The 56,296-nt window shown below is 71.4% G+C and carries 50 protein-coding genes and 3 pseudogenes; 33 read left to right on the top strand and 20 right to left on the bottom strand.

Translation table 11 applies throughout. The features are described 5' to 3' along the window. Positions 1-131 precede the first annotated feature (131 nt). From AB0N17_RS22275 to AB0N17_RS22255, 5 genes are read left to right on the top strand one after another with little or no spacing between them, the layout of a single operon-like run. Entirely contained in the window at positions 132-1,391 is a 1,260-nt protein-coding gene (locus AB0N17_RS22275) for a phenylacetate--CoA ligase family protein (protein WP_366013159.1), read from the top strand. Next, the gene (locus tag AB0N17_RS22270; RefSeq protein WP_366013158.1) at positions 1,388-2,683 is read left to right on the top strand and encodes an MFS transporter; all 1,296 of its coding nucleotides are present in this window, start codon (positions 1,388-1,390) and stop codon (positions 2,681-2,683) included. Before AB0N17_RS22275 ends, AB0N17_RS22270 begins: the two co-directional genes overlap by 4 nt. Beyond that, positions 2,680-3,816: a GNAT family N-acetyltransferase gene (locus AB0N17_RS22265; protein ID WP_366013157.1), complete on the top strand. Its 1,137-nt coding sequence runs from the start codon at positions 2,680-2,682 to the stop codon at positions 3,814-3,816. The genes AB0N17_RS22270 and AB0N17_RS22265 overlap by 4 nt, the downstream gene beginning before the upstream one ends. After that, the gene (locus AB0N17_RS22260) at positions 3,813-4,979 is read left to right on the top strand and encodes an acyl-protein synthase (protein ID WP_366013156.1); all 1,167 of its coding nucleotides are present in this window, start codon (positions 3,813-3,815) and stop codon (positions 4,977-4,979) included. The genes AB0N17_RS22265 and AB0N17_RS22260 overlap by 4 nt, the downstream gene beginning before the upstream one ends. Continuing rightward, on the top strand, positions 4,976-7,480 hold the full coding sequence (locus tag AB0N17_RS22255; protein WP_366013155.1) for an acyl-CoA reductase: 2,505 nt from the start codon (positions 4,976-4,978) through the stop codon (positions 7,478-7,480). The genes AB0N17_RS22260 and AB0N17_RS22255 overlap by 4 nt, the downstream gene beginning before the upstream one ends. A 91-nt stretch (positions 7,481-7,571) precedes the next feature. Here the strand turns inward: AB0N17_RS22255 and sigJ are convergent, their stop codons facing one another. Then, positions 7,572-8,489, bottom strand: coding sequence for an RNA polymerase sigma factor SigJ (gene sigJ, locus AB0N17_RS22250; RefSeq protein ID WP_366013154.1), 918 nt, complete (start codon positions 8,487-8,489; stop codon positions 7,572-7,574). A 165-nt stretch (positions 8,490-8,654) separates the two neighbouring features. Between sigJ and AB0N17_RS22245 the strand changes: the two genes are divergently transcribed. Both AB0N17_RS22245 and AB0N17_RS22240 read left to right on the top strand, forming a co-directional pair. After that, positions 8,655-9,110: a nuclear transport factor 2 family protein gene (locus AB0N17_RS22245; RefSeq protein ID WP_366013153.1), complete on the top strand. Its 456-nt coding sequence runs from the start codon at positions 8,655-8,657 to the stop codon at positions 9,108-9,110. Positions 9,111-9,196: 86 nt separating this feature from the next. Continuing rightward, a complete protein-coding gene (locus AB0N17_RS22240) occupies positions 9,197-9,775 on the top strand; it encodes an NAD(P)H-dependent oxidoreductase (protein ID WP_366013152.1) in 579 nt (192 codons plus the stop codon). A 152-nt stretch (positions 9,776-9,927) separates the two neighbouring features. Here AB0N17_RS22240 and AB0N17_RS22235 read toward each other — a convergent pair whose 3' ends face one another. The 6 genes and pseudogenes from AB0N17_RS22235 to AB0N17_RS22210 all read right to left on the bottom strand — a co-directional run bounded on the left by AB0N17_RS22235 (position 9,928) and on the right by AB0N17_RS22210 (position 14,820). After that, positions 9,928-10,761, bottom strand: coding sequence for a patatin-like phospholipase family protein (locus tag AB0N17_RS22235; protein ID WP_366013151.1), 834 nt, complete (start codon positions 10,759-10,761; stop codon positions 9,928-9,930). Between the two features lie 219 nt (positions 10,762-10,980). Continuing rightward, complete coding sequence (locus AB0N17_RS22230) at positions 10,981-11,772, bottom strand: DUF4253 domain-containing protein (protein WP_366013150.1); 792 nt, start codon at positions 11,770-11,772, stop codon at positions 10,981-10,983. Positions 11,773-11,843: 71 nt separating this feature from the next. Then, positions 11,844-12,545: a haloacid dehalogenase type II gene (locus tag AB0N17_RS22225; protein ID WP_366013149.1), complete on the bottom strand. Its 702-nt coding sequence runs from the start codon at positions 12,543-12,545 to the stop codon at positions 11,844-11,846. A 470-nt stretch (positions 12,546-13,015) separates the two neighbouring features. Beyond that, positions 13,016-13,711, bottom strand: coding sequence for an alpha/beta hydrolase (locus AB0N17_RS22220; RefSeq protein ID WP_366013148.1), 696 nt, complete (start codon positions 13,709-13,711; stop codon positions 13,016-13,018). 260 nt (positions 13,712-13,971) lie between these two features. Further along, positions 13,972-14,137, bottom strand: a pseudogene (locus AB0N17_RS22215) (alpha/beta fold hydrolase); the annotation flags it as partial. 62 nt (positions 14,138-14,199) lie between these two features. Continuing rightward, complete coding sequence (locus AB0N17_RS22210; protein WP_366013147.1) at positions 14,200-14,820, bottom strand: TetR/AcrR family transcriptional regulator; 621 nt, start codon at positions 14,818-14,820, stop codon at positions 14,200-14,202. Positions 14,821-14,934: 114 nt separating this feature from the next. Between AB0N17_RS22210 and AB0N17_RS22205 the strand changes: the two genes are divergently transcribed. Together AB0N17_RS22205 and AB0N17_RS22200 are read left to right on the top strand one after the other, a co-directional pair. Next, on the top strand, positions 14,935-15,609 hold the full coding sequence (locus AB0N17_RS22205; RefSeq protein ID WP_366013146.1) for a DUF998 domain-containing protein: 675 nt from the start codon (positions 14,935-14,937) through the stop codon (positions 15,607-15,609). 121 nt (positions 15,610-15,730) lie between these two features. Further along, a complete protein-coding gene (locus tag AB0N17_RS22200) occupies positions 15,731-15,943 on the top strand; it encodes a DUF4287 domain-containing protein (protein WP_366013145.1) in 213 nt (70 codons plus the stop codon). A 51-nt stretch (positions 15,944-15,994) separates the two neighbouring features. On the opposite strand, the gene AB0N17_RS22195 is transcribed toward AB0N17_RS22200, so the two are convergent. Together AB0N17_RS22195 and AB0N17_RS22190 are read right to left on the bottom strand one after the other, a co-directional pair. Beyond that, positions 15,995-17,287, bottom strand: a complete 1,293-nt coding sequence (locus AB0N17_RS22195) for an amino acid permease (RefSeq protein ID WP_366013144.1) — start codon at positions 17,285-17,287, stop codon at positions 15,995-15,997. Beyond that, on the bottom strand, positions 17,284-17,784 hold the full coding sequence (locus AB0N17_RS22190) for a hypothetical protein (protein WP_366013143.1): 501 nt from the start codon (positions 17,782-17,784) through the stop codon (positions 17,284-17,286). The genes AB0N17_RS22195 and AB0N17_RS22190 overlap by 4 nt, the downstream gene beginning before the upstream one ends. A 107-nt stretch (positions 17,785-17,891) precedes the next feature. Between AB0N17_RS22190 and AB0N17_RS22185 the strand changes: the two genes are divergently transcribed. Continuing rightward, complete coding sequence (locus AB0N17_RS22185; RefSeq protein ID WP_366013142.1) at positions 17,892-18,881, top strand: WYL domain-containing protein; 990 nt, start codon at positions 17,892-17,894, stop codon at positions 18,879-18,881. A 194-nt stretch (positions 18,882-19,075) separates the two neighbouring features. Here AB0N17_RS22185 and AB0N17_RS22180 read toward each other — a convergent pair. After that, positions 19,076-19,333, bottom strand: a pseudogene (locus tag AB0N17_RS22180) (GNAT family N-acetyltransferase); the annotation flags it as partial. A 255-nt stretch (positions 19,334-19,588) separates the two neighbouring features. On the opposite strand from AB0N17_RS22180, the gene AB0N17_RS22175 reads away from it, so the two are divergent. The 3 genes from AB0N17_RS22175 (at position 19,589) to AB0N17_RS22165 (ending at position 21,627) form a co-directional block, all read left to right on the top strand. After that, entirely contained in the window at positions 19,589-19,942 is a 354-nt protein-coding gene (locus AB0N17_RS22175) for a VOC family protein (protein WP_366013141.1), read from the top strand. A gap of 162 nt (positions 19,943-20,104) precedes the next feature. Next, positions 20,105-20,596, top strand: a complete 492-nt coding sequence (locus AB0N17_RS22170) for a hypothetical protein (RefSeq protein ID WP_366013242.1) — start codon at positions 20,105-20,107, stop codon at positions 20,594-20,596. 173 nt (positions 20,597-20,769) lie between these two features. Further along, entirely contained in the window at positions 20,770-21,627 is an 858-nt protein-coding gene (locus AB0N17_RS22165) for an alpha/beta hydrolase (RefSeq protein WP_366013140.1), read from the top strand. Positions 21,628-21,694: 67 nt separating this feature from the next. Here the strand turns inward: AB0N17_RS22165 and AB0N17_RS22160 are convergent, their stop codons facing one another. Further along, entirely contained in the window at positions 21,695-21,898 is a 204-nt protein-coding gene (locus AB0N17_RS22160) for a cold-shock protein (RefSeq protein WP_366013139.1), read from the bottom strand. A 182-nt stretch (positions 21,899-22,080) separates the two neighbouring features. On the opposite strand from AB0N17_RS22160, the gene AB0N17_RS22155 reads away from it, so the two are divergent. From AB0N17_RS22155 to AB0N17_RS22140, 4 genes are all read left to right on the top strand, one after another. Then, positions 22,081-22,308, top strand: coding sequence for a DUF5133 domain-containing protein (locus AB0N17_RS22155; protein ID WP_366013138.1), 228 nt, complete (start codon positions 22,081-22,083; stop codon positions 22,306-22,308). 92 nt (positions 22,309-22,400) lie between these two features. Beyond that, positions 22,401-23,879, top strand: a complete 1,479-nt coding sequence (locus AB0N17_RS22150; protein ID WP_366013137.1) for an ornithine decarboxylase — start codon at positions 22,401-22,403, stop codon at positions 23,877-23,879. A gap of 354 nt (positions 23,880-24,233) precedes the next feature. Beyond that, positions 24,234-25,982, top strand: a complete 1,749-nt coding sequence (locus AB0N17_RS22145) for a SpoIIE family protein phosphatase (RefSeq protein ID WP_366013136.1) — start codon at positions 24,234-24,236, stop codon at positions 25,980-25,982. Between the two features lie 232 nt (positions 25,983-26,214). Next, the gene (locus AB0N17_RS22140) at positions 26,215-27,693 is read left to right on the top strand and encodes a protein kinase (protein WP_366013135.1); all 1,479 of its coding nucleotides are present in this window, start codon (positions 26,215-26,217) and stop codon (positions 27,691-27,693) included. A gap of 119 nt (positions 27,694-27,812) precedes the next feature. Here the strand turns inward: AB0N17_RS22140 and AB0N17_RS22135 are convergent, their stop codons facing one another. Continuing rightward, a complete protein-coding gene (locus tag AB0N17_RS22135) occupies positions 27,813-28,199 on the bottom strand; it encodes an STAS domain-containing protein (protein ID WP_366013134.1) in 387 nt (128 codons plus the stop codon). A gap of 109 nt (positions 28,200-28,308) precedes the next feature. On the opposite strand from AB0N17_RS22135, the gene AB0N17_RS22130 reads away from it, so the two are divergent. From AB0N17_RS22130 to AB0N17_RS22115, 4 genes are all read left to right on the top strand, one after another. Further along, a complete protein-coding gene (locus tag AB0N17_RS22130; RefSeq protein ID WP_366013133.1) occupies positions 28,309-28,794 on the top strand; it encodes an ATP-binding protein in 486 nt (161 codons plus the stop codon). A 318-nt stretch (positions 28,795-29,112) separates the two neighbouring features. Next, entirely contained in the window at positions 29,113-30,327 is a 1,215-nt protein-coding gene (locus AB0N17_RS22125) for a beta-ketoacyl-[acyl-carrier-protein] synthase family protein (RefSeq protein ID WP_366013132.1), read from the top strand. A 183-nt stretch (positions 30,328-30,510) separates the two neighbouring features. Continuing rightward, complete coding sequence (locus AB0N17_RS22120; protein WP_366013131.1) at positions 30,511-31,344, top strand: PIG-L family deacetylase; 834 nt, start codon at positions 30,511-30,513, stop codon at positions 31,342-31,344. Between the two features lie 325 nt (positions 31,345-31,669). Further along, the gene (locus tag AB0N17_RS22115) at positions 31,670-35,419 is read left to right on the top strand and encodes a family 78 glycoside hydrolase catalytic domain (RefSeq protein ID WP_366013130.1); all 3,750 of its coding nucleotides are present in this window, start codon (positions 31,670-31,672) and stop codon (positions 35,417-35,419) included. Between the two features lie 75 nt (positions 35,420-35,494). Here the strand turns inward: AB0N17_RS22115 and AB0N17_RS22110 are convergent, their stop codons facing one another. Together AB0N17_RS22110 and AB0N17_RS22105 are read right to left on the bottom strand one after the other, a co-directional pair. After that, the gene (locus AB0N17_RS22110) at positions 35,495-38,329 is read right to left on the bottom strand and encodes a type 2 lanthipeptide synthetase LanM family protein (RefSeq protein ID WP_366013129.1); all 2,835 of its coding nucleotides are present in this window, start codon (positions 38,327-38,329) and stop codon (positions 35,495-35,497) included. Positions 38,330-38,474: 145 nt separating this feature from the next. After that, positions 38,475-38,675 (bottom strand): DUF6229 family protein, encoded by a 201-nt coding sequence (locus tag AB0N17_RS22105; protein WP_366013128.1) that lies wholly within the window; start codon positions 38,673-38,675, stop codon positions 38,475-38,477. Positions 38,676-39,227: 552 nt separating this feature from the next. Here AB0N17_RS22105 and AB0N17_RS22100 point away from each other — a divergent pair. After that, a complete protein-coding gene (locus AB0N17_RS22100; RefSeq protein ID WP_366013127.1) occupies positions 39,228-40,406 on the top strand; it encodes a CapA family protein in 1,179 nt (392 codons plus the stop codon). A gap of 63 nt (positions 40,407-40,469) precedes the next feature. Here the strand turns inward: AB0N17_RS22100 and AB0N17_RS22095 are convergent, their stop codons facing one another. Beyond that, complete coding sequence (locus AB0N17_RS22095; RefSeq protein ID WP_366013126.1) at positions 40,470-41,120, bottom strand: HAD family hydrolase; 651 nt, start codon at positions 41,118-41,120, stop codon at positions 40,470-40,472. Between the two features lie 149 nt (positions 41,121-41,269). Here AB0N17_RS22095 and AB0N17_RS22090 point away from each other — a divergent pair, with 149 nt between their 5' ends. Both AB0N17_RS22090 and AB0N17_RS22085 read left to right on the top strand, forming a co-directional pair. Then, positions 41,270-42,112: a hypothetical protein gene (locus AB0N17_RS22090; protein WP_366013125.1), complete on the top strand. Its 843-nt coding sequence runs from the start codon at positions 41,270-41,272 to the stop codon at positions 42,110-42,112. Positions 42,113-42,235: 123 nt separating this feature from the next. Further along, positions 42,236-43,063 (top strand): maleylpyruvate isomerase family mycothiol-dependent enzyme, encoded by an 828-nt coding sequence (locus AB0N17_RS22085; RefSeq protein ID WP_366013124.1) that lies wholly within the window; start codon positions 42,236-42,238, stop codon positions 43,061-43,063. A 124-nt stretch (positions 43,064-43,187) separates the two neighbouring features. Here AB0N17_RS22085 and AB0N17_RS22080 read toward each other — a convergent pair whose 3' ends face one another. After that, a complete protein-coding gene (locus AB0N17_RS22080) occupies positions 43,188-44,645 on the bottom strand; it encodes an MFS transporter (protein ID WP_366013123.1) in 1,458 nt (485 codons plus the stop codon). A 60-nt stretch (positions 44,646-44,705) separates the two neighbouring features. On the opposite strand from AB0N17_RS22080, the gene AB0N17_RS22075 reads away from it, so the two are divergent. Together AB0N17_RS22075 and AB0N17_RS22070 are read left to right on the top strand one after the other, a co-directional pair. Next, positions 44,706-45,185 (top strand): helix-turn-helix domain-containing protein, encoded by a 480-nt coding sequence (locus AB0N17_RS22075; protein ID WP_366013122.1) that lies wholly within the window; start codon positions 44,706-44,708, stop codon positions 45,183-45,185. Positions 45,186-45,459: 274 nt separating this feature from the next. Then, positions 45,460-46,446 (top strand): L,D-transpeptidase, encoded by a 987-nt coding sequence (locus tag AB0N17_RS22070; protein ID WP_366013121.1) that lies wholly within the window; start codon positions 45,460-45,462, stop codon positions 46,444-46,446. A 148-nt stretch (positions 46,447-46,594) separates the two neighbouring features. Here the strand turns inward: AB0N17_RS22070 and AB0N17_RS22065 are convergent, their stop codons facing one another. Then, positions 46,595-47,332, bottom strand: coding sequence for a TioE family transcriptional regulator (locus tag AB0N17_RS22065; protein WP_366013120.1), 738 nt, complete (start codon positions 47,330-47,332; stop codon positions 46,595-46,597). A 58-nt stretch (positions 47,333-47,390) separates the two neighbouring features. On the opposite strand from AB0N17_RS22065, the gene AB0N17_RS22060 reads away from it, so the two are divergent. Continuing rightward, positions 47,391-48,602 carry an erythromycin esterase family protein gene (locus tag AB0N17_RS22060; protein WP_366013119.1) on the top strand — a complete coding sequence of 404 codons (1,212 nt, stop codon included), beginning with the start codon at positions 47,391-47,393 and terminating at the stop codon, positions 48,600-48,602. A gap of 102 nt (positions 48,603-48,704) precedes the next feature. On the opposite strand, the gene AB0N17_RS22055 is transcribed toward AB0N17_RS22060, so the two are convergent. The 3 genes from AB0N17_RS22055 to AB0N17_RS22045 all read right to left on the bottom strand — a co-directional run bounded on the left by AB0N17_RS22055 (position 48,705) and on the right by AB0N17_RS22045 (position 50,630). Beyond that, on the bottom strand, positions 48,705-49,220 hold the full coding sequence (locus tag AB0N17_RS22055) for a GNAT family N-acetyltransferase (protein WP_366013118.1): 516 nt from the start codon (positions 49,218-49,220) through the stop codon (positions 48,705-48,707). A gap of 122 nt (positions 49,221-49,342) precedes the next feature. Then, entirely contained in the window at positions 49,343-49,693 is a 351-nt protein-coding gene (locus tag AB0N17_RS22050; protein ID WP_366013117.1) for an antibiotic biosynthesis monooxygenase family protein, read from the bottom strand. Positions 49,694-49,925: 232 nt separating this feature from the next. Further along, positions 49,926-50,630 (bottom strand): Clp protease N-terminal domain-containing protein, encoded by a 705-nt coding sequence (locus AB0N17_RS22045; protein ID WP_366013116.1) that lies wholly within the window; start codon positions 50,628-50,630, stop codon positions 49,926-49,928. A 123-nt stretch (positions 50,631-50,753) separates the two neighbouring features. Here AB0N17_RS22045 and AB0N17_RS22040 point away from each other — a divergent pair, with 123 nt between their 5' ends. From AB0N17_RS22040 to AB0N17_RS22015, 6 genes and pseudogenes are all read left to right on the top strand, one after another. Then, positions 50,754-51,221: a hypothetical protein gene (locus AB0N17_RS22040; RefSeq protein ID WP_366013115.1), complete on the top strand. Its 468-nt coding sequence runs from the start codon at positions 50,754-50,756 to the stop codon at positions 51,219-51,221. Between the two features lie 165 nt (positions 51,222-51,386). Then, positions 51,387-53,516: a hypothetical protein gene (locus AB0N17_RS22035; protein ID WP_366013114.1), complete on the top strand. Its 2,130-nt coding sequence runs from the start codon at positions 51,387-51,389 to the stop codon at positions 53,514-53,516. Between the two features lie 115 nt (positions 53,517-53,631). Further along, a complete protein-coding gene (locus tag AB0N17_RS22030) occupies positions 53,632-54,672 on the top strand; it encodes a helix-turn-helix domain-containing protein (RefSeq protein WP_366013113.1) in 1,041 nt (346 codons plus the stop codon). A gap of 188 nt (positions 54,673-54,860) precedes the next feature. Beyond that, positions 54,861-55,361, top strand: a complete 501-nt coding sequence (locus AB0N17_RS22025) for a DUF6174 domain-containing protein (RefSeq protein ID WP_366013112.1) — start codon at positions 54,861-54,863, stop codon at positions 55,359-55,361. A gap of 57 nt (positions 55,362-55,418) precedes the next feature. Continuing rightward, positions 55,419-55,880: a hypothetical protein gene (locus tag AB0N17_RS22020; RefSeq protein ID WP_366013111.1), complete on the top strand. Its 462-nt coding sequence runs from the start codon at positions 55,419-55,421 to the stop codon at positions 55,878-55,880. Positions 55,881-56,076: 196 nt separating this feature from the next. Then, a pseudogene (locus AB0N17_RS22015) lies at positions 56,077-56,296 on the top strand (hypothetical protein); the annotation flags it as partial.

Raw genomic sequence — 56,296 nt, 5'->3', positions numbered from 1 at the left:
ACCCCGTTCGTACGGGTGCACCGTTGATTCATACGTCAACGACGCGGCTCGCCTCCTTTCCGGAGCAGCCCGACTCGTCGTACCGCCGTCGGCCTTTCCCGCCGACGTTTCACGCCTTCGAGCAGGAATTGATGCCCGTTCAACCATTGGCGGAGCTCATACGCTTCGCGCGCCACAACTCGCCTTTCTACCGGGATCTCTACGCCCACCTTCCCGGCCGTGTGGCGCACCTCACCGATCTTCCGGTGGTACCTCAGGCGGACTTCTGGCGGGCCAACTCCCCGCAGGGCAACACGTTGTTGACCGCGCCGCTGGAGGAGGCCGTCGTCTTCCGCAGCGGTGGCACCACGGGGTCGCCGAAGTTCTCCTACTACACCCGTGCCGAATGGCGGGAGTTCACGACCGCGTTCGGCGCCGGCATCGTCAACGCCGGTCTGCGGCCCGGACACCGGGTGGCCGACCTCTTCTACGCCGGTGACCTGTACGCCAGCTTCACCTTCGTCCTCGACTCACTGCACCGGTCTCCCGTGGCCAACGTACGCCTGCCCATCGGCGGCGCCGCTCCTTGGGATTCCACGGCGGCCACCCTGGAGGAGTTCCGCGTCCAGGTAGTCGCCGGCACGCCGACCACACTGTGCGCGCTCGCCGAGCGCCTCGTGAGCGCAGGCCGGACCCTGCCGGACGTGGAGCTGCTGTTCTTCGGCGGGGAGTGTCTCTTCGGTGACCAACTTCCGCTTTTCAAGGCCGCGTTCCCGAACGCGCAGGCTCGTTCGCTGGGCTATGCGAGCGTCGACGCGGGACTGCTGGGTGAGGCGGTGCCCGGAGACGACCCGCGGGTCCACCGGGCCTTCACGCCCCACACGGTGGTCGAGATCGTCGACGAGGAGGACGGCCTCGTCGGGAAGAACGGCGTGCCGGGGCGGCTCGTCGTCACCGACCTGCGCAGACGGCTGATGCCCGTCCTGCGCTACCCGGTCGGCGACCAGGCCGAGTGGGTGGACCGGGACGCCGGTGTCTTCCGTATCCTCGGCCGCGCCGAGGAGGGTGTGCGGGTCGGCCCGGTGACCCTGCACACCCAGGACGTCCACGACATCGTCACGGCCGCCGACACGGCCGGCGAGGTGACCGGACTGCAGCTCGTCGTGCGCCGCGAGGGCGGCCGGGACGGACTCGTGCTGCGCCTGGCGGTCGGCGAACCCGGCCGCCCGGCATCGCAGTTGGCGGACAGAGTCACCGCTGCGATCCTCATCCAGCGACCGCTGTACGGCAGCGCCGTGGCCGCCGGGCATGTGAACCCGCTCGTCGTCGAGTGCGCGCACCACCGCGACCTGGCCGTCAACTCCCGTTCCGGCAAGCTCGTCCGGGTCGTCGACGAACGGCCCCTGTCGTGAGCGGGCGGGTGCCGCGGGCCGGCCGCCGGCCCCTCGTACTGCGCAACCCCGCCTTCGGCCGCGTCTGGGCCGGCCAGCTGCTGACCCAGGCGGCGAGCCGGATGTTCCAGGTCGGCGCCGTCTGGTGGCTCGTCGGTTTCGCGAGCGGCGGCGGTCATCGCGGCTTCGACTCCGGGCTGTTCCTCATGGTCAGCACACTCCCCGCGGTCGCGCTCGCCCCCGCGGTCGCGCGGATCGTCGCGGCCTGGGCACACCGGACGGTGCTGGCCGGTGCGGCGGGAGTGGCGGGCGCGGTGGCCGCTGCCGCCGCCGTGGCGGAGCGGGCGGGGGCGCTGCCCATGGCCGCGGTCTTCGCGGTGGGGCTGGCGCTGGCGGCCTGTCAGGCGGTCTTCGACCCGTGCCTGACGACATCGGTGCCCGAGCTGGTGCAGGACGCCGACATCGAGGCGGCCACCGGTTTCGAGCTGTCCACGCAGTCGGTCGCCGGGCTCGCCGGTGGACTGCTGGGCCCGCTCGTGGTCGACTCGGGCGCCCTGTCCGGTGTCATCGCCTGCTGTGCGGCCGCCTATCTGCTCGCCGCCCTGCTGATCGTCTCGGTCCGCTTCCCGCGTGCCGCCGCTCCGGAGCAGGACCCGGCGAGCGACCCGGCACCGCGGCGGCGGACCCTGCGTCAGATCCTGGCGTCCCTGCCGTTCATCCGCCGGGCCCTGCTCTGCTTCGCCGCCGCCAACGTGTTCACCACGGCCGTCTACGTCGTGATGCCGCTGTACACGCGGGGTGTCCTGGGTTCCACCGGTTCCACCGTCGCCCTGCTGGAGGCGGCGCTCGGCGCGGGCACGCTCGTCGGGTCCTTCACCGGTGCCCGTCTGCCGGGGCGTCCGGTCGCCGTCGGCAGTGTGTGCCTGGCCGTGATGGCGGTGGCCCTCGCGCTGCCGGGCCTGGTCGCCGACCGCGTGGTCGCGCTCGGTGCGCTCGGCGCCGTCGGCTGGTGCGTCGGTGTGATCGGGGTCCGGTTCGTGGCGCTGTTCCAGCGCATGGTCCCCGCCGGAGACAAGCCGGGGTTCTTCGCGGTGATGCAGGCGCTGCTCGGTGCCACCTTCCCCCTGTCCTCCCTCGTCTTCGGGGTACTGGGCGATCACCTGACGGCCCGCTCCCTCTGCCTGGTGCAGGGTGCCGGTCTGGTGCCGGTGGCGCTGGCGCTGTGGTGGCTGTGCGGACGGGCCGGCGGCGACGGGGCGCAGGCTCCCGCCGACGCCGCACCGGCTCTCGCTGCGGCAGGAGAGCCGTCATGAGCGTCGTCCTCTCCCCCGCCGCCGTCCAGGACATCGCCCACCTGCGGCAGTTGTACTTCGACGTGTACGGGCACGGCTATCCCGTGCCGCTGGGCAGCGACCCGGCCGTCATGCGACGGCTGATCACCGGCGGCACCGCCCACTGGCTCACCGCCCGCACGCCCGGCGGTGCGCTGGTCGGCTCCGCGGTCGTGCAGACCGATCCGGGCAGCCGTATCGGCAAACTGCTGGGCCTCGCGGTGCATCCCGGCCACCGCGGCGGCGGGCTGGCCTCCCGGCTGACCGGCGCGGTCTGCGCCGAGGCCTTCGCCACCGGCCGGCTCGACTCGGTGTACGCCACCGTCCGGGTCGTCACCGAGGGCCCGCAGCACGTCGTCGTGCGCAACGGCTTCAGGCCGCTGGGCCTGCTGCCCAACGCCGTCGAGGTGGAGGGCTGCGAGACCCTCGCGCTGTTCGCCCGCTACGCCGACGGCGTGCTGGCCCGCCGGGCTGCCGTGCCGCACGTCCCCGAACGCCTGACGGCGCTGCTGTCCGCCGCCCGCACGGGCGTCGGCATCGACTACGCCGGCATCCGCTCCCTGCCCGCCCGGACCGCGCCGCGCGCGGCACCCGGTGCCGAGCCGATCGAGCTGATCTCCGCGCCGGCGTTCGTGCGCCGCCGGTTCCTGGAGCATTTTCCCGACGCGGGCGACCGCTTCTTCCCGCTGCACACGCCCAACGCGCTCCTGGTGGCCGCCGACGGCGGTTTCGAGGCGTACGCCGACCTCGATCCCGTCGCCGGCAGCTGCGCCCTCGTCGCCGTCCATCCGCGTCCGGCCGCGGTCAGCGGCGCGCTGGAGACACTGATGACCACGGTCACCCGGGCCGGCGCGGACTACGCCGAGACGCTGCTGCCCCTCGCCGACACCGAGGCCCTCGACGTCTTCCTCGCCTCCGGCTTCGTACCGAGCGCGGTCTATCCGGCGATGCGCCGCATCGGCGACCGGCTTCACGACTACGTGGTGCTGTCCCGTACGAGCCGCCAGATCGACTTCCGTACGACGGCGGTCAGCCCGCTGCTCCAGCCCTACCTCGGCGCCTACCTGAGCGCCTGGACCACCACCTACCTGCCCCTTCACGAGGTGTCCCGATGAACCCCCATCTCGCCGACGTCGAGGTCCCCGACCCGGCGGCGCTCGGCCACGTGCAGCGGCTGTGCGACCTGGCCGAGCCGTACGCGTCCGGCCCCGCCACCGACGAACTGTTCGCCGCCGCCATGGCCGAGACCAACGCCTGGCACGCCGGCCGTTCCTCCTTCTTCGCCGCCCTGCTTGAGGATTCGCCCGAGGAACCCGCACCCGCCGTCGGCGCCGGAGTGCGCGCCCCGCTGCTGCCGGCCGCCTTCTTCAAGCGTCACGAAGTGCTCTCCGTCCCCCGCGACGAGGTGTTCCTGCACCTGACCTCGTCGGGCACCACGGGTCAGAAGTCGCAGATGTTCTTCGACGAGTGGACCATCCGCTCGGCGCAGCGCATGGTGGCCCGGATCTTCGACCACTACGGCTGGATCACCCCCGACCAGCCCGTCAACTACCTGCTGTACAGCTACGAGCCGGCGCCGTCGCTGAAGCTGGGGACGTCCTTCACCGACAACTACCTGTGCGACTTCGCCCCGGCCCGGCACACCACGCACGCGCTGCGGCACACCGGCAGCGGCCACGAGTTCGACGTGCACGGCTGCATCGCGGCACTGCGGCGGTACGCGCAGGACGACGTACCGGTGCGCATCCTGGGGTTCCCGGCCTTCCTGTACTTCACCCTGGAGCGGATGCGGGCGATGGGGCTGGAGCCGCTGCGGCTGCCGGCGGGGTCGCTGGTGATCCTCGGCGGCGGCTGGAAGGGCCACGCCGACCGGAAGATCGGCAAGGAGGCGTTCTACGCCGAGGTCACCGAACGCCTCGGCATCCCGGGCGACCGCATCCGCGACACCTTCGGCTCCGTCGAGCACTGCGTGCCGTACGTCGAGTGCGCGTACCACCGGCTGCACGTGCCGGTCTGGTCCCGGGCGGCGGTCCGCGACACCGGGACCCTGCGCCCGCTGCCGTACGGGGAGCCCGGCTTCCTGCACCTGGTCAGCCCGTACATCACCTCCGTGCCGGCGCACAGCGTCGTGATGGGCGACCTGGCCTCGCTGCACCCTGGCGACGAGTGCCCGTGCCCGTCGTCCACCGACTGGTTCACCGTGCACGGCCGTGCCGGAGTGAGCCGCAACCGCAGTTGCGCGGTCGCCGCCGCCGAACTCCTGAAGGGAATGTCGTGACCTCCTCCGTACTTCACCTCTGGCAGGGCGAGTGGATCGACGACGCCGAGGCCGGACGGCGGCTCGCCGGGCTGTCCGAGTCGGCCGGTCGGATCCTCGCGCGCCCCCTGCCGACCGAGGTGGTCCTCGGTGCCTGTGCGGCCGTCGCCGATGACCTCGCCGATCCCGCCTCGGACCTGTACGGCCGTGTGGCCGGACACCTGCCCGGCGGTGAGGCCGCGTCCGTCCTGGCGGAGCTGGCGGCGGCCCTGACCCGGCAGGCGCTGGAGCGCAAGCTGCGCCGGGAGCTCGGCGGGCTGCGCCCGGAGCGGCTGACCCGGCCGGACGCCCGGGAGACGGTCTTCGAAGCGTGGGCGCCGGTGGGCCTGCTGGTGCACATCGCCCCGTCGAACGCCGCCGCCGTGGCACCGCTCAGCGTCGTCGAGGGTCTGCTCGCCGGAAACCTCAACGTCCTGAAGACCGGCAGCGCCGACACCGCGCTTGCCGGGGAGGTGCTCGCCGCGCTGGGCGCGGCCGACGCGACCGGTCTGATCGCCGAACGCGTCGTCGTGCTGCGCTTCGCGTCGTCGCGCCGGGACTGGCTCGAGACGCTGTGCGGGCAGGCCGACGCGATCGCCGTGTGGGGTGGCGAGGACGCCGTACGCGCCGTGGGCGAACTGGCGCCGCCCGGCTGCCGCGTGGTCGAGTGGGGCCACCGGATCTCCTTCGCCTACCTGACGCCCGGCGCCGCCGCCGACGACACGCTACTCGACGCCCTCGCCGAGGACGTCTGCCGTTTGGAACAGCAGGCGTGCTCCAGCCCCCAGGTCGTCTACCTGGACACCGAGGACCGGGAAGAACTCTTCGCCTTCGCCGGACGGTTCGCCGAGCGGCTGTCGAAGGTGTCCGACGCCCGCCCCGCGCCGCGGCCCGGAACCGCCGAGCAGGCGGAGATCACCACCGTGCAGCAGCTCGCGCGGCTAGAGCAACACCTCGGTCTCACCCGCGTGTTCGCCGCCGAGGACGGCTCCTGGCGGGTGCTCGCGGACACCCGTCCCGCACTCGACGCCTCCCCGCTGCACCGCAGCGTCCGGGTGAAGCCGCTGCCCCGCACCGCCGTCACCTCGACGCTGCGTCCGATGCGCCGCTACCTCCAGACCGCCGCCGTCGCAGGCGGGCGCGCCGACGTGGCGGAGCTGTCCCGCGCCCTGTTCGCGGCGGGCGTCACCCGCGTCACGCCGGTCGGCTCCATGCTGGACGGCTACGACGGCGAACCGCACGACGGCGTCTACGCGTTGCAGCGCTACAGCCGCCGGGTCGGCGTCCGCGCACCCGGCTCCGGCTTCGGTGACGTCGCCTGCCTGGACGACCTGGTGGCGCCCCCGGTGCTGCCCCCGGCCCCGGACGCGCCCCTGCTGGGCAAGGAGGGCGTGCAGCGGGCGCTGGCCACGCTGGACGCGCGCCACGCGCAGCTGTACTTCCGCAGCGGAGGTTCCACCGGCGCGCCCGCCCTGTCGGTGTTCACCTGCGACGACTACGACAACCAGATGCGCGCGGCGGCCCACGGGCTGCTCGCCGCCGGATTCTCCCCGGCCCACGACCGGGCGGCCAACCTGTTCTACTGCGGCGGGATGTACGGCAGCTTCATCAGCTTCTTCTCCATCCTGGAGCGGCTGGGCGCCACCCAGATCCCGATGGCCGCGGGTCCCGACCACACGGTGGTGGCGGAGGCTCTCGTCACCCACCGGGTGGACACCGTCTTCGGCATGCCGTCGTACCTGTGGCAGCTCTTCCACGCGGAGGCGGACCGGCTGCGTGCCTATGGCGGGGTCCGGAAGGTGTTCTACGGCGGTGAGCACTTCTCCGCCGAGCAACGCCGGGTGCTGCACGAGGAGTTCGGGGTCGAGACGATCCGGTCCGCCGCGTACGGCAGCACCGACCTGGGGCCGCTGGGCTACCAGTGCACGGCCTGCGAGGGCTCGGTCCACCATGTGCTGACCGATCTGCACACCCTGGAGATCCTCGATCCGCTCCAGGACCGGCCGGTGGCGCCGGGCGAACCGGGACGGCTGGTCTTCACCTCCCGGGCCCGGTCCGGACAGCGGCTGGAGCGCTACGAGATCGGTGACCTGGGACGCGCCGTGCAGGGCCCGTGCGCGTGCGGCAGCCACGTACCTCGTCTGGAACTGCTGGGACGCTACGGCGACGTGGTGCGCGTCGGCACGTACTTCGTCAATTACCGGCGCATCCTGCAGGCCGCGCAGGAGCGGCTCGCCTACCACGGCGAGGTGCAGTTGCTGATCGCCCCTGGCACCGACCGGGAAGAGCTGACGGTGCGGCTGGACGAGCAGTACGCGGGTGACGCCGGCGCCGCACGCGAGGCGCTCACCGCCGAGGTCCCGGAACTGACCTCCGCCGTAGCGGAAGGCCTCCTGGCCCTGTCGGTGGAGACCGTCCCGAGGGACTCCTTCGAGCGCACGGCGACCAGCGGGAAGCTGCGCACGGTCATCGACCTGCGGTAGCCGGACGCCCCCGCCTCGGCGCCGCGCCCGGCGCTGCCCGGCAGTCGTGACGACCGCCGGGCGGCGGCGGGCCGCCCACGGCCGACGCGTGTCAGCCCGTCGTCCAGGGGCGGAGTTTTTCCGGGTTGAGTACGGCCCAGATGTGGGTGATCCGGTCGCCCGCGACGTCGAACGCGTACACCGCCACGGTGCGACCGTCCTGCTGCGCGATCAGGCCGGGACGACCGTTGACCGTGCGCTCCACTACGGCCAGGGTGCCGGACGCCTTGGCGAAGAGGCCGGCCAGGTAGTGCGCGATCCGCTCGCCGCCCTCGACCGGGTGGAGCGAGGCCTGGGTGAGGCCGCCGCCGTCGGCCACGACCGTGGCGTCGGGGTCGAGAAGGCCGATGAGGGCACTGATGTCCTTGGCCTGCCACGCCTGTTTGAAGTCTCTGACGAGGCCGGCCTGGTGGGCCGCCGGTGTCGTGCGCGTCCCGGAGGCGCCGATGCGGCGGCGGGCGGAGGAGGCCAGCTGACGGCAGGCCGCCGGTGTGCGGCCGACGATCTCGGCGACTTCGGCGAAGGAGTACCGGAAGACGTCGTGCAGGATGAACGCGACGCGTTCGGCCGGGGTCATCGATTCGAGCACGACGAGGAAGGCCATGTTGACCGACTCGTCGAGGGTCACCCGGTCGGCGGGGTCGGCCGTGGCACCGCCTGCCGGCCCGGTGGTCCATTGGGTGGGTTCGGGCAGCGGCTCGGGGATCCACTCACCCACGTAACGCTCGCGCCGGGCCCGTGCCGAGCCGAGCAGGTCCAGGCAGACGCGGCCCGCGACCTTCGTCAGCCAGGCGCCGGGGACCTCGATGGCGTCCTGCTGTTGCCGGGACATGGCGTACCAGCGCGCGTAGGTCTCCTGGACGGCGTCCTCGGCCTCGGCCAGCGAGCCCAGCAGCCGGTAGGCGAGATTGATCAGCTGCCGCCTCTCGCTCATGATCGCGCCCAGGCTCTGATCGTCTCCGGTGGTCATGGTCCTGCACTCCCCTTGCCTGCCTCGGTCGTGTGCACTCACCAACTCGACGGGACAGCGCACCGGAATGTGAGGCCGGCGTCCCGCCTGACATTTCCGGGAGCTGCGCCGTCGTAGAGCTGAGACCGGCACAGCATCCCCCGTGGATGGGACAGGGAGGAACCGATGAACGGCTTGCAGGCGATCGCGGACCGGGTCGAGATAGAGGCGCTGCGCGGTGAGTTCACCGACGCGGTGATGATGCGTGACTACGACCGTGTCGCGTCGCTGTTCACAGTGGACGGCGTGTGGCGGATGCCCGACATCCCCGCCGAGATGTTCGGCCGGGACCAGATCCGGGTCTGGGGCCGACGGGTGCCGGATTTCGTGGAGTTCCTGGTACAGAACACGCATCCGGGCGTGATCCGGTTCGACGGTGACACCGCGTCCGGCCGTGCGTACATGTCCGAGGTCGGACGCGGCCGGGACGGCCGGTCCGGGGTGAACTACGCCATCTACCACGACCGTTACCGGCGCACCCCGGACGGCTGGAGGTTCGCCGAACGCGTCTACGAGATCCGCTACCTCGACGAGAGCCCCCTGACGGGTTTCGTGCCCGAGCGCCACGCGGACGCCCGCTGACGGCTTCGCCGCGCCACACGCTGCACCACGAGCGCACCACAAGTCGCACCACAGGTGTCACCACAGACAGGACGGGAGAATCGGACATGATCAGGATCGGCATCATCCTCGGCAGCACGCGCCCCAACCGCAACGGCGAACAGGTCGCCTCATGGGTCCATGACACCGCATCGCGCCGCACGGACGCCGAGTTCGAGGTGATCGACCTGCGCGACCACCCGCTTCCCCACCTGGACGAACCGCTGGGTGCCATGCACGGTGACTACCAGCATGCGCACACGCGGGAGTGGGCGGCCACGATCGCTTCGTTCGACGGGTTCGTCATGGTCACCCCCGAATACAACCGCTCCACTTCCGGGGTGCTCAAGAACGCCCTCGACTACCTCTACGCGGAATGGAACGGCAAGGCGGCCGGTTTCGTCTCCTACGGCGTCGTCGGCGGCGCGCGGGCAGCCGAACAACTGCGGCTGATCTGCGGCGCGCTGCAGATGGCCACCGTGAGCCACCAGGTCACGCTGTCCCTGATGACCGAGTTCGAGAACTACACCACCCTCAAGCCGGCCGAGCACAGCGCCGCCGCGCTGGACACCCTGCTGGACCAGGTCGTCGCCTGGAGCACCGCACTCGCGCCGCTGCGCGCCGCTTCCCGGGCCGTCGCCGCCTGATCATGGTGCACGATGCGCTCGTGTGCCAGCGGGCGGAGCGTCCCGATGTCCGCCAGGTTGTGGTCGGACGGGGCGACGGGGCGACGGGTGGGGCCTTGCCGACATGCCCTGCCACACCCGCCCCGTGAGGCGGTGGTCAGTCGGCCTCCGCCTCACCACACTTCGGCCACCGAAGGGGCCAGTGCTCGGGCCTGGGCGTGGCCCGCGCGGGCCGCCGCCGGGCGGCGTGTGTCGTGCGTCATGTTGCGGCCCATGATGCGGCGCGCAGCACGGTCCGGGGACAGCAGGACGACGCGTGCCCCGGCGTCGGACAGCTCCGCGGCCTGCTGCTGGGCGCTCGGATGCGGCCCAACCGCCTGGGGGATCGGCACGACCGCCAGCACCCGGCTGTACCCGCGTGCGAGCTGGAGGTTGGCGGTCGAACGACTGCCACCGTCCATCCAGCGTCGCCCCGCCACGGTGACCGGCGGCCATACGACGGGCACGGCGCAGCTTGCCGTGACCGCTTCGCGGAGCGACACCCCGGAGAGCGCGTCGAACACCTCGAGTCGTCCGGTCCGCGCGTCGATCGCGGTGATCCTCAGCTCTCGCTCGGGCCAGTCGGCCACGTCGCCCAGGAGTGCGCCGACCGTGTCGAAGACCTCCGATTCCGGGCCGGTGCGGGCGCGCATCGCTGCCCGGGCGAGGCGTTCGACGGATCGCTGAGGATCGCGGGAGCCGAGTGCCGCCCACAGGAAGCGCGCCGTCTGGCGTACGGTCACCGGCAGACGGACGGCGTCTGCGCCGGAGAGCTGGCGCTCGTACAACTCCACAGCCGGGACACCGGACAGGAGCCGGGATCCGAAGACGGCACCGGCGGACGTACCGATGACCACGTCGGCGCCGGTGAGATCGACCCCGGCCTCGGTGAGTCCGGCGAGTACCCCGGTCAACCAGGCCCCGCCCACCGGTCCGCCGCCGCCGAGCACGAGTGCGGTGCCAGACATGCATTCCCCTTACCCCGTGAACGACCGCGAACTTCCGTCCGCTGGAAACAAAACGGGGAGCGGTCCCCATTCTCAAGTCCGACGATAGCACCCGTACCGGGGAGTTCTCCCCGGTACGGAGCCAAGGGCACGGACAGCTGAGCGCCTGTCCACGTCACACACCCGCCCGGATCGCCCACGCGGGACAGGTCGCACGACCGAACAGACGGGTCAGATGCTCTAGTCCCACCAGAACGACCAGTGGGTGCGCCCCACGAGGTCGGCCGCGTACTCGGGGAACGGGGTGGGCGGGTCGTCGACGATGTTGTCCGCCGTCGACAGCACATGCTCCAGAGCGAGCAGGTTCGCGGTTTCCGCGTCGAGGGGAGGTCGTGCCACCGAGACGTGCAGTTCGCTGCCGCAGACCGCCACGATCTCTGAACCGAAGCGGTCCTCCCAGCTCCGCAGCAGCGCACACAGCAAGGGGAGCGGTACGTCCGCGGACCAGCCGAGCAGGGCCAGAGCATCGCTTCCACGCGAGGCGGGCACGAGAACAAGGCGACACTCGTGCAGCCCGTACACGTCCGTCTCGATGAGCCGGACCAGCGTTGCGGAAGAGGCTTCCTCAGGGGTGGAGCCCGCGGAGGCCACCGGCATCTTCGGTGCCAGGCCCGGCCACCGCTCGAAGGGCGGCCCGGGGTCGTGCGGCCATGGTTCCACTCCTTCCGGGACCGGGGAGGGCGTCGGATCCTTCCAGAACGGCAGCCTTGTGCGCCGGTACTCGGAAAAGTCCGCAGCCAGCCTCTCCTCCAAGCGGACGGCACCCACCTCTTCCGGGCTCAGCGGCCTCGACCGGTCATCGGGCCGGCACAGAAGCGGAACCAGACCGTGGACGCCACGCTCGTCGAGCAGGCGGGCCCAGAGCCGCTCGACGTCGTGGGGGAACTCGTCCGAGACCCACACACGCACCGGTCCGGGTCCGCACGACTGGATCCGGCCGCCGGGGAGGCCATCAGGCAAGGCAAAGGACATGGCCGCACCATAAACCGCGCCAGTGACATCGCAGCGGCGGCCGCAGGCCGCTGAAGGGCATCGCCCCTCGGTCAGGCCAGGAGCGTTCCCCCACCGTCGAGTTGGTCGGCCAGATCGGTCAGATCGCGGGCGTACACGTCGAAACCGTCGTCGGGGGTGGGCGGATCGCCCACGGGCCGGGCGACATACGCACAGCGCAGACCCTGTTCCTGCGCTCCGCGCAGGTCCCAGGCATGGGCGGCGACCATGAGGAGCCGTTCGGGAGACAGTCCTGAGGCGTCGACGGCCAGTCGGTAGACGGCGGAGTCCGGCTTGTAGGCCCCGGCCTCCTCCGCGGACAGGAGAAGATGCCACCGCAGACCGGCACCGGCGCTGAGTTCCAGCAGCGACGGCCGACTCGCGTTGGACAGGCCTATCACCGGATACCTCTTCGCCAGTCGGTCCAGTCCCGCCACGGTGTCGGGCCACGGCGGAAGCCGCCGGCCCGAGAGGGCCAGTTTCCTCACCGAGGCGGGTTCGGCACCCACGGCATCCGCGACGCGCCGGGCTGCTTCCTGGTCGAGAACGTCACTGCCGGCATAGGGCCGTCGGCCCTCCGCGATACGCCGCTGCTCGCCTTCGATGTGCTGCTGCCACAGCGCGAGAAGCGCATCGACCTCGGATGCGCCGAGCTTCGGATCGAGTTCGCGAATGGCAGCGCGGATACCAGCGGGTTCGTCGACGAGCGTGCCGAGCACGTCGAAGACGATGGCATCGATGTCCACTTTCGACACGGAAACGACTCCAGGAACGAGGCATGGGCAGTGGCTGTCGGCAGAGGACGTCGGGGGTGATGCCGCCGACTACCGCACTGGGTCGCGTGCCCTCAGCGATCACCTCCGAACCATGCTTGGGACAGAACTCGGCACGGAACTCGCCAGCGCGGCGCCTTGTCGGCCGCTCCCGTCCGCCCGGGTTCGGCCCACAGGTACCCCGCGAATCCCGCACCGGTGACGAGTGCGGCCAGGCGGTGCCGACGGGCGGTGAGCATCCGGTTCGAAACGGCGACCCCGGTCGACATCACAGCTGATCATGACCTGGCTGGGTTCGACCGCGAGGACCGTACGTGGCGGCTCGTAGGAACCACTGTTGCCCGCTCCGACGTTGACCACGTCGGCGGCCTCCCCGACAGCGGCGTGGATCTGGGCGGCGATCCGCGGGTCGGCCCCCGTGTCCGGGCCCACAGCCGCTCGGTCCGCCAAGATCAACTCATGGTGGCGAGTTCGACGAGGTGTCGGGCCGTACCGGCGGGGTCGACGATCTGATGGAGGTGTGCGCCGGGCAGGTGTGCCACGCGCCAGCCGCGGTCATGCGCCTCGGCGGCAAGTCCGTCGTACGGAGGGCCGAACAGCAAGTAGGAGCAGGGGTGGTCGTCCCAGGCGTCGGGGACCGGGATGTGCTGCTCGTAGTAGGACAGTGGCAGGGTGGGCTGCTCCTCGATGACCGTCTGCCGCACCACCGGGTCGGAGAACATGGGTGCCACGTCGGCTTCGTCCCACCAATCGGTCCAGCGCGGCAGCCTGCCGTGCACGGCCATCGGGCGCAGGAACTCCAGCAACTCGGGTGTGGCGACGGGGGTCGGTCCCTTCCGGGCGGGCAGCGCGGCGTCGACGAAGACGGAGCCGGCCACCGGATGGTCGAGGGCCGAGCGAATCACCGGGAGAAACAGGCCTGCGTTGCTGTGTACCACCAGTGAGACGGGACTGCCGGCCGGGACCTGCCGCAGATCGTCGCGGACGGCGTCCGCGACGCGGGGCCAGAAGGGTGGAGCTCCGGCGCCGATGTGCAGCAGGGACGGCACCCGCACCTGGTACCCGGCCGCTGTCAGCTGTTCGGCCACGGGGTGCCAGGTCGAGGGACCCACCGACGGACTGTGCACGAGAACGAAGATCGGCTGCATAGGACGATCCTGCGCCTGCGCCAAGGGCGGTGGGGCGATCTCGGCTGACAGCAGAACGCCACGCCGAACAGCGCTCCGCGGTGGAAGAACTGGTACCCCTTCGCGTTCGGTACACCGACGGGCGCGCGCGTCGAGCGCATGCCGTCGGCGAAGTCGCACGCGTTGTGCGGCCGTAGAGCGATCTCTCGTGCCGCGGTATGAGAGCCGCCTGCTTCTTCGGTGTGGCGATGACGCCGTGCACCGACGCTCGGGCAGGGGGCGGGGTGCGCGGCTGCGGTGAGCATGGCGGTGTGGCCGCCACAGGGACCGGCCCACCAGAACGGGCCCCTGCAGGCCGAGTTGTTCTCCTACGGCCACGACATCGGCGACGTAGGCGGCTCGGCTCACATCACGCGGGCGGCGTTCGCCGGCGTCGTGACCGCGCCGGCGCCTACGGCCACGGCCACGGCCACGGCCACGACACGGTGGCCGGGGCTCCGGGATGGCGGTCAGCGGTATGCGGCGAGGAAGGCACGGACGCCGGCGGCGGTGTAGTGGTCGAGGTCGGCTTCGGTGTGCTGGGGCGAGCCGGTGAACATGGCCTTGTTGACCGGGATCCACAGCAGCAGGCCGGCGAAGTGGTTGGCCGCCAGGAGCGGATCGTCCATGCGCAGAAGCCCCTGGTCGGCCAGGCGCTTGAAGGTGGCCGCCAGGGTGGCCAGGACCCGCTCGAAGCCCTTCTCGTACCAGGCGGTGCCCAGGTCGGGGAACGCTTCGGCGTTGGCGATGATCAGGCGCCGCAACTGGAGGACCTGGGGCTGGGTGAGGGCACCCAGGAACCGGCGGGCGAGCCGGTTCAGGTTCCCCTCCAACGCGGCGGCGTCGGCGGGGATGTCGGCCACCAGGTCGACCATGGAGTCGACCCGGTCGGTGGTGGCCAGGACGATCTCCGCGAACAGCTTCTCCTTGTCGGCGAAGTGCTTGTACACGGTCTGCTTGGACACCGCGGCCAGCTTGGCGATGTCGTCCATGCTCGTGCCGGCATAGCCCTTCTCCAGGAACACCTGGGTCGCGGCCTCCATGATCGCCTGATGTTTGCGGGCTGACCGGCCCGGGGCGTTGGACTCCATGACGCCTCCTTCTATGAGTACTGGACAGTCCAGTTTGGATATGAGTACTGTACCGTCCAGTTCCACCGCAGTACTACACCGTCTAGTTCCGTAGCCCGCCAAGGAAGGTCTCGCATGACGCACACGATCGATCCCCCGGTCGCCGCCGCTCCGGCACCGGCCCGCCCCGCAGCAGGGCTCATGCTGGCCGGCGGTATCGCGGCGGGCCCGCTCTTCCTCGGCGCCGGACTCATCCAGGGCCTGACCCGGCAGGGCTTCGACTTCTCCCGCAACGCGATCAGCCAGCTCAGCCTCGGCGCCCTCGGCTGGATCCAGGTCACGGCCTTCTTCCTGACCGGCCTCCTGACCGTCGCCGGAGCGGTCGGGTTGCGCCGGGTGCTGCGCGGTACGCCCGGCGCCCTCTGGGCACCGCGTCTGATCGGCGTCTTCGGCGCCTCGTTCCTCCTCGCCGGCCTCTTCGCCCCCGACCCCGGCGCCGGTTTCCCGGCGGGCGCTCCCGAGGCCCCGGCCGGAACCCTGAGCACGCACGGCGCCCTCCACATGGCCTGCGCCATGACCGGTTACCTCGCGCTGTGTGCCGCGTTCCTCGTGCTGGCGCGGCACTTCGCCGCCCTGGGCCGGCGCGGCTGGGCTCTCGCCTCCCGCCTCGTACCGGCGGGCGTCCTCGCCGGGTTCGCCGCCTCCTCCGTCACGGTGGCGGCCTTCACCGCCGGGGCGGGACTCGGTCTGCTCTGGCTCAGCGCACTGACCGCCCGCCTGGCCAAGTCGGCCTCCACGACACGTAGGTAGCCGCTCGCTCCCCTGCCTTTCCCACCACGCGCCCACGAACGCACCGAACACCGAACCCCGAATTCCGAATCAAACGAACCGATCCGATCCGATCCGATCCGATCCGACAGGAGACTGCGCCATGACTGCACCGGTCAAAGGCCCCGCCAGCTACTTCCCTTCGATCGAGAAGAAGTACGGACGCCCGATAGCCGAGTGGAAGGACCTCATCCGCACCTCGCCGCTGACCAAGCACATGGAACTCGTCACCTGGCTCAAGACCGAACACGGCCTGGGCCACGGCCACGCCAACGCCCTGGTGGCGCACACGTTGGCCGAAGACGCCCAGCGGTAGCAGCAGCCACGGTGGCCGCCCGGTCGCAGCCCCGCCCCAGATCCCCCCGCGTCAGGAGGCGGGAGAGCCCGCCGTGCGGCGCCGGCGCAAGTAACACAGTGCGCCCGCCGTGACCACCAGCGGCCAGCACAGGTACCAACCCGTCATGACGAGCAGGACCGCGACCGCAATGAGCGCGACAAGTGCCGAACGGTGGGCCAGCCCGCCACGGGGAAGCAGGCGCAGGGCGGCGGCGGTGCCCAGGGCGTACACGGTCACGAACGACCCCGTGGTGAGCAGGACCAGTGGCCGGGGGCCGACGGCGGCGGCCGTGGTGGCGACGACGGCGAGACACGACAGCCCCGTCACAACTGCCAGACTGCGCCGCGGCACCTCGCCGGCGCTGCTGCCCCGGCCGAACCAGGCGGGCAGCGCGCCGTCCCGGCCGAGCGCCGCGCCCAGCTTCGCCGCGCCGGCGAAGTAGGCGTTCATCGTGCCGAGGGTGAGCAGCACGGCGACCGCCGCCGCCAGTGCGTGCACACCTCCTCCGACGCCCAGGGCGAGCAGTTCGGCCAGTGGGGCGGCGGCGGTGCCTGCGGCCGGGCCGAGTACGAGCACGCCGGTGGTGGCGACGGCGAGGTACAGCACGCCGACCACGCCGACCGCCAGGCCGGCGGCCCGGGGCAGGTCCCGCGCCGGGCGGCGGAAGTCGGCAGCCAGGTGGGTGATGGCCTCCCAGCCCGCGAAGCTCCACACCAGCAGTGCCGCTGCCGAGCCGACCGCGGGCCAGCCGTGCGGCGCGAACGGATGCAGGTTGCGCATGCGGGCGTGCGGCAGTGCGCTGACCACGGCGGCCAGCAATAGGACGACCAGACTCACGGCGAGCGCGAGTTGCACACGGCCGGTGACACGCACACCGAAGCCGTTGGTGACCGCGACGAGCATCAGCAGCACCGCCGCGGTGATGACCACGGTGCGCCGGCCGCCGCCCACCGCGGTCTCGACGTAGGCGCCGGCGAACATGCCCGCTGCCGGAGCACCGGCGGGTACGGCGAAGTAGAAGCACCAGCCGACCACCGCCGCCGCCCGTGCGCCGAAGGCATGCCGTACGTAGGTGGAGACGCCGCCGCCGTCCGGGTACCGGGCGCCCAGTGCGGCGAACGTGGCCGCAAGGGGTATCGACAGCAGGACCAGCGCGAGCCACGCCAGCAGCGAGGCCGGGCCGGCCGCCCGTGCCGCCAGGGCGGGCAGCGCGATCACGCCGGTGCCGAGAACGGCGCCGACGTACAGGGCGGCTCCCTGCCACACGGTCAGCGTCCCGGTCGGCACGGCCGCGGGTCCGCGAGCGACCTGCACCCTGCTCACACGGAGCCCTTCCCGGTCCGGCGGAAGTCCATGGTCCAGTTGGTCTCCCAGCTCTGCCCGCCGTCGGTCGAGAACGCCTGCTCCCAGCGGGCCGACACCGAGGTGATCCGCGACCAGATGAAGCGGCACCGCACCGGGGTGCCGTCGTGGGTGTCCTCGCCGTGGAACTCGCCGTGTCCGTCGTCGCGGAACCGGCCGACGACGGGCGGCTGCAGCAGGCCCGTGCGGCTGCTCACCCAATTCAGCGACCATTGCGCGTGAACCGGGTCGAACAGGCGGAGCGTCAGGCCGCGGAACCCCCTGGTCGGAAAGCTGATCTCGTCCAGGTTGGCGGCTCCGCCGAACAGAGTGCCGTGACACACCACGGTGCCCGGGAACTCGTCCCACTCGGTGCTGCCGGTCAGCGGCCCGACCAGCCGCCGGTTGTTCACCTCCCAGTTGCCCACCAGGAAGTCGAAGTCGCCGATTCCAGGTTCGCGGAGGGGTGCAGTGCTCATCTTCACCTGTCCTTTGCCGTATCCGGGGCGTCGGGTGTGCGCCCGGCCGGAAAGCTAATCCGGCTTCCCTGACATCCCATGTCAGTGGAGTGGGGCAGACTTGCCCCGTGCGTGCGAGTCGACTGCTGAACATCCTGTTGCTGCTCCAGACCCGTGGCCGGACGACCGCCCAGCGGCTGGCCGACGAGCTGGAGGTCTCCGTGCGCACGGTGTACCGGGACATCGAATCGCTCGCCGCCGCCGGCGTCCCCGTCTACGGCGAGCCCGGCCACGACGGCGGTTACCAGCTCGTCGACGGCTACCGCACCCGCCTCACCGGACTGACCCGCCACGAGGCGGAGGCGCTCTGGCTGGCCGGACTGCCCGGACCGGCCGCGGACCTCGGGCTCGGCCCGGTGCTCGCGACCGCGCAGCTCAAGCTGACGGCCGCGCTGCCCGACGAACTACGCGAGGAGAGCGTGCGGATACGGCAGCGGTTCCACCTGGACACCTCCGGCTGGTACGCCGAGGCAGACCCCACCCCGCACCTTGCCGCCGTGACCGACGCCGTGTGGCGCCGGCGGCGCATCCGGCTCCGCTACCGGCGGTGGAAGGCCCCCCAGGAAGTCACCCGCACCCTTGACCCCTACGGGCTGGTACTCAAGTCCGGCCGCTGGTACCTGGTCGCCGGCCGGCCGGAGCACGTGGGCACCTACCGCGTCTCCCAAATCCTCCGGATCCAGGTGCTGGAGGACCGCTTCGAGCGGCCTCCCGGCTTCGACCTGGCTGCGCACTGGCAGTCCTACCTGGCCGACTTCGACGCCCGCCGCCACACGGGAGAGGCGGTGGTACGACTCTCCGCGCGGGGCCTCAAACAGCTGCCCGACCTCATGGAACCGGCCGTCGCACGCGCCGCCCAGGACAGTGCCGGGCCACCGGACCCCGAGGGCCGCGTCCAGGTCGTCATCCCCACCGAGTCCACCGAACACGCCATCGGCATGCTCCTGCGGCTCGGCACCGAAGCCGAGGTGATGGCCCCCGCCGAACTCAGAGCAGGCATGGCACGGACCGCCGCCGCCCTGACCGCCGTCTACCGGCAGCCTTCCCCCGCCCCATGACACCCGCAGAACAGCCCAGTTGACGCTTGCCCCGAGGGCGCCCCCCTCCCGCTGCACAACCGCATGGCCAATGCCTCACCGCGTCACCGAGGGGCATGCGTATTGCCACGGCATGGTCCTCCCGGCAGCGCTGCCTCAACTCAACCCGGCCTCGCGACGGGACCCACGAAAACCCGGACGCCCCGGTCCCCGCCCTACCCCGCCTGCCGAAGGTCCTTCTCCAGCAGCGTGAAGGATTTGGGCGTCCCGCCCGGCTGGGGTTTGCCCTCCTTGCTGCCGACCACTCGGTAACCGGCGTTCCTGTAATAGGTGTTGAGCCGTGCGTTACCGGCCAAGCAGTCCAGGCGTACACAGGTCCTGCCCACCGCGGCCACTCGGTGTTCCGCCGCGTTCAGCAGCCGCCTTCCCGTCCCCGGCCCGGCGACGGCCCGGTCCACCATCAGCCGGTGCAGAGGAGCCACCGTGGTGAAGGCGAAGACGAGAGACTGTTGACGTAGTGCAGGCGCTGTCGGGCGGTCTGGGGGTGGATGCCCAGTCGGCCGGCGATCTCCGGGGCTGTGCCGTGCGGGGTCTGGAGGCAGGCGAAGCAGGGGCGAAGCGACGCGGTCGCGCTGCTGAGCGGGGCGGCGACGCGGCGGCCCCTGTCCTCCTCGCGCCGGACGGTGTGGTGCCTGCCCGCCCGATCGCCGTCCTGACAGGATGGGGGCATGGAACGTGTGCTGGGAATCGGCGGATACTTCATGCGGGCCACGGACCCGGTGGCCCTGAGCGCGTGGTACCGCGACTGCCTGGGCCTGGACGCCGACGAGAACGGGCTGTGGCGCCAGGAAGCCGGGGCGACGGTGTTCGCGACGTTCGAGTCCGAGACGGACTACTTCGGGGCCCGCGCCCAGCAGACCATGCTCAACTTCCGGGTCCGTGACCTGGACGCGATGCTCGCGCAACTGCGCGCCAAGGGCGCGGACGTGGCCCAGGAGACCCAGGAAATGGCGGGTGTCGGCCGGTTCGGCTGGGTCACCGACCCTGAGGGCAACCGGATCGAACTGTGGGAGCCCGCCTGACCGTGTCATCACGACTTCTGCACCTCGAAGAACTCCGCCAACGCCCAAATCCCTGAAGGAAAGGGCTACTTGCAGGGCTTCCGGCCGCCGGAGCGGATCGGGCTCGGCACGGCGCTGATATCGGAGTGCGAAGGGGCGCCCGTGAGTGCCACAGTCGCTGTCGTGACCCTGATGGACGTGCTTGTCGACTTCGCCCGCACCGGCCGGATAGGACCGCTTCACTGCGGGATGCCCCTGACCGAGGCCGAAGATCTTCTCGGCCCGGGGCGTCCGCACCCGGCCATCCTCATGAAGGGGCCCGACATCGACGGCTACCCCTACTCCTGGGACGGACTCAGGCTGGTCGTGGCCCAGCGGCGGGTCAGCGGCCTCTGGATCGACCTCTGGCCCGGCTCGACCACGAAGCTCCCGCCTCTCGTCCTGCCCGAGTCGGAGACCTACGGGGCCACGATTCCGCGCGAGGAACTCATCTCAGCCCTCGACATCGCGGGCTGCCCGCACGAGGTCAACAGCGGCCTCACCTTCGGCCGGCAGTCGAGCATCCTCACCCAGCCCGCCCTCGTCTGCGCGGTCTTCAGCCTCCCGGGCCGCGACGACCACGTTCCGCACCGCGGCCGGCCCTACCTGAGAGTCATGCACAAGCACACGGCTTGACATCGTCGCCACTTCCTCGAGCCGGCGCCAGGCGTCCATGGCCGCGCATACGGCCCCGAGAGCGTCGCTTGATCCGTTCACCCGGACAGCCCCTACGGGAGGACGTGCCGGCAGGTGTCCTCGACGCTGGAGGTCCGGGTGTCGCCTGACGCCCGCGCACCGTAGGAAGTGACATGCGAATACCCTCCAACCCGCGTCGCAACGCGAACATCGTCCGCTGGAGTGCGGCGTTTCTGGCGGTGTCGGGAACCGCTTCCGTCCTGACGACCATCACGGCACAGGCCGGCGGTCCGAGCGGGGATCCCGGCAGGGAGAAACCGACCATCGTCCTCGTACACGGTGCCTTCGCCGACGCGTCGAGCTGGAACGCTGTCGTGGAACGGCTCCAGAGGAACGGCTACAAGGTGGCCGCACCCGCCAACCCCCTGCGCGGTATTCCGCAGGACTCGGCCTACCTCGCGAGCTTTCTGAAGTCCATCAAGGGACCGATCGTCCTGGCCGGTCATTCCTACGGCGGAGAGGTGATCTCACAAGCCGCCGTAGGAAACGCGAACGTCAAGGCTCTCGTGTACATCAACGCGATCATGCCCGATGTGGGGGAATCGCTCTCCAGCCTGTCGTCGAAGTTCGCTCCCGCCGCGCTCACCAAGGTTTTGAAGCAGGTGCCGTTCCGGAACGGTGACGGCACCACCGGCACGGACGTGTACGTACAGCCGGACAGCTTGCGCCGCGTCTTCGCCGCGGACCTGCCCGCGAGCCAGGCCGGCATCCTGGCGGCCACACAGCGCCCCATCGCGCTGTCGGCGTTCACCGACAAGCTCACCGGCGCGGCATGGCGGACCAAACCCGTTTACGTCCTTGTCGGCAAGCAGGACCAGGCGATCAACCCGAGCCTGGAGCGCTTCGAAGCGAAGCGGGCGAACGCCCGCAAGACGGTGGAGATCAACTCCTCGCACGTGTCCCTCGTCTCCCACCCGCAGGCGGTCAAGGATCTGATCGTCGACGCCGCCGAGGACTACACGTGGAAGTAGGAGCATCGCTCCTGCCTCAGCCCGTCCACCAAGGCGGCCGCCTTGGTGGACGACAGGGGACGGCTGGTCAGCCGCGGACGATGCTCTGGGCCTGCGGCCCCTTGTGGCCCTGCCCGATCTCGAAGGTGACGCGCTCGCCCTCGGTGAGCTCGCGGAATCCGCCGCCCTGGATCTCGGAATAGTGTGCGAAGACGTCAGGTCCTCCGCCCTCCTGGGCGATGAAGCCGTATCCCTTCTCGGAGTTGAACCACTTCACGGTGCCGCTGGCCATCAGTCGATCCTTCGTTCATGCCGGGAGCCACCCTCGTCCGGGCCTGCTCCAGCTCCCTTGGCAGTAGGAGCCGACATCGTTCTACCCCGCGCACCGCTGCCAATCCGGTTCACGACACGGCAGGCGGGGCACACGGGCCGGTGTACGACCCAGGTGAATGGCGACCGCGAGGGAGACTTGCGATGCTCATGGCGCACCCCGCCGTGCTGAAGAACCTGATCGAGCAGTACGAGACGCTGCGTGTCCTGCACGCGGACGAGGGCCATGAGGAGGTGCGCGGACGGATGAACGACATCGCTTACACGCTGTGCGTGGCGACCGGAACCAGCGACATCGACGCCGCGCTCATCGCGGCCCGGCACCGCCTGCCCGGCGCCCGTACCGAAGACGACTCCCTCCTGGCCACCTGATGGTTTCGTCGACTTGACCCGACAAGTCCCTCAAGTCCCGATAGAGGACGAGTTGCCGATTGAAGCCGACGGTCGCGGGAATCCGTGCCGACATGGCCGTTGACCACACCCGAGCACCCGTTCTTGAAGCGCTGGTCGAGTACCGCCGCACGAAACAGCTGTCGTTCACCCCTCCCGGTCACAAGCAGGCCCGCGGTGCCGATCCCGCGGTGCGGGAGATCCTCGGTGATGCCGTCTTCCTCGGCGACGTCCTGGCCTCCGGCGGCCTGGACGACCGGCTCACTCGGGGGCGGGTGCTGCAGCGGGCCGAGCAGCTCATGGCGGATGCCGTCCATGCCGAGCACACCTTTTTCACGACGTGCGGCAGCTCGCTGTCGGTCAAGGCGGCGATGCTGGCGGTCGCCGGGCCGCACGAGAAGCTCTTGATCGGCCGGGACGCGCACAAGTCGGTCGTGTCCGGGCTGGTGCTGGCCGGGATCGAACCCGTCTGGGTGGACCCCCGTTGGGACGCGGAGTTGGCGATCGCCCATCCGCCGACGGCCGGCGACTTCGAGGCGGCCTTCCAGGCCCACCCCGACGCCAAGGGCGCGCTGATCACCAGCCCCACCCCGTACGGCGCGTGCGCCGACCTGCGGTCGGTCGCCGAGGTCTGTCATCGTCGTGGCCTGCCCCTGATCGTCGACGAGGCCTGGGGCGCCCACCTGCCCTTCCATCCGGACCTGCCGTCGTGGGCGATGGACGCGGGCGCCGACATCTGCGTCACCAGCATCCACAAGATGGGCAGCGGTCTGGAGCAGGGGTCCGTCTTCCATCTGCAGGGTGATCTCGTCCCGCCGGAGCTGCTGAAGATGCGTTCCGATCTGCTGGGCACCACCAGCCCCTCCGTCCTCATCTACGCCGGCCTGGACGGCTGGCGTCGCCAGATGGCCCTGCGCGGCCGGGAGCTCATGGGCGGAGCGCTGGACCTGGCGGCCGGGGTCCGGTCGGCCGTCGAGGACATCTCCGGCCTCCATGTGAACGACCGCGACGACTTCTGCGGGCCGGGGCGCGCGGACGATTTCGACCCGCTCCCGGTGATCATGGACGTTTCCGCTCTCGGAATCACCGGGTACCGGGCCGCCGACTGGTTGCGCGAGCACCACGGGCTCGATGCCCACCTGGTGGATCACCGCCGTATCAGCGCCCAGATCACGCACGGAGACGGTCCGGACACGGCCGGAGAACTCGTGGCTGCATTGAAGGCCCTGGTCCGGGCCGCTGCCGGGCTTCCGTCCGGACCTGAGGTGGACGTGCCCGCCCCGGCCGATCTTCGCATGGAGCAGGCCCTGCTGCCCCGGGACGCCTTCTTCGGGCCGGCGGAGCACGTACCGATCACCGAGGCGGCGGGCCGCGTCGCAGCCGAGATGATCACTCCGTACCCGCCCGGTATCCCCGCCGTCGCGCCCGGCGAACGCCTCACGGAGCCGGTGCTGCGCTATCTGGTCACGGGCCGGGAAGCGGGCATGAACCTGCCGGACGCCGGCGCGGCGCGGCTGGACACGATCAGGGTGGCCACGTCGGCGGCCGGCTGAGGAAGGCGGAGCGTCCCTGGAGGAGTCGCGCGTCGTGGAAACCGGGGCGAGGTGCGTGGATCGGCCGAGGCGGGGCACACGACGGTGGGGCATGGGTGAGCGACGCGGTGGCACGGCGATGACGACCGTGCCACCGCGTCGACTCGTCAGTACGGCGATCGTGACCAGGGCGGCCGGTGCGCCACGGGGCCACCTCGGGCCCACGGCGGCCGGCCGGGCGGGCACACCGCGCGCGGGCCGGCCCTGCCGAACGGCACGACAGCGGGGAACACGGAGAGGAAGGCGCGCAGGACATCCCCGTACGTACGCTTGAGCGGCGTCGAGGGCGACAGCCCGATGCTCAAGGAGGCGACCATGGTGGGGCCTGATCCCACGAAGACCGAGCAGGAACAGTCCCGGGCACTGCCCCCTGTTCAGCCCGGCGCGGCCCTGGAGGCCATCGGCGCGGGAGCCTACGTCGTGGACGAGCAGGGCCGCATCCTGGCGGTCAACAGCCACGCCGAACACCTGCTGGGCCGCCGGGCCGGCGACCTCTTGGGGCAGGACGCCCACGACCTGCTGCACCGCGGGCCTCAGGGCCAGCCGCTGTCCACGACCGAGTGCGGCCTGCGGAAGGCGTTCCACGCCGGGAACCCGGCGCAAGGCGGCGACGAGTACTTCGCACGGGGTGAGGGGTCCTTGCTGCCCGTCCTGTGGACGATCACGCCCTACGACATCGGCGGCCGAGGCGCCGGCACACTCGTCGTCTTCCACGCCCAGGAGCAGGCGCCCGACGACGCGGGGCTGCGCCCGCAGCAGGCCACCGAATCGCTGACGGACTTCGAGCGACTCGCCCTGCTCGCCGAGACCACCACCCAGCTGACGTCCACCCTCGACGTCGACGAGGCCCTGCGCCGGCTCGTGGCCCTGATCCTGCCGCGCCTGGCGGACTGGGCCGTCGTCGACCTGATCACCGAGCGCGACGAGGTGTGGCGTGCCGCCGTGGTCCACGCCGACGGCGACACTCTGACGCACCACGAGGACCTCGAAGGGCCGATGCCGCCGGTACCGGAGGAATCCCCGATGCCTCTGTCGCAGGCCCTGCGGGGCGTCGCCTCCGCGCTGGCCGGCCCCGAGACCTACCGGGGCGCCCCGGACTCCGGCATCGCCGTCGAACAGCGCCGCCTGTTCGAGACGACCGGCATCCACTCCGCGGCCATCGCCCCCATCCGCAGCACGCGCGACGTTCTCGGAGCCCTCACGCTGGGCCGCGCCGGGAAGCCGGGCAACTTCACGGTCGCCGACCTTCCCCTGCTCGAGGACATCGCCCGCCGGGCCGGTCTGGCCCTGGACAACGCCCGTCTCTACCAGCGCCAGCGCAAGGTCGCCGAGACCATGCAGAACCACCTGCTGCCGCAGATGCCACGCGTGCCCGGTCTGCAGATGACCGTCCGCTACCTGCCCGCGCCCGACGCCTCACAGGTCGGCGGCGACTGGTACGACGCCTTCACCCTCTCCGACGGTGCCACCGCGCTCGCCGTCGGGGACGTCGTCGGACACGATCTGGAGGCCGCCGCCGGCATGGCGCAGCTGCGCAACATGCTCCGGGCCTACGCCTGGTCCCAGCAGGGACCTCCGAGCCGGATCGTCGAACGCCTCGACGAGGCGATCATGCCCATCACCGACGTCACCATGGCCACTCTCGTCCTCGCCCGGGTGACGGAGACGAGTGACGGCCACTGGCTGCTGTCCTGGACCAACGCGGGCCATCCCCCGCCCCTCCTCGTCACCCGGGACGGCCTGGCCCACTACCTCACCGACGGCCACGGCCTCCTGCTCGGCACCGGAGTCCGCACCTCCCGCGCCGACGCCACCGTCGTCCTGCCACCGGGCTGCACCCTGCTGCTGTACACCGACGGCCTCGTCGAGGCACCCGGGCACACGCTCGACGACGGCTTGAACCGACTGCGCCAGCACGCCGCCGCCCTCGCCCACCGTCCTCTGCCGTCCTTCACCGACCTGCTCCTGCACCGCGTACGGCCCCCCGGCCTCGACGACGTCGCCCTGCTCGCCGTCCGCACACCCGCGCGAGACCGCGGCAACGCTTCCCGGTCCGGTTCCTGACGGCTCGTCACCAAGCATGTCCTTACGGCTGTCGAGTGCGCCCGGGCCGACTCCGCCGGCCGGTCCGAGGCGCAGTAGAGTGCAGCCCCGTGGGACTCCGCCGGGCGGCCGGCGGTCCCGGCTGTCATCGAGGCGCCGACTCCGGCCGGATATCCGAGGCGGCCTCGGGTACTCGCCGCGCAGCGCGGCCGATGGCCGAGTTCGGTACGCGGTGACAGCAACGGAGAACCAGATGAAGGCCCCCCGATCAGCAGCCCTGCCGGATCCCGCGCCGGTCGCGGCGGACGCGCAGTCCGCTCACGTCCTGTCCGGGCGCTACCGGTTGGGCGCGAAGATCGGGTCGGGAGGCATGGCCGACGTCCACGAAGGCGTCGACACGCGTCTTCGGCGGTCCGTGGCCGTCAAGTTCTTCCGGCCGGGCGCCGACCCGCGGAACGAGGAGCGCCTGACCGCGGAGGCCGTCCTCCTCGCGCGTCTGCAGCACCCCGGGCTGGTCACCGTGTACGACGCCGGCCGCCACGACGACCGCGCCTACCTGGTGATGCAACTGATCGACGGCCCCACATTGCGCAGCCTCCTGACCCGCGGAACGCTGTCCCAGCGGCGCGTGGCCGACCTGGGCACCACCCTCGCGCGGGCGCTCGCCCACGTCCACCGGGCCGGCATCGTGCACCGTGACGTGAAGCCTTCGAACGTCCTGCTGGACTCGGCGGGCGTCCCTCACCTGGCCGATTTCGGCATCGCACGCCTGGCGGACGCCACGCGTCATACGTCACCCGACGTGCTGACGGGCACCGCCGCCTATCTGGCTCCCGAGCAGGTCGAGGGAAGGCACGTCGGATCGGCCACGGACGTCTACGCGCTCGGCCTGGTCCTGCTGGAGTGCCTGAAGGGCGAACTGGAGTACCAGGGAACCCCGTTGGAGGCCGCGGTCGCCCGCCTCCACCGCCCGCCCTCGGTACCCGACTGGGTCGACCCGGACCTGGCAGACCTGATACGGGCCATGACCGCCCGTGAGCCCGGGGCACGTCCGGACGCCGAGCAGTGTGCGAAGGCTCTCTCCCTTCTCGGCGCCGGGAACGATCCTTACCTGCCGCCGCGCTCGGCACCTGTGGGGGGCGGCCTTCCGGCGGCCCGTGCGGCGCGCCCGGAGACGGACGAGCCCATGCGGACGGATGGGCTGGCGGTCACCCGGCCCGGCCGTCCGGACGGCGTCCGGCACAACCGCCGCCTTGCGGTGGGGACCGCCCTGGCCGCATTCTCCGTGGCCCTCGGGACGACGCTCACCGTCACTCTGGGCGCCGTCGGAAGCGGTGACGACCGTGCCGCCGCGACCTCGACCACCGCGCCTCCGCCCGCGGGCACGGCGGTTCCGGAACGCGGGCCCGGTGCCGCCCCGCCGACCGGATCACGCAGCGCCCGGCCTGGCTCCCGTTCGCCCGACGCCTCCGGGCCGGCAGCCGCGGCGACCGGATCCCGTACCGAGCCCGTCTCCATGAACCTCGGCTCGTCGAACCTCAGCTCGTCCGACCGGGCGACGCAGACGCGTCAGGCACCGGCCCGGCATCACCGTGCCGACCCGCGTAAGCCGACTCCGCACCACTCCAGGGGCACGGACGGCCACACCCGTCGCACCCCACACCGCGACCCGAAGCCGCCGGCACAGACCACCAAGCCCGAGCGGCAGCCGGCTCCGCAGGACGACGACTGAGCCGCGACCGGCCAGGTGACCGACCGCGTGCCCGGACCGTGCGCACGAGTACGGGCGAACACGGTCACCGACGACCGCCGGATGCACGCGCGCCAGGAAGCCGGGCGACAAGGGCCCTTTCAGGGCCTGAGCGCATCGCTCAGGGTGGGGCGGCAGGGGATGACCTCGTCGACGCCGACGATCTGCAGAGTCCGCAACACGGTCTCGTCGGGCGCCGCCAGCCGCAGCCAGCCTCCCGCCCCGAGAACGTCGCGGTGGGCGATGAGCAGGATGTTGATGCCGCTGGAGTCCATGAAGGTGACCTGCCGCAGGTCGACGACGATGCGGGGACAGCCTGTCTCGGGGACCTCCAGGGCCTGCCGCAACCGCCCGCCGGTGTCGTGGTCGACTTCCCCGGCCACGGTCAGCACGCGGATGCCGTCGGTGGCGGAGGCCACGACCGACAGCCTGCCCTGGAGGGGTGCATGCTCGGCGGATTCGGCATCCGCCCTTCGTCCTTCGGCCATGCCGGAGATACTGGCACACCCGGGCCTCGCCCGGTATGGGCCGCAGGCGTCACCCGAAGGCTCAGCGGGTACGCGCAGAGTGTGAACGGGGGAAGTGAAGGTAGCCGATATGGAAACAGTGCCCGTCGGAGCGGACGGCGCGACGCCGGACGACCGTGCCCAGGCCATGCACACCACCGTGGCCCTGGAGGGGGACGGCACGTGCATCGCCCAGGCCCGCCATCGGGCGGCCGAGTTCCTCAGCCGTGTGCAGGCCGAGCACGGACTGCCGGTCTCGCAACGGTCCGTGGACCTCACCCAGTTGGTGGTCAGCGAGCTGGTGACCAACGCCCGCAAGTACGCGCCCGGCCCGGTCTTGATGGATCTGCGAATCGTCGGCGGTTCCGTCGAGGTGGTGGTGTGGGATTCCGAGCCGGTGCTGCCGATGGCCCGGGCCGCGGACGCCGGGCGGGTGGGCCAGCACGGTCTGGAGATCGTGATGGCCGTCGCACAGGGTTTCGAGGTGCAGCGGGAGCCGGTGGGTAAACGCATCAGTGCCCGCATCGCCCTCATGGACGACACGGACGGGACCATCGCGGGCCGCCGGTCTCTGTGACGGCGGCTGCCGAGGCCTCCGGCGTGGCCGGCGTCGCGCGATCGGTGTCGTACCCAGCCGTCCGCTGCACGACATGATCCGTCGAGGCACGGCGACGGTCTTCGTTCGCCCGGCCCGGCCGGGCCTCGGCCGCCGTCCGTTCATGCCGGCATGACCGTGTCCCGGGAACCCTCCCATGCCCCGGGGTTGTCGGAACGGCACAATCTCTGACTTGTGAATCGGTCGACTCCTGCCCTGATTTCCCTTCTGGACGCTGACATGATCCACATGGGAGCACGTCAGGTTTCTGTAGCATCCACACAAGTCAAGGAGGCTCGTGTGACCCGTAACGGTCATGTGCTGGTGACGGGCGTCGGCGCGATGACGCCCTTGGGAGCCGATGCGCCGTCGACGTGGTCGGCGCTGCTGGACGGTAAGTCGGGGGTGCGTTTCCTGGACGAGGAGTGGGCCGCGGACCTGCCCGTGCACGTTGCGGCCGGACTCCCGGTGGACCCCGCCTCCCTGCTTCCGAGGACCGAGGCCAGGAAGCTGGACCGCGGTGAGCAGGTCGCCATCCTCAGTGCGCGCGAAGCCTGGCGGGACGCCGGTGCTCCGCGGATCGAGCCGGAACGACTCGCCGTCGTCATCGGCACGGGCACCGGCGGTGTCCTCACCACGCTGGGGCAGGACGACGTCTTCGAACGCGCCGGGATTCGCCGGCTGTCACCGTTCGCGGTTCCCATGCTGATGCCCAACGGGCCGGCCGCCTGGGTGAGCATGGACCTGGGCGCGAAGGGAGGCGCCAGGACTCCGGTGAGCGCCTGTGCGTCCGGGGCGGAGGCACTCGCCGTGGGACAGGATCTGATCCGCGGAGGGCGGGCGGACGTGGTCGTCGCAGGTGGGGTGGAGGCGTGCCTGCACCCCTTCACCATCGCGGCATTCGCCCAGATGAAGGCCCTGTCGACGCGGTCCGCGGACCCGGAGACCGTGTCCCGCCCGTTCGACGTCGAGCGGTCCGGGTTCGTCATGGGCGAGGGCGCGGGGATGATGGTCCTCGAACGCGCCGAGTTCGCCCGGGCCCGTGGAGCACGCGCCTACGGCACGCTCGCCGGAAGTGCGGTGAGTTCGAGCGCGAACCACATCACGGCCTCCGACGCGGAAGGCCAGGCCTTCGCCATCGAACTGGCGCTGCGCGACGCCGGCCTGACCCCCGCGGACATCGGGGTCGTGCACGCCCACGCCACCTCGACGGAGTCCGGTGACCTGGCGGAGGCCGAGGCGATCGGCCGGGTGATCGGCGGCCACGCCGCGGTGACGGCGACGAAGTCGATGACAGGCCACATGATCGGCGCGTCCGGAACGATCGGCGCCATGGCCGCTCTGTTCGCCCTCAAGGACGGCACGGTCCCGGCCACACGCAACCTCGACGAACTCGACCCGCGCGTGGAGCTGGACGTGGTACGCGGTGAGCGACGCACCGGTCAGTGGTCCGCGGCGCTGGCCAACTCGTTCGGGTTCGGCGGACACAACGTCAGTCTCGTCCTCACCAAGTGACGGCGAGGCCTTGACCGTCGTGCTGGGGGCCGGAAGCGCGGTGCACGGGCGCCGGCGCCAAGGCCCGGAGGTCCTCCCGTGCGCGGCGGGAACAGCCTGACCGGTCGGCACTGTTGCACCGGCGACCCCTTTTATGTCCACCGCAGACTCGAACCCAGGCTTTTTCACCAGGAGGACTGTTTCATGAATGACCGGCCCTTGACCCTCATGGCGGTGCACGCCCATCCCGACGACGAGGCCACCGGAACGGGAGGTGTCCTCGCGCGGTACGCGGCGGAGGGCATCCGCACCGTCCTCGTGACGTGTACCGACGGCCGTTGCGGAGACGGACCGGGCGGTGTCAAGCCGGACGACCCCGGGCACGATCCGGCGGCCGTGGCCCGGATGCGGCGTCAAGAGCTCGAGGCCAGCTGCGACATCCTGAAGGTCAGCCATCTGGAGACGCTGGACTACGCCGATTCCGGGATGATGGGCTGGCCGACCAACGACGCCCCTGGATCCTTCTGGCGGACACCCGTGGAGGAGGGTGCCGCCCGACTCGCGGAACTCCTGCGCCACTACCGGCCCGACGTGGTCGTCACCTACGACGAGAACGGGTTCTACGGCCACCCCGACCACATCCAAGCCAACCGCATCACGATGGCGGCGCTGGCGATGACCGAGCAGACACCGAAGGTGTACTGGACGACGGCGCCCCGGTCGATGATGCAGCGGTTCGGCGAGGTCATGCGCGAGTTCGGTGCGGACTTCCAGGAGCCGGATCCCGCCGACACCGCCGCGATGGCCGAGATCGGACTCCCGGACGAGGAGATCACCACCTGGGTGGACACCTCCGCGTTCGGCGGCCAGAAGTTCGATGCCCTCGCCGCGCACGCCAGCCAGGGCGAGAACATCTTCTTCCTCAAGATGGGCCAGAAGAGGTTCACCGAACTGATGGGGACCGAGACCTTCGTACGCGTCCAGGACACCACCGGCGCTACCGTCCCCGAGAACGACCTCTTCGCCGGACTGCGCTGATCCGCTCGCGTTTCTCCGGCCTGAGAAGGCTCATGGCCGGTACCGGCTGGATCGAGCGGGTTCGCGCGCCTGAAGGCTTGCTCACGTGGGGGCCGCTCCGGCGGCCCTCACCTCTGCGCGACGCGGGTCCGGTCAGCGCCCACCGCCCGGCCGTTCCGTCCAGCCGTCCCAAGTGTTGACGACTCTCACGCGCGCCTCTACATTGCGGTCGCACCCTTCGGAATGAAACGTTTCAATCACGGCATCACATCGAGCACCAGCGACACGGCACCGGCTCACCCCCCACCCCTCCGCACTCCAGCGGCCAGAGAGAAGGAGCACGGCCTTGAACAGTGACGCGACGCCTCACAGAGATTCGACTCAGCCTGATGGCGACCAGAGTGGGCTCAGCAGACGGCACTTCCTGAGCACCGGCTCGGGCGTCGCGGTCGGCGCCCTGGCGGCCGGCGTGCTGTCGGCCCACGCTGCCGCAGCGGCGGCCCCCCGTGCCGCCGCCACCGCGCCCGTCGGCCTGACGAGCGCCCACTGGATCTGGCATGCCGAGGGAAATCCCCGCGTCTCGGCTCCCGCCGCCTACCGGTACTTCCGCAAGACGTTCAGCGTCCCGGCGGGCGACGTCAGTGACGCCCAACTGGTCGTCACCGCGGACGACACCGTGGACGTGTGGCTGAACGGACAGCACCTGGCCGCTTCCGCCCGCACCAAGGACTCGTGGCAGAACGCCCTGTACGTGGACCTGCGTTCCGCCCTCACCGCCGGAGCCAATACGATCGCCGTCGCTTCCAGGAACAACGGCGGTCCTGCCGGGCTCATCGGCCACGCGCACATCACGACGGACGGGGGCACGACCGACCTGATCACGGACGGCGGCTGGCGGTCCGCGCAGAGCGCCCCTTCGGGGTGGGAGAAGGCGGCCTTCGACGACTCGGCCTGGGCGGCCGCCATGGACCTGGGCGCCTACGGCATCTCCCCGTGGTCCTCCGCCGTCGCCGGCCCCGACCTGTCGGCCGCGTCGCCCCTGAGCGTGACGGGCCTGACCGTCGAGCACCGGACCGCTCCCCTCGGGGTGGACGCGGCACACCCGCGGTTCGGCTGGACCCTGCACTCCGAGGAGCCCCAGCAGCACCAGGCGGCGTACCAGCTCCAGGTCTCCTCGACCGACGCCTCCACAGCGGACATCTGGGACAGCGGCCGCGTCCATTCGGCCCAGCAGACCGACATCGCCCACGACGGATCCTCACTGAAGAGCCTCAGCCGGTACTACTGGCGGGTCCGCGTATGGGACACCCGTGGCCGGCAGAGCGACTGGAGCGACCCGCAGTGGTTCGAGACCGGCCTGCTCGACTCGGCCGAGGAATGGCACGGAGCCCTCATCGGCCAGGCCGCCGCGCCGAACTTCGCGGGAGCGAGCTGGATCTGGTACCCGGAAGGCAACCCGGCGTCCTCGGCACCGGCCGGCACCCGCTACTTCCGTCGCACCCTCAAGCTCGACAGCGCCCCGTCCAGCGCGCTGCTCATCGTCACCGGCGACGACACGGCCGACGTCTGGGTCAACGGCGTACTGGTCAGCTCCTCGCCGAGGGTCACCGACTCCTGGCAGATCGCCGCCCTCGTCGACCTCACCTCGCACCTGACGGCCGGCACCAACACGGTCGCGGTGTCCTGCACCAACTCCAGCGTCTCCCCCGCCGGCCTGCTCGCCAAGCTCTTCCTGCCGGCCGGTCAGGTCGTCGACAGCGACGCCTCCTGGAAGGCCTCCCAGTCCGGGCCGGCCGGCTGGAACAGCGCCGGCTTCGACGACAGCGGCTGGCCGGCCGCGATGGCCGTGGCGGCGGCCGGGAGCGGCCCGTGGGGCGTCCGGGTGCGGGTGACCACACCCGCACCCCTGCTGCGTAAACGATTCACCGTCTCCCAACCCGTCGCCTCCGCCCGGCTCCTGACGACCGCGCTGGGTCTGCACGAGACCCGCCTCAACGGCGCGAGGATCGGCTCCGAGGTGCTGGCCCCGGGCTGGACCGACTACAAAAAGCGCCTGCAGTACCGGGTCTTCGACGTCACCTCGCACATCCGGCAAGGCGCCAACGCCCTCGCCGCGTGCCTGGGCAACGGGTGGTACAGCGGCAGCGTCGGCTTCGCGGGCAGCCGGCTGTACGGATCCCAGCCCTGGTACTCCGCCCAGCTGCTCCTCACCTTCGCGGACGGCTCCAGCCGGACGATCGCCACCGACAGCGGCTGGAAGACCGGCACCGGAGCGATCCGGTCCGACGACCTGTACGACGGCGAGACCTACGACGCGCGCCTGGACGTCCCCCACTGGGACGACGCCGATTTCGACGACACCACCTGGGCGGCCGTCACCGTCGCACAGGCCTCCCTGCCCACCCTGGTGTCCCAAGTCGACGACGGCGTCACCGTGCAGGCCGAGCTGTCACCCGTGGCCATCACCCAACCGCAGCCCGGCGTCTGGATCCTGGACCTGGGGCAGAACTTCACGGGCTGGAACAAACTCTCCCTGACCGGCCCGGCAGGCACCACGATCACGATGCGACACGGCGAGGTTCTCAACCCCGACGGCACGCTCTACACCACCAACCTGCGCAAGGCCCAGGCGACCGACCGCTTCGTCCTCGCCGGCACCGGCTCCACCGAGACCTACGAGCCCCGGTTCACCGTCCACGGCTATCGCTACGTCGAGCTGACCGGGCTCCCCTCCGGCGTCACCCCGACGAAGAGCACGCTCACCGGGCGGGCCGCCTGGACCACCGCGGAACAGCTCGGCACGTTCACCACGTCGAGCACACTGCTCAACCAGCTCCAGCACAACATCACATGGGGCCAGCGCAGCAACATGCTCTCCATCCCCACGGACTGCCCGCAGCGGGACGAGCGCCTCGGCTGGACCGGCGACATCGCCGCCTTCTGCGCCACCTCCACCTTCAACCTGGACGTCCACCGGTTCCTGGCGAAGTTCGTCGACGACCTGGTCGACGGTCAGCAGTCCGACGGGGCGTTCACGGACGTCGCACCGGCCGTGATCAACGGCTCCGGCACGGCCGGCTGGGGCGACGCGGGCGTGATCGTCCCGTACACCCTGTGGCAGCGCTTCGGGGACGTGCGTATCGTCGACCAGCATTTCACCGCGTTCACTCGCTGGGTCGACTACCTGCGCAACACGGCCGGCAGCAACCTCATCCGCAACCAGCAGACGTACGGCGACTGGCTCAACGTCAACGACGAAACACCTCACGACCTCATCTGCACCGCGTACTTCGCCTGGGCCGCACGGCTGGTGGCGCGGATGGCCGATGCCACCGGCCGGGCGGCACAGGCCACCTCCTACGGGCAGTTGGCCGATCAGGTGGCGGCGGCTTTCGCCGGCCGCTATGTAGGAGCGGACGGCTCCATCGGCTCCAACACCCAGACGGGGTACGTGCTCGCGCTCGCCTTCGACCTGGTGCCCAAGGCCCTCGTCCAGCGAGCCGCGGACAAACTCGCCACCAGGGTCACAGCGAGCGGCAGCCATCTGACCGTGGGGTTCCTCGGCGTGGAGAACCTCCTGACCGTCCTGGCGGACAACGGGCACGCGGACCTCGCCTACAAGATCCTGCTCCAGCCCGGCTACCCCGGCTGGGGCTACATGATCGACCACGGCGCCACCACCATCTGGGAACGCTGGGACGGCATCCGCGCCGACGGCTCCTTCCAGGACCCGGGCATGAACTCCTTCAACCACTACGGCCTCGGTTCGGTCGGCGACTTCCTGTACCGACGCGTGGCAGGGCTGGGCCCCGCGGCCCCGGGCTACCGGTCCCTCCTCGTCGCTCCCCGGCCCGGCGGCGGGCTGACCTCGGCTTCGGGTACCTACCGCACGCCCTTCGGCATGGCCGAGAGCAGCTGGTCCGTCTCGGGAGGCCGGGTGACGCTCGACGTCACGGTCCCCGCCAACGTCACCGCGACCGTGGTCGTGCCTACCTCCCAGCCCGGTTCGGTCGACGCTCCCCCGCAGGCCGTCCCGGCCGGCACCGCCACGTACCACCTGCCGGCCGGCAAGTACACCTTCACCGCCGCCACCTGAACCGCCCCCTCCGGCCGGCGTCACCGCCGGCCGGAGGCTCGTTTCCGAGCGGCCGGCACCGCCGGAACGACGGTCTCAGCCGAGGACCAGAGGATCGGGCAGGCCGGACTCGGGGTGCATGCGCAGCAAGGTGTGGAGGACTCCCGAGAGACCCGACATCAGGCTCGGGGAGAACGCCTCGCGGGCCAGGCCGCCGACCGGGCCGCGTTGTTCCAGGCCGGTGAGGATCTCGCCGTCGAGGTCGGCAGGGTTTCCGAGGCCCAGCGAGGTCAGGAACTGCCAGAGGCCGAGGTCTCCGTGGCACAGGGTGTGGCTCCAGCCGAAGCCCTCCGCCGCGCAGGCCTGCGCGGCCCGCTCCGCCATGTCGAGGTGGGCCGGGTCGCCGGTCCGTCGGTGGAGGTCGAGCATCCCGACGCCGATCCCCGCGCTGCCGTGGCACCAGCTGGTGAAGAAGTCCTCCTCGGCGCCGACACGGGCGTCGAGCCAGTTGCCCGCCTCCGGCTGGTAGAGCGACTCCTGGTAGGCGAAGGCCTGTCGTGCGAGGTCGTGCCAGCCGCCGCGCTCGGCGGAGCCACCGGCCTCGCCGAGGGCCAGGCGGGCCAGCGCCCAGCCGATGCCAGTGGCTCCGTGGGCGAAGCCGCCGATGCCCTCGGGGTTGAGGCGGGTGGTCCAGCGGGCACCGCTCGCGTCCAGCGTGGCCTGCCCGGCGAGCCGGCGTCCGATGTGGGCGGCGGCGTCCAGCCAGCGGTCCTGTCCGGTCGCACCCGCGAGATTCAGCAGGGGGACGACCGCACCCGCCGCGCCGTTCAGCAGATCCACCTCTATGTCGTCCTCGACGAGCCGGGCGCCCGGCACGAGCAGCGAGGCGCGTTCCGCGGCCCGTTCCAGCATCCACTCCTCCCCCGTCACCCGGTGCAGCGCCATCCAGGTCCACACCTGCGAGGCCGCTCCGCTGAACGCGCCGGAAGACGGTGTGGGGGTCCGGTCCTCGGTGCTGACGAGGACGCGCAGCGCCCCTTCGAAGAGCCCGGCGGCACCGGGAACCTCGTCCGCCCGCCCGGCCCGTTCCTCGTTCAGGTACTCGGCGAGGGCGAGCACCACGCCGCCCTGACCGGTGTACAGGTCCGCGGGCAGGACGCGGATGGACCAGCCCGCGGGGGTGAAGACCGGGCTGATCCACGTGACCGTACCGTCGTCCCCGCGCACCGCCCCCTCCGACAGCCGCCCTACCATCTCGGCCGCCAGCGCACGGCGGCGCCGCTCCCGGTCGCGGGCATGCGGATCGCGGGCCCCGGCCTGCACCCGCGCGGGCAGCGACCGCTCGTTGAGGTAGGCGCCCACGAGCGCGTCCTGGATCGTCGACTCCTCCAGTGCCAGGTCGGCGGTGCGCCAGTCCTCGACCGTGTTCCGGATCGCGCCCTCGTCCACGGTGAAGCCGAACATCGGTACGTCGCCCGCCAGCAGGTCGGCCGTCTCACCGTCGATGGTCGCCCGGTCCGACGGCGCGCCCGGCAGGACTTCGGCGTTGCGCCGCAGGATGTCCCTCGCCCGCTCGACGGCCGCCGGCTCGTCGTGCAGGGACGCCGGATGCCACAGCATCCGGCCGATGTCGACGTACGCCTGGGTGGGCCGCGGGATGCGGCGTGCCCACGCTCCCTGGAAGCGGCGCAGCAGCCGGGACGGATCCGCTCCGGGCCGGCGCAGGTGTGCGGTCATCTCGCGGAATCCGTCGAGGACGCGGTCCCAGTAGGTGCTGAGCACCGGTGTCGGGCTGGGATGGTTGCCGGCGACGGGCATCGCCACGAGGTCCACCTGGAAGCGGGCGGCCGCGGTGCCGGCGTCCGCGATCACCGGGTTGGGGATGAGCGGCTGCTGGCCGGGCAGCGAGCCGACACCGGAGATGTCCACCCCGCCGAGCGCGAAGCCGGTGCCGCGCACGGGGAGCAGCCCGGTCCGCAGCACCGTACGGCGGATGGCGGCCGCGGCCACGTCGACCGCGTCGCCGCGGCCGCTGGGCGGGAAGGGCGCGGGGGCATCGAAGAGCGTCTCGGCGTCCACGATCACCGGCACGCGGCCGGCGGCGATCATGTTCTCGGCGTGCATGTCGGTTCCGCCGGTGAAGCGGAGCACGGCGAGCCAATGGCCGACGTTGCGGTAGAACGTGGCGAGTTCGCAGTCGTCGGCGCAGTAGCGGTGGCGCACGAATTCGGCCCATCCGTAACCGGCGCGCGCGAGCGTCCGCGGCACACGGATGCGTTCGTGCGGTGGCGGGGGGCCGGGGAGGGTGGCGAACAGTTCCTCCAGCAGTGCGCCGAGCGCCACGTCCGTCTCGGACGGCCGGGGTTTGTACATGACGGTGCCGCCGTCGAAGTCGACCCGGGTGACGGTGAGTCCGCCCCGGTGGCTGTCGCCCGCGCCGAACGTGAGCGCGCGTACCTCGCCGGCGGGTCGTCCCAGCAGGGGCCGCAGCAGTTCGCGGTCCGACGCGAGCCGTTCCGCGAACGCGGCCGTGGCCGTCATCCACAGGCGCGCGACGGCGGCGGTCCGGGGGGCGGCGGCCGGGTACCGGTGTGCGAGCCGGTCGAGGTAGCCGTCCTGGCCGGCCTCCTCGATGAACGCCGCCCAGGTCTCCGTGTCCGCCGTGGCCTCGACGGCGCCGTTGCCTGCGGCCAGGCGCAGCGCGTGCAGTTCGATGAGGAAGAGCCGGGACAGCTTCGCGTGCAGCGACTGCAGGAGGGCGTCGTGTCCGGCCTCCAGGATCACGTCGCGCTCTGCCTGGTCCAGGGCCTCCACGCCTGCCAGCCGGTGGGCCAGCTGGTCCCGCCACGGACGGGCGATGCGCCGCACGGGCTGGGCGAACCCTGAGGTCGCGTCCTTGTCGTGCTGGTCGTGCGGTGCCGCTGCGCTCACCCTCGGTCTCCCTCTCGTCGTCGCCTCAGGCCGTCCTGCGAGGTGCCTCGAGGCGCGGGGAACGCAGAGCCGTCCCCCGCGCCGCCGTCCTGTGGCCGGCCTCCGGTGCCCCGCCGGGCACAGGGGGCTCAGTCCGTCAGGGCGGTCAGCAGCACCAGCTGCCGTGAGACCCGCTCGGGCTGGAACAGAAGCCGTACAGCGAGTCGCTGGGGTCGGTGAGAGCGGCCTCGGCGGCGGAGCCGCCGACGTAGAGCGGGCCGGCGGGGTTCATCTGGCCGAACGCGCTCTCGGCGCCCGTCAGCCAGGCGTCGAGCACCGCGTGGGCCTGCACACTGCTCTGGGGCATGGTCGACCTCCGAAGGTGACAAGGGGATGGGATGTGCAGGCTTTGAGTATGTTGGGGGGCGGGCATGTGTGAGACGGCCAATCCGGCCACAGTCCCCTGTGCCCCGTGCGGCGTTCGGGGCTCGCGGGACCGGTGGGACGACGTCCCGGTTCAGCGGTGGCCGAGGTCAGGAGCACTGTTCGGCAGGCCGACCGCACCGGGCGGGCGCGCGGAAGCGAGCGGAAGAACCCGGCAGCGCCCTGCCGTGCCGATGCCGCGCAGTCCACGGGGCCCCGTCGGCTTCGGAGGTCACGCCATATGGGGGTCGGCCGGATTTGGCTGCGGCTGGTGGCGCGTCCGGAATCGGCCCTCAGCGCGCCGCGCCTTGTGACCTGCCCTGTTTCATCCTTGCGGCCGGTGCCGGCCGACGCGGCGGAGGGGCCGTGGCCCCGCTCGGCCGGACGGCCCGCCGGCGCCGTCGGCGGACTCCGCCCGGCGTGCCGCCGCAGCGCCGGGAACACGCCATCGCTCACCTTCCGTGAAGGATGGGTGCACGCTTCGTAACATGAGCAGATGATCAGGTCAGGCGAACGGAGTGCCAGGCGGCGCGGGCGGCAGAAGGTGATGGGCCGTCACCGCCCGCTCGCCCTGGGCCTGGCCGGGATCAGCGTGGTCGTCGCGGCGTTCGTCCTTCACGAGGGCTCCGAAGAGCCGGGCGCCATCGGCTCCGCCCGCACTCCCCCACGGACGACGCGGTCTCCTGCCCCCGGGGCGCCTGCCGCGGTGCCCCCGCTCCCCGAGGGGACCGTGCGGATCGCCGCCGTGGGGGACGTCGTGATGGGCTCACTGCCGTACGACCTGCCGCCGGACGACGGCGCCTCCTTCTTCGACCCGGTCGGCGACCTGCTCACCGGCGACGTGGTGCTCGGGAACCTGGAGGGCACGCTCACCGACGGCGGAGCCGGCAAGTGCGACGACAGCGACAGCCCGCACTGCTTCGCGTTCCACGTCCCGCCGTCCTACAGCCACCTTCTCAAGAAGGCCGGGTTCACGGTCATGAACGTGGCGAACAATCACATCGACGACTTCGGGGCGGAGGGGCGGCGCCAGACGTTCGCCGCCCTGCGTTCCGTGAACCTGCCGTACACCGGCCGCCTGGGCCAGATCACCGTCCAGCGGGTGCACGGTCTCCGGGTCGCGGTGATCGGGTTCGCGCCCGACCGGGGCGCCAACGACCTCACGGACCTGTCCGCCGCGAAGCGACTCACGGCCCGCGCGGCGAAGACGGCGGACATCGTGATCGTCACGATGCACGCCGGCGCGGAGGGCCCGGACCAGACCCATGTGGGGCCCGGCACCGAGTACTTCCTCGGCGAGGACCGCGGTGACTGCTACCGCTTCAGCCGCGCGGTGATCGACGCCGGCGCCGATCTCGTCGTGGGCAGCGGCCCGCACGTGATGCGGGGAATGGAGTTCTACAAGGGCCGCCTGATCGCGTACAGCCTGGGCAACTTCTCCGGCTACAAGGTTCTCAGCCTCGGCGGCATCCTCTCCACCAGCGGCGTTCTGCACGTCACCCTTCGCGCCGACGGCACCTACGTGTCCGGGCGCCTGAACCCGACCCGGATCGTCGAGCCGGGCACGCCGGAGCCCGGCGGCGACGGGATCGACCTCGTCTCCGGCGTGTCGGAGGACGACTTCGGCTCGCACGCCGCCCGCATCTCGCCGGACGGCACGATCCGGCAGCCGTAGCCGGGCGTCGGCCGGATGCGCCGCGAGCGCCGGCCGGTCACGTCACGGACCGGCTGACCGGCGTCACATCTCCCTCAGCAGAGCGGGGAGCTTGCGCATGTCGTGGAAGACGACGGTGCCGGGACCTTCGAGGTGCTCGGCCGGGGTGAGACCGCCGGCGTAACCGAGGGCACGCATGCCGGCGGCGCGGGCGGCCCTGACCCCGGGCCGGCTGTCCTCGACCACCGCACACGCGGCCGGAGCGACACCCATCCGCTCGGCGGCGTAGAGGAACAAGTCGGGAGCGGGCTTGCCTCGCGCCACTTCCGTGGAGCTGTGGATACGGCCCGCGAAGCGTTCGTACAGGCCGGTGCGGCCCAGGGTGTGACGCATCTTCTCGTGGGAGCCACTGGAGGCCACGCAGGTCGGCAGCGTGATCTCGTCGAGCGCTTCGAGCAGCCCCTCGACCGGAGTCAGGCCGGCGTCCACAGCCTCGCGGTGCAGTTGTTCGAACCGCTCGGCCCAGACCGCGGCGGTCTCCTGACCGAGCCGTTCGGCGACCTGCTCCCGGATGGCGGCGTGCGAACGCCCGATGAACCGGGCCACCACCTCGTCCTCGGTGAGCGGCCAGCCCAGTTCCGCGCCGAGGGTCACCTGGACCCGGGCGGCGATGCGCTCGCTGTCGACCAGCACCCCGTCGCAGTCGAATATCACCAGTTCGATCGGCTTGATCATCCGAGCAGCATAGAGGGACCACCGGGCCGCCCGGCGAGGAATCCGGGGAGGCCTCCGCCCACGCCGGTCATGACCCGTTCGGCTTGCGCGCGCGGGGAGTTGGGGGCCGCGGCTCACCCCGTGCACGCGCCCCGTTAGCATCTCGTCGCATGACGAGGCGGGGGTGGCGGCTGGGTGCCGCGGTGGGGGTCACGGTGCTGGCGGCGTTCTGTGCCTCCGGCCCGGAACACGCGGAGATGATCCGCACATCGTCGGATCTCGGCCCCCTCCCGGCCGACCGCTACGACTACACGCCACAGGACTACCAGCGGTCCGAGCGGGCGTCGGCGCTGCTGGTCAGGCAGTGCATGGCGGGCCGCGGCCACCGGGACTTCCCGCTCGACCCCCGCTACCCCACCGACCCCATCGTCGCCACCGCCGTCAGCACCGACTACGGCGCCCTCGATCTCGACAGCGCCCGCCGCTGGGGCTACGGCTGGGATCCGGAGAAGGACCTCGTCCCCCAGCCGAAGGGGCGCCGGATGACCTCGGCCGAGTACGCGGACTACCCCACGTGCGGTGCCGAGGCGAGCCGGCGGCTGATGCGCGGCATCGACGTCAAGCGGGACTGGCTCTACGCGGCCACACGGTCGGTCGAGGTCGACAAGGCGGTCAAGCGCGACCGGCGCCTGCGCGCGGCCTGGGGCGCGTGGTCCCGCTGTGTGGCGGACCAAGGCTTCACCCGCTACCCCGATCCCGTCGCCGCGTACGCGGACCACGCCTGGCACCGGGGCAGCGACGGCAACACCCGGCACACCCGGCGGGAACGCGCCACCGCCGTCGCGGACGTCACCTGCAAGCGCCGTCACCGTACGGCCGAGCTCTGGCACGGCATCCGGGCCGAGAAGCAGGCCGTGGACATCTCCCGGCACCGTGACCGCTACGCCGCCGGGCTCCAGGCGCTGCGGACGTACCGGGACAACATCGCTCAAGTGCTGCGCAAGCTCGGCTGACCGGACGCCGCCTCCGCAGCGGGGGGGCGTGCGAGGGCTTGCCGCGCGCCCCTCGGGTCTGGTTGGGTACCAGCGCCTCAGGCACGTCGGGTGTGCCGAGCTGGTGGGAGTGGAGCGAGCGACGTGCACACGACGGTACGGCAGGACGGCTCGTCGCCCTTGCCCGACGGACTGGGACAGGCGATCCGGGGCACCGCCGAGGAGATCGCCGCGCTGGTGCGGAGCGCGAGCGACACGGCGCTCGCCGTGCCGGGGTCGGAGTGGACCGTCGGCGAGGCCGCCGCCCATCTGGCCATGGCCAACGAGTTGATGGCCGACCTGGCGGCCGGGCGCGAGCGCCCCTACGGCGACGGAACGCCCCAGAGCCTTGCCGCGGCGAACGCCGAGTCTCTCGCCGTCTTCGGGGAGCGCCGGGCGGAGCCTCTCGCGACGATGATCACGGAGCAGGCCGAGGCGTTCCTGGCCGCTCTGTCGCGCCCTGCGGCCGACGGCCCGGCACCGGCCACGCCCCTGGGGTCGATGGACCGGGCGGTTCTTGCGTCGTACCTGCTCACGCACATGCTCGGCCATGGTTACGACCTGGCTCGCGCTCTGCAGCGTCCGCACATGCTCGATCCGGTGCGCGTGGGCCTGTGCATGCCGTTCATGTTCTCGGTCATGCCGCGTGTCGCGGACCCGGCGGCCACGGCAGGGCTCACGGCCCGTTATCGGATCCGGCTGCGCGGGGGCGAGCCGTTCGGCGTGTCCCTGGCCGACGGCGTCGTGCGGGTGACACCCGAGGCGCCGCCGCGGCGTGCGGACTGCACCATCCTGCTCGACCCCGTCGCCTTCCTGCTCATCGCGCTCGGCCGGCTGAATCCCTGGCGCGCCATCGCTCAGGGGCGGGTGCTCGCCTGGGGGCCCCGGCCGTGGCTGGCCTCCCGCTTCCCGACCCTGTTCACCGCACCCTGAGCCGGATTGCGCGCTTGCCCGGCCGGCGACGCGGGCAGGTCAACCGACCGAGGGTGCGCCCGGGTTCGTCGACGTGCCCCCCTTCACCGTGCGCCCGCCCCGGGGCATCGGCCGAAGCGGCCGGTCAGGACGCGTCCGCCAGAGCCTGCGCATCCGCCTCGGGCTCGGCCGACGCGGTGGAGGCCGTCCGGCCGGAGCCGGCGCCCCGGCTGAGGTGCAGACCGATCACCGACGTCGCCAGGCCCAGTACGGCGGCCGCCCACCAGGCGACACGGAAGTCGTGCCGTGAGGCGGCACCCACGTGGGAGCCGACCACCGCGACCAGGACGGCGACGCCGACCGTGGCCGAGATCTGACGGACCGAGTTGACCAGCGCCGAGCCGGTCGCCGCACGGTGCCCCGGCAGGGCGTGCACACCGGCGGCCACCAGGGTGCCGAGGGCCAGACCGACACCCGTACCGGTCATGAGCTGGCTGGGCAGCAGGTCACGCAGATAGTCCGGCGAGACGGACGCGAAGCACGCGCGCCAGACCATGCCGGCGGTGAACAGGAAACCGCCCGCCGCGACCAGCGGACCGTGCCCGAAGCGCTGCGCGGCACGGGCGGTCAGCAGGGTGACGACCGGCACGAGGGCGGGACCGGGGACCAGGGCGAGCCCGGTGCGCAGCGCGCTCCAGTGCCAGACCTCCTGGCACCACAGCACGTTCGACAGCAGCATGATCGCGAAGGCGACGCCGAACACGAAGGAGCCCGCGTTCGCCGCTCCGAAGCGGGGCAGCCGCAGCAGGTGCAGCTCGAACAGCGGGTGGGGGTGCCGCAGGGACCTGAGGACGAACGCGGCGCCGCCGATCACCGCGACGGCGAGGAGCAGTACGGTCCTGCCGCTCGTCCAGCCCCAGTCGGGCGCCTGCACCAGTGCGCCGGACAGTGCCGCGACCGAGGAGACGACCAGCAGGGCACCGAGGAGGTCGGGCAGCGGTCCGGCCTCACGGGCGGCCGGCCTGGGCAGGACCGCTCGGCCGACGAGGAGCGCCGCGATGCCGATGGGCAAGTTGACGGCGAAGACCCACCTCCAGTCGGTCTCGACCAGCAGGCCACCGGCGACGGGCCCGGCGGCCGCGGCGAGACCGCCGACGGCAGCCCAGCTCCGGGTGGCGTGGGTACGGCGCTCGGCCGGCACGGTCGCCAGCAGCAGGGCGAGGGACGTCGGGATCTGAGCGGACGCCCCCACCGCCTGCAGCACCCGGGCCACGACGAGGGTGCCCAGGTCCGGGGCCAGGGCACAGCCCAGCGAGGCGAGGGTGAAGACGGCGATCCCGGCGAGGAAGACCGGTCGCTGGCCTATGCGGTCACCGGCACGTCCGGCCACCACCAGCAGCGCGGCGAGGGTGATCGCGTACGCGTTGAGGACCCATGAGAGCGAACCGAGGGTCGCGCCCCTGCCGCCTGCCGAGAAGGTCTCCCCCATGGCAGGGAGCGCGACGTTGACGATCCACAGATCGAGGTTGGTCATGAAGACGGCCACCAGGACGACCAGAGTGGCCGCGCGGGGGTGCTTTGAAAATCGAAGCATCATGGGCATGGCACAAGGCAAGCACGACATGGTTTGAAAATCAAACCTTGGTGGGGCGATACTGGGAGCGTGACCAGCCGCATCGATCCCCAGGACATGACCGGACGCCCCTGCTCGCTCGCCGCCGCCCTGCAGGTCGTCGGCGACCGATGGGCGCTGCCGGCGATCCGCGAGGTCATGCTCGGCAACCACCGGTTCCGGCAGATCGCCAGGAACACCGGCGCCCCCACGGACCGCCTGGCGGCGCGGCTGAAGGCGCTGGTGGAGAACGGTGTCCTCGAACGGCGCCCGCTGCCGGACGACGCACGCCACAGCGGTTACCACCTGACGGAGGCGGGGCGCGACCTGGCGGGCATCACCCGCGAGCTCATCGGCTGGGGCGACCGCTGGGCCGTCACCTCGCCACCCGTCCGATTCCTTCACGGGGACCACGAACTCGTCACCCACACCGTCTGCGAGACCTGCGGCGAGCAGGTCCACGCCGCGGACGTCCACCGGGAGGAGACGGTCCCCGGCTGGGACCGGTCGGGCCCGGTGCAGGAGCCGTAGACCGTGAAGTGACGGTCAGACCGTGGGCTGACCGTCGACCGGCGTGCTGCGGACCGGGCGGATCGAGCATGCCCGCTGTGCATGAACTCCGCGCCGCCCGTGGCGAAGACCGCCGACCGGACACGGCCCGCACGCTGTCCGACCTGCCCAGGGATGCGCACACGGTTTTTGGGACACGCTTTACACGACACGTGCAACTGCGACCCGGCTTACGCTGTCTGACAGAAAGTCGGGCCCATCAGGGGCCGAGGAGCGCGAGAGAGCGGGGCAGAGCGTGGGACGGCGCAAGGGCAGCATAGGGATCGCACTCGTCACGGGAGCGGTGCTGGTGGGCGCGAGTGCCTGCGGCGGAGGCGGCAGTGACAAAGCGAGCGGCGGCGACGCGAAGACGTCGGGCAAGCCGGGTGCGAGCGCCTCTCCCTCACCGACGAAGCCCGCGGGCCCGCCGATGCTGCTGGAGACGATCACCCCGCAGAACGGAAACACGGTCGGCGTGGCCATGCCGATCTCGGTGGTCTTCACGAACCCGGTGGCGGCGAAGGCACGGGCCACGGTCGAGAAGCACATGAAGGTGAGCACCTCCCAGCCGGTGGCCGGCGCCTGGCACTGGTTCGGTGACAAGCGCGCCGACTGGCGGCCGAAGACGTACTGGCCCTCCGGGACGACGGTGAAGGTCGACGCCGATCTGACGGGCGTCGGCAACGGCAACGGCCGCTACGGCGTGCACAACTACACGCACACCTTCAAGGTCGGCGACGACGTGCGCGCGGACGTCTCGGTGACCGGCCACACCATGAAGGTGACCCGGAACAGCAAGCTGGTGCGCACCCTGTCCATCAATGCGGGCAGCCCGCAGTACCCGACGTGGAACGGCACGATGGCCGTCATCGACAAGCAGGAGAAGGTCCACATGACCTCCTGCAGCGTCGGCATCAGCTGCGACAAGGGCAGCCCCAACTACTACGACCTGACGCTGCCCTGGGACGTCCACCTCACCCAGTCCGGCACCTACGTGCACTACTCGACCGGTGACCCCAACCCGGGCAGCGGAAGCGCCCGCGGTTCGCACGGCTGCGTCCACCTGTCCATGTCGGACGCCAAGTGGTTCTACGGCCAGGTCAAGCAGGGCGACCCCGTCACCATCACCGGCTCGTCGCGCGCCAAGGCCTCGCCCGACAACGGTTACGCCGACTTCAACCTGGGATGGGACCAGTGGCTCGCGGGCAGCGCGTCCGGGGAGGGGACGAGCTCGGCGCTGTGACGCGCTGCGGTGCCGGCGCCCATCGGCGCGCCATGACGTCGGCGCGCGACGACGTCGGCGGCGAGGTCACCGTCGTACCGCCTTCGGGCCGGCCGGAAACGGCCGGCCCTTCGGCGTATCCGGCTCCTCCCGGGTCACGGGTCTGTCGTCACTCGGCCTGCCCCCGTTCGGGGTCGTCCGGTCGGCGGTCGAGGTAGGCGTCGAGCGCGGCGGCACCGGTGAGCAGGGCGCGGCCGCGGGCCGAGAGGCGGGCGTGCCAGTCGCGCAGCGTCGATTCCAGGGGTGCGACGCCGCCGGCCGAGCGGACCTGGACGATCACCGGGGCGATCTGCTCCAGCAGGTAGCCGCCTCGTCTGAGCTGGTGGACGAGCAGGGCGTCCCGCACGTCGGCCGCGCTGTAGACCCGGTAGCCCGTGCGCGGGTCGCGACTCGGTCGGACCAAGCCGGCGCGTTCCCATGTGCGCAGGGTGGCCGGGCGGATGCCGAGCCTTGTCGCCAGCGGACCCACGAACGTGTCACCGCGTTCCTGCGGTACGGGCCCGAGGTCGCGCAGCGCGCCTTCGACGGCCTGGAGGGTGCGGCGGTCCTCGAGGAGCTGGGCGTGGCTTTCGTCGATGAGCCGAAGAGCGTCCTCCGTCGAGCCCCGGTTGATCGACTGCATGATCGCGGTGGCCGTCTGGTGGCCGTGGCCGGGCACGAGGGCGAGGAAGGCGCGCAGCGCCCGCGCGTGCAGCGGCGCGTAGGTGCGGTAGCCGTGCGGAGTGCGTTCGGCGCCCGGCAGGATCCCGGCCGCCTCGTAGTTCCTGACCGCCTGCGTGGACAGGCCGTGCGCACGCGCCAGATCGACCGGCCTGAGCCGACCACCGGATTGAGGGTTCTGCCTCACTGTCCTGCCGATTTCGGGGAAAAGTTTCAACCGAAGGTTCAACGATACCGTTGAATGCATGACCGCTGCTATCAATGACGCCGCCCAAGTCGTCGACGCCGCCGCCGTGATGGGACTGCTGCCGACGCGGCCGCGGCTGCTCGCCCTGGGTGAGCCCACCCACGGCGAGGATCTTCTGCTCGAGGTGCGAAACGATGTCTTCCGGCAACTCGTCGAGGAGGCGGGCTACCGGACGATCACGATCGAGAGCGACTGCATGAGGGGCCTGGTCGTGGACGACTACGTCACCTCGGGAGCCGGCACCCTCGACGAGGTCATGCAGCGCGGCTTCAGCCACCCGGAGATCGGGCTCGGCACGTCCGCGGCCAACCGCGAACTGGTGCGCTGGATGCGCGCGTACAACGACGGACGGCCCGAGTCGGAGCGGGTGCGCTTCGCCGGTTTCGACGGGCCGCTGGAGATCTCCGGTGCCGAGAGCCCCCGAGACGCCCTCACCGCGCTTCACGCCTACCTCACCGCCCGGGTGGACTCCGGCTTGCTCCCCTGCACCGCCGAAACGCTGGACCTTCTGCTCGGCGCCGACGAGCGGTGGACCGATCCCGCGGCGATGACGGACCCGTCCCGGTCAGTGGGGCGGACGCCCGAGGCCACGCGACTGCGGCTGCTCGCCGGCGATTTGGTTGCTCTGCTCGACACGCAGCTGCCCCACCTGGTCGCGGTCTCCTCGCCGGACGACTGGGACCGGGCACGCATGTACGGCCGTACCGCCACCGGACTGCTGCGGTACCACTTCTGGCTGGCCGACACGTCACCGGGCCGCCTCGCTCAGCTGCTGGGCGTGCGGGCGTCGATGATGGCCGCCAACCTGCTCGCCGCCGCCGAGCGGGGCCCGGCGCTTGTGTACGCCCACAACGGCCATCTCCAGCGGAACAGGAGCGGGATGGAGATGAGCGGCCTGCCGTTGCAATGGTGGAGTGCGGGGGCGATCGTCGGCGCTCAACTGGGCGAGGAGTACGCCTTCTTGGCCACGGCTCTCGGCACGATCCGGCACCGGGGGGTGGACACCCCGCCCCCGGACACCGTCGAAGGGCTTCTGTACGCGCTCCCGGAGGACCGGTACGTCGTCGACACCCGCCGGCTGGACGCCGCTCTCGGCGGCGCGACGCCCGTTCCCCGCGTGTCCCCGTGGTTCGGCTACGCCCCGCTGGACCCGGCCCACATGACGGGCCATGACGGAATCGTGTTCGTCAAGGACGCCCTGCCGAGGTAGACGGTGAGGGCCGGCGCCCTCGCAGCGTACGGCCCTTCGCCTCGGCAGGCCGGCGCTGCCACCGGCCTGGCGTCCTCGCCCCCGGCCCGGGGCGGCACCTGGTCAGCCGATCGTGAGCTGCCATCTGGCCTCTCCGTCGTGCCACTCGTCGGTGGGGCTGAGTCCCGATGCGGTGGCCACGGCGGCGGATGCCTCGTGGTCCGGGTGGATGTGGGCGACGACCGTGTGCACCGGGTGCCCGCGGAGCCAGGCGACCAGGCCCCGGGCGGCCTCGGTGGCGATGCCCCGCCGTTGCCAGGGAGTTCCCACGACCCAGGCGATCTCCGCGGTGGCTCCGCGGTCGTCGGCGGTGATCGTCGCCTGTAGCGTGCCGGTCGGACAGGCCGGGTCGCGAAGCCGGATCACCCAGTTGCACCAGGCTTGGGCAGGGTCGGGCGAGCCGGCCGCCCAGCGGTCGTAGCGGGCGCGCAGGGCCTCGGCACTCTCCGGAGCGCCTCCGATGAAGGTGTGCAGGCCGGGGTCGGACAGCACCTCGGCCATCTCGTCGGCGTGCTCGCCCCGCAGGGGAAGCAAGGTCAGCCGGGCGGTGTGGATGGGTTCCGGCCTGACAGTGATCACGGTGCCTCCTGGTGGAAACGTTCGACGAGTATGCCGCGTCGATCCCGCAGTGGGGCGGGGGCGGCGGTCGCCGGGTGAGGGTGGGACTTCACCGCTTGCCCTCACCGGCCACAGCCGCCGTGTCACACGTCGATCCGCTCGAAGATGTGCGGGTACGACACGATGTCGTCGGGGAACTCGGCCGCCATGCGCTGGAACTCCGGGCTGCCGAACGCCGTGGCGAGCGCCTCGGTCGACTCCCAGACCGCGACGTTCATCAGGAGCCGGCTGTCCGCCGTTCCCTTGTGCATCTGCAGGGAGACGAATCCCGGCTGAGCCTTCATGAAATCCGCCTGCCTTCGGAAGAGAGCCAGGAATGCCTCCGTCCTCTCCTTCGGGACGAGGAAGGTGTTGGCCAGGACGATGGGTCCGGTCTTCTCCTTGAACTGCGCGAACATCGGCGTATTCGGGTCCAGGCTCTGCAGCTTGGCCATCTTCGGCACTTCCTCTCGCTGTCGGTTGTCCCACGGCACCGAGGCCGGACACCGCCGTGCCGGGGCCGGCGACGCTCACGACGCTCGCTCGTCCGTAGCGGTACTGCCTTGTCAGGACCGTTCCATCGTCCTGGCGTCGGCAGGCCGTGAAGTCAGCCGCAGCTCCCGTTCCGAGGGGCGACTTCGGTCGGACCGCGCGAAACCGTGTCAGACCTGGGGATGACGCCGGACCCTACCGATCGTCCCGTGCGGCGAGCCGTTCGGCGGTCTCGGTCTTGACCGTCTCGTGCAGTTCGACCGATGTGAAGCCGAGATCGCGCAGGATGCGCGCGGCCGGGCTCCCCTCGGTGCGGATCAGGCCCAGCAGCGTGTGTTCCGTGCCGACCCGGTCGTGGCCGAGGTCGGCCGATGCACGGCGTGCCTGCTCGATGGCCTCCTTGCTCTCCGGCCGGAACGCGATGTGACCCCGCAGTGCCTTCTCACCGGCCGGCGGCATCGCCTCCTCGATCGCGTCGCGGACGCGTTGCTCCGACCCGGCTTTCGCGAGCAGCATCTCGTACGCGAGGCCCTGCGGTTCGCCGAGCAGGCCGAGCAGCATGTGTTCGGTGCCGATGGAGTCGTGCTTGTGGGTGCGGGCGGCCTCCTGCGCCAGCACGATGCTGTGCCGGTTCAGGTTGGTGAACCGCTCGAAGGGGGCGGGCGCGTGGCGTTGCTGAGCGGCCTGTTTGGAGACTCCGATGGCGTCGCCGATCTGGGTCCAGGACGCGCCGCTCCGCTTGGCCTTGCTGACGTAGTGGTCGATGAGCTGGTCGCCGAGGTCGGACAGGGTCTGGGCGCGAAGTCGCGCCTCGCTGATGCGGGCCAGCTCGCCGGCGTCGGGGAGTTCCTCGTCGAGCCGGGCGATCAGGTCGGCGAGGCTGATGTCGAGTGGACTCATGCGTCAACTTTAAATTGACGACCAGTTGCCGTCAACTTGTAATTGACGCTCGTTGCCGACCGGTTGGGCCCCGGTGGCCTCTGGACCGATTCCGGAGTGAGCACCGGGGGAACTCGGCCCCGCATGATGCAGAGCATTGTGCGCGGCGGCGTGGCAGGCGCCGCCGGGACGACCGTACTGAACGCCGTGACCTACGCCGACATGGCCTTGCGCGGCAGACCCTCGAGCCAGGCGCCGTCCGAAACCGTGGACAGGATCAGCCGACGGGCCGGCCATCCGGTCCCGGGATCGGAGGAGACCCGGGAAAACCGGCTCTCCGGCCTGGGTGCGCTGTCGGGCATCGCGGTCGGCTGCGGCACCGGGGTGGCGGTGGCGCTGCTGCGCCGGGCCGGCATCCGCATGCCCTGGTGGCTGGGCGGCATGGCCACCGGGGCCCTGGCCATGGCCGCGAGCGACGTGCCGATGGCGGGACTGGGCGTGAGCGACCCGACGACCTGGTCGGCGAAGGACTGGACCTCGGACGTCGTGCCGCACCTGATGTACGGCCTGGTGACCTATGGGGTCGTGACGGCCTCCGACCCCGTGCCGTGAGGCGCGTGCGCCGCTCCGGCGGGTACCGGGAGGCCGGCGGTGCGGGTGCTTCAGCAGCGTGCTTCAGGAGCGGGTGAGGAAGTCCGCCAGGAAGGGCGCACGCGGGCGACCACCCCGGCCACCGCCGCGCATTGAGTCGGCAGGAACATGCCATAAGCTGCCCTGATGAGCGGCGTGATCGACTACGGCAGGTTCGCAGAGCGCCTCAGGAGCGTGATGCCACGCTGGGGCGAGCGCGACCGGATGTCTCCGGACGAGTTCACCGCGCACCTCGCCGACACGGCACCGCGGTGGGAACTCCTGCGGCGCTTCCAGGAGGAGTGGGGCTACGAGGTCCCCGGGGACGCCGTTCCGTGGCGACGCTGGTCCGAGAACGAACACCAGGAGTACCTGCGTCGCCTCGAGGGCGAGGAGGCGGGCGAGGGAGCCGAGGACCCGTTCGAGAGCGTGGACCTGAGCCTGCCGGTCCCGGCCGCGCTGGACGAGTGGTGGGAGCTGCCGTTCAACTCCTTCACGCACAGCCCACGCCTGTACTGGACGAACCCCGAGTACCCGCCGACGCTGCGCCCCGACCCGGGCGGATACGGCGCCGCGGGCGCGCTGCCCGACGACTCGCCCCTCGTGCCTGCCGGTGCCGACCGCCGGATGTGCGTGTTCAAGGCCGAGTACCAGTACTGCAACGAGTGGGGGTATGCGGCGGCCGAGGCAGGTCTGCCGGATCCGCGGGTGCTGGTCAGCGTCCACGAGGAGGGGTGGGTGCTCCAGGCCGGGTCCCTCTCGGAGTTCTTCCTGCAACTCGCCGTGCAGCGGCTGCCCTCCCACTTCGGCTGGACGGTGTACGGCGACGACGACACCGACCGGATCGTGACCTGGGTCAGGGGCGAACTGCCCACGCTGGGCCTCCAGCCGTGGCGTGAACTCGGCCAGCACATCACCGTGTACGGCGCACCCGACGCGCTCGTGTTCCATGACACGGGGAACGGCGACTTCGCGTTGACGGTGCACGGCCGCACCGCCGAGGCGCTGGAGGCGCTGGGCGCCCGCATGGGCCTCGACTGGTCCGACCGGATCATGACCCCCAGTGCGGTGGAGGAGGCCCCGAAGCCGATCGCGTTGCAGGCCGGTGACACGGACGACAGCGGCCGCTGGACGGTGCTGTCGAGTACGCCGGAGCCCATGGAACCCGGCGCCGGGACATCCCCGGCGAGCGACGGGGCCTGCTCCCGGACCGCGTCCGGAACACTGGCCGTCAGCAGCGACGAGGACGGTACCCTCCGCGTGCGCCGGCTCGACGGTGACGCCGCCCCCCTCCTCACCGACCCGCAGGCCGGCCCCGCAACGGCCCTGGCCTGTATCGAACTTCCGGGCGAGGGGCCGCTGATCGCGAGCGGGCACCGTGACGGGACGCTGTACCTGTGGACGCCGGAATCCGGCGAAGGCCCGCTCCAGGTGGCGCGTCAGCGCCCGGAGCTCACCGGGCTCGCGCTGACCATCACGGCCACCGGGACGGTCCTCGCGGCGTGCTGGCCCGATGACGTGGTGGCGCTGTGGGACATGGCGTCGGGCGAACGCGCCGACCTCGACCTCGGCCCCGGCATCACCGGGGTCCGCCTCGACGCGGATCTGCGTCTGACGGTCGGTGGCCCGAGCGGGCACGCCGTCGTCCAGCTCGACGCGGGCGCCCTCTGGCCGGCTCGCGAACTCATGCTGCGGGTGGTCTCCTTCGAGGACGCCGCCTGCGCGAGGGACAGCGACCCGGAGGTCATACCCCGGCACCTCGCCGAGCTGCTGTCCCATCGCGTCGACGACGCGCGGCGCGCGATCGCCGGGCTGGACCTGCTCCTGGCCCCCGAGAGAGGGCTGTGCTCGGCCGCGGTGCTGGCCTTCGTCTACCTGACGCAGATCGGCTCGGCCGTCGGAGTAGGCGCACCCCCCTGTCACGTCCGGCGCCGGGTGCTCGGCCTGACCCTGCGCGTCGTACGGGCGATGGAGGCGGGCGAGGGGCACTGGCACGCCGTCGCCCGCCAGATGCTCGGGGAACTCCCGCCCGTCCTCTTCGACATGATGGAGGAGGACGATCCCGCCACGCGTACGGCCGGCGCACTGCTCGTCGCGACGCTGCGGGAACGGGGCGAGAGGGCCGACGCGCTGCTGCGGGCGCTTGCCGCCGGTGATCCCGATCCGGAGGTCTCCGCCGCGGCCGCGCTGGCGCTGGGCGACGCCACCGCCGTGAACGCGCTGGTCTCGGCCGGCTGGGCGCGGGCGGATCTGGACCCCTCACCGCGCGAACGGTGACGCGATCAGCTTCGCCTGATGACGCATCACCGGCCATACGACTGCACCGAGTTGGAACCTATTAGACCGTTGAACATTCTCTTAACGGTTCTCGGCCCTGTGGTTGACTACCGTCGTGTTGCCTGAATCCGTCTTCACGACCCAAGAGCTGCCGGCGAGCGACCGTTTCGAGGCGTGGACGGAGCAACTGGGGCGTACGCACGCGCCGATGCACCTGAGCAGCGAGCACACCGCCGACTACCGGGGGTACCAGCGCGTGATCGGACTGGGCGACGTGACGGTGTGGCCCGCGACCTTCGACCATCTGGTCTTCCGCCGGACGCCGAGGCTCGTGCGCCAGTCCGACCCCGAGGTGTTCCACCTGTCCCTGCTGCGGCGCGGCGACGGCGCGGCGAGCTGGGGGCAGGAGCAGGTGGGGTACCGGATCGACGACTTTCACGTGAATTACTCGTCCCGGTCCTACGAGATATCCACCGGGCCCGACCCGGTCACCATCATCGGCGTGGAGATCCCGCGCGCCGCGGTGGATCTCCCCGCGGGCCGGGCGTGCGGGGTGGTCGGGCGGCGGATCTCCGGACGCGAGGGCATGGGCGCGCTGCTCGCGGGGATGCTCGTGCAGCTGACCTCGGACACCTCCTCCTATCAGGCGGCCGACGCCGCACGGCTGGGCCGGGTCGTCACCGATCTCGTCACCGCCGTCTTCGCCCACGCCCTGGACGCGGAACCGCAGTTGGCACCCGAGACGCACGCCCGCGCCCTGGTCCTGCGCGTCAAGTCGTTCGTCCGGCGGCATCTGGGCGATCCGGACCTGACCCCCGCGAAGATAGCCGCGGCCCACCACATCTCACGCAGCTACCTCTATCGGCTCTTCCAGAACGAGGGGCTGACCGTGGCCTCGTACGTACGCGAACAGCGACTGGCCAACGCCCGACAGGACCTCATCGCCCCCGGTCTGCGCCGACTCCCCATCCACGCCATCGCCGCACGCTGGGGCTACCCCCGCCCGGGCGACTTCACCCGGGCCTTCCGCGCCGCGCACGGCATCACACCCAGCGAGCTACGGGATCAGGCGCTGGACCGAACCGCCGTGGACGGTGCGCACATCGACGTGGACGCTGTGCGAATGACACCCCCCGACGCACACGAACATCATTGACCCCGGTCGCTCAACAGGCCGCGTGCCCGAAGCGAGCCAGGGCCACGGGGGTGCCCTGGACTCGCCCACAGCACGACGGCACCCCAGCGCCGGCGGCGTCGATCCCCGTCAACGGACGGACGTCGCCGGCGCCTGAACGTTTTCGAAGCCTCCGGCGTCACAGCGGTGACCGACCGATGGGGGCCATCATGCTCGACGGACATTCCGTTGCCCGCTTTCTGTCCGCTGCCGCGGTGGCGGCGACCCTGACATGCCTCACCACCGCATGTGAAGCCGGTACGTCGCCGCCCTCCGAGATCGCCGGGGGACGTGAACGCGGGCACGCCGGGGCACAGCACACCACCCGGTGGAAGGAGCCTGCCTCGTACACCTACACACTCACGTCCACCTCGGACGTCCTGGCGGGGACGTTCCGGGTCGAGGTCCACGGCGGCAAGGTGACGAACGCGGTCGGGCTGGACGAGGACAGCCGGCGTCAGGTGCGCGATGCACGCGTCCCCGTACCCACGATCGGTGAGCTGCTGAAGAGGCTGGAGAAGGCTCGCAGCGACGGCGCGGACACGGCCGAGGCGCAGGTGGCGGCCGACGGGCACCCCCTGCGGATCTCACTCGACGGGGACAAGAACGCCATCGACGATGAGGCCCTCTACGTCATCAGCGCGTACGAACCGGCGCCGTCAGCCGGTTAGGGGGATCATCGGCATCCCTCCGCGGGCCGGCGCCGGCGGGCATGGAAACCTGTCGGCATGGAAACGTTCAGGGCCAGGCTGGAGGGTGCGGGCGAGTGGTGGTCCGCCGCCATCGAGGAGGCCCAGGAGGGGCGCTGGGTCCGTAGTGCCGTGGAGCGGCAGGTGATGACGGACATCAGGGCGGCCACCAACGCCCTGCATGGCGGCCGGCCCGCACCGTTCACCGAGGACTCGTGGCACGTGCGGATCGGGAGGATCGCCAACTGGGCCGGTGTGCTCCGGCTGGCCGCCCGGGCAGGCGGGTGGGAACTCCGACCCGTCGTCGGGCACAGTCCGACGCACCCCGCGGGCATGGCCGAGCTGCTGTCCGGAATCTATGCGATCGGAGAGCAGGGCGAGATGTGGATGACGCGGCTCCGAGAGGGCAAGTCGCCACCGGAGAAGGAGATCGCCCAGGCCGAGGGTTTCCTGACCGGACCGGGGTCCATCGAGGATCTCGAGCTGTTCTTCTACGACTGACGGCCGGAACGAGCGGGCGCCCGCGTGTGTCTTGCCTCTGGATGAGGCGTAGGGAATGCTTTGTCGGCCGCGACCGACCGGCGCGGCAATTGGCATGTACCTGACAGTCAATGGGGGGTCCCCAGACATGTTCTTCCTGCCACGGCGTAGCCGGCCCGCCCCCCGCGCCCGCCGGCGTTCCGCGGGCACGATCTCCGTGCTCGGCGCACTCGTGCTGACGCTGGACCTGTTCACCGCCTCCCCGCAGGCGTCGGCCTTCGACCTGCCCTGGTGGCCGGGGCCGTCGACACCGGCGTTCAACAGCCTCACCAGCGCGAGCAACCCCGACTGGATGGGGCGGCTGCCCGACTCCACGGGTCTGGGACGGATGTCGATCCCGGGGACCCACGACACCATGGCCGTCCACGGTGGACTCG

Origin of the sequence: Streptomyces sp. NPDC051133 (genome assembly GCF_040682635.1) — a bacterium.
GTDB lineage: Bacteria > Actinomycetota > Actinomycetes > Streptomycetales > Streptomycetaceae > Streptomyces.
Note: the sequence above shows the minus strand (reverse complement) of the source record. Positions and strands in the feature narration are given on the sequence as shown.

What these genes read in the sequence shown, in the direction of transcription:
- AB0N17_RS22260 (WP_366013156.1), top strand. Translation starts at nt 3,813, where the DNA reads ATGAACCCCCATCTCGCCGACGTCGAGGTCCCCGACCCGGCGGCGCTC.
- AB0N17_RS22275 (WP_366013159.1), top strand. Translation starts at nt 132, where the DNA reads ATGCCCGTTCAACCATTGGCGGAGCTCATACGCTTCGCGCGCCACAAC.
- AB0N17_RS22120 (WP_366013131.1), top strand. Translation starts at nt 30,511, where the DNA reads ATGAATGACCGGCCCTTGACCCTCATGGCGGTGCACGCCCATCCCGAC.
- AB0N17_RS22200 (WP_366013145.1), top strand. Translation starts at nt 15,731, where the DNA reads ATGACTGCACCGGTCAAAGGCCCCGCCAGCTACTTCCCTTCGATCGAG.
- AB0N17_RS22060 (WP_366013119.1), top strand. Translation starts at nt 47,391, where the DNA reads ATGACCGCTGCTATCAATGACGCCGCCCAAGTCGTCGACGCCGCCGCC.
- AB0N17_RS22095 (WP_366013126.1), bottom strand. Translation starts at nt 41,120, where the DNA reads ATGATCAAGCCGATCGAACTGGTGATATTCGACTGCGACGGGGTGCTG.
- AB0N17_RS22135 (WP_366013134.1), bottom strand. Translation starts at nt 28,199, where the DNA reads ATGGCCGAAGGACGAAGGGCGGATGCCGAATCCGCCGAGCATGCACCC.
- AB0N17_RS22190 (WP_366013143.1), bottom strand. Translation starts at nt 17,784, where the DNA reads ATGAGCACTGCACCCCTCCGCGAACCTGGAATCGGCGACTTCGACTTC.
- AB0N17_RS22080 (WP_366013123.1), bottom strand. Translation starts at nt 44,645, where the DNA reads ATGCCCATGATGCTTCGATTTTCAAAGCACCCCCGCGCGGCCACTCTG.
- AB0N17_RS22240 (WP_366013152.1), top strand. Translation starts at nt 9,197, where the DNA reads ATGATCAGGATCGGCATCATCCTCGGCAGCACGCGCCCCAACCGCAAC.
- AB0N17_RS22140 (WP_366013135.1), top strand. Translation starts at nt 26,215, where the DNA reads ATGAAGGCCCCCCGATCAGCAGCCCTGCCGGATCCCGCGCCGGTCGCG.
- AB0N17_RS22025 (WP_366013112.1), top strand. Translation starts at nt 54,861, where the DNA reads ATGCTCGACGGACATTCCGTTGCCCGCTTTCTGTCCGCTGCCGCGGTG.
- AB0N17_RS22160 (WP_366013139.1), bottom strand. Translation starts at nt 21,898, where the DNA reads ATGGCCAGCGGCACCGTGAAGTGGTTCAACTCCGAGAAGGGATACGGC.
- AB0N17_RS22100 (WP_366013127.1), top strand. Translation starts at nt 39,228, where the DNA reads ATGATCAGGTCAGGCGAACGGAGTGCCAGGCGGCGCGGGCGGCAGAAG.
- AB0N17_RS22220 (WP_366013148.1), bottom strand. Translation starts at nt 13,711, where the DNA reads ATGCAGCCGATCTTCGTTCTCGTGCACAGTCCGTCGGTGGGTCCCTCG.
- AB0N17_RS22090 (WP_366013125.1), top strand. Translation starts at nt 41,270, where the DNA reads ATGACGAGGCGGGGGTGGCGGCTGGGTGCCGCGGTGGGGGTCACGGTG.
- AB0N17_RS22045 (WP_366013116.1), bottom strand. Translation starts at nt 50,630, where the DNA reads ATGAGTCCACTCGACATCAGCCTCGCCGACCTGATCGCCCGGCTCGAC.
- AB0N17_RS22050 (WP_366013117.1), bottom strand. Translation starts at nt 49,693, where the DNA reads ATGGCCAAGCTGCAGAGCCTGGACCCGAATACGCCGATGTTCGCGCAG.
- AB0N17_RS22205 (WP_366013146.1), top strand. Translation starts at nt 14,935, where the DNA reads ATGACGCACACGATCGATCCCCCGGTCGCCGCCGCTCCGGCACCGGCC.
- AB0N17_RS22040 (WP_366013115.1), top strand. Translation starts at nt 50,754, where the DNA reads ATGATGCAGAGCATTGTGCGCGGCGGCGTGGCAGGCGCCGCCGGGACG.
- AB0N17_RS22130 (WP_366013133.1), top strand. Translation starts at nt 28,309, where the DNA reads ATGGAAACAGTGCCCGTCGGAGCGGACGGCGCGACGCCGGACGACCGT.
- AB0N17_RS22165 (WP_366013140.1), top strand. Translation starts at nt 20,770, where the DNA reads ATGCGAATACCCTCCAACCCGCGTCGCAACGCGAACATCGTCCGCTGG.
- AB0N17_RS22155 (WP_366013138.1), top strand. Translation starts at nt 22,081, where the DNA reads ATGCTCATGGCGCACCCCGCCGTGCTGAAGAACCTGATCGAGCAGTAC.
- AB0N17_RS22020 (WP_366013111.1), top strand. Translation starts at nt 55,419, where the DNA reads ATGGAAACGTTCAGGGCCAGGCTGGAGGGTGCGGGCGAGTGGTGGTCC.
- AB0N17_RS22245 (WP_366013153.1), top strand. Translation starts at nt 8,655, where the DNA reads ATGAACGGCTTGCAGGCGATCGCGGACCGGGTCGAGATAGAGGCGCTG.
- AB0N17_RS22105 (WP_366013128.1), bottom strand. Translation starts at nt 38,675, where the DNA reads ATGCCCCAGAGCAGTGTGCAGGCCCACGCGGTGCTCGACGCCTGGCTG.
- AB0N17_RS22265 (WP_366013157.1), top strand. Translation starts at nt 2,680, where the DNA reads ATGAGCGTCGTCCTCTCCCCCGCCGCCGTCCAGGACATCGCCCACCTG.
- AB0N17_RS22175 (WP_366013141.1), top strand. Translation starts at nt 19,589, where the DNA reads ATGGAACGTGTGCTGGGAATCGGCGGATACTTCATGCGGGCCACGGAC.
- AB0N17_RS22235 (WP_366013151.1), bottom strand. Translation starts at nt 10,761, where the DNA reads ATGTCTGGCACCGCACTCGTGCTCGGCGGCGGCGGACCGGTGGGCGGG.
- AB0N17_RS22210 (WP_366013147.1), bottom strand. Translation starts at nt 14,820, where the DNA reads ATGGAGTCCAACGCCCCGGGCCGGTCAGCCCGCAAACATCAGGCGATC.
- sigJ (WP_366013154.1), bottom strand. Translation starts at nt 8,489, where the DNA reads ATGACCACCGGAGACGATCAGAGCCTGGGCGCGATCATGAGCGAGAGG.
- AB0N17_RS22230 (WP_366013150.1), bottom strand. Translation starts at nt 11,772, where the DNA reads ATGTCCTTTGCCTTGCCTGATGGCCTCCCCGGCGGCCGGATCCAGTCG.
- AB0N17_RS22150 (WP_366013137.1), top strand. Translation starts at nt 22,401, where the DNA reads ATGGCCGTTGACCACACCCGAGCACCCGTTCTTGAAGCGCTGGTCGAG.
- AB0N17_RS22145 (WP_366013136.1), top strand. Translation starts at nt 24,234, where the DNA reads ATGGTGGGGCCTGATCCCACGAAGACCGAGCAGGAACAGTCCCGGGCA.
- AB0N17_RS22035 (WP_366013114.1), top strand. Translation starts at nt 51,387, where the DNA reads ATGAGCGGCGTGATCGACTACGGCAGGTTCGCAGAGCGCCTCAGGAGC.